This window comes from Rossellomorea sp. DUT-2, assembly GCF_052665285.1.
Window position 1 is genome coordinate 288,357 of the sequence record NZ_JBQPEO010000004.1, and the last position, 56,354, is coordinate 344,710.

The 56,354-nt window shown below is 42.2% G+C and carries 60 protein-coding genes (2 of these 60 cut by a window edge); 36 read left to right on the forward strand and 24 right to left on the reverse strand.

The features are described from left to right. The 8 genes from ACOSV2_RS16630 to ACOSV2_RS16665 form a co-directional block, all read left to right on the forward strand. A protein-coding gene (locus ACOSV2_RS16630) for an aspartate aminotransferase family protein (RefSeq protein ID WP_428976289.1) crosses the window boundary here: on the forward strand, positions 1-251 show its final stretch. Its footprint begins 1,099 nt before the window's first position; 251 of the gene's 1,350 nt are visible here — the last part of the coding sequence; its start codon lies off the left edge, out of view; it ends in the stop codon at positions 249-251. Positions 252-255: 4 nt separating this feature from the next. Continuing rightward, complete coding sequence (locus ACOSV2_RS16635) at positions 256-1,785, forward strand: pyridoxal phosphate-dependent decarboxylase family protein (RefSeq protein WP_428976112.1); 1,530 nt, start codon at positions 256-258, stop codon at positions 1,783-1,785. Then, positions 1,782-3,575 carry an IucA/IucC family protein gene (locus tag ACOSV2_RS16640; RefSeq protein WP_428976113.1) on the forward strand — a complete coding sequence of 598 codons (1,794 nt, stop codon included), beginning with the start codon at positions 1,782-1,784 and terminating at the stop codon, positions 3,573-3,575. Before ACOSV2_RS16635 ends, ACOSV2_RS16640 begins: the two co-directional genes overlap by 4 nt. A gap of 22 nt (positions 3,576-3,597) precedes the next feature. Next, positions 3,598-4,152, forward strand: a complete 555-nt coding sequence (locus ACOSV2_RS16645; RefSeq protein WP_428976290.1) for a GNAT family N-acetyltransferase — start codon at positions 3,598-3,600, stop codon at positions 4,150-4,152. Further along, complete coding sequence (locus ACOSV2_RS16650) at positions 4,127-5,473, forward strand: lysine N(6)-hydroxylase/L-ornithine N(5)-oxygenase family protein (protein ID WP_428976291.1); 1,347 nt, start codon at positions 4,127-4,129, stop codon at positions 5,471-5,473. Before ACOSV2_RS16645 ends, ACOSV2_RS16650 begins: the two co-directional genes overlap by 26 nt. A 38-nt stretch (positions 5,474-5,511) precedes the next feature. Then, a complete protein-coding gene (locus ACOSV2_RS16655; RefSeq protein WP_428976114.1) occupies positions 5,512-7,332 on the forward strand; it encodes an IucA/IucC family protein in 1,821 nt (606 codons plus the stop codon). Positions 7,333-7,378: 46 nt separating this feature from the next. After that, entirely contained in the window at positions 7,379-8,596 is a 1,218-nt protein-coding gene (locus tag ACOSV2_RS16660) for an aspartate kinase (protein WP_428976292.1), read from the forward strand. 135 nt (positions 8,597-8,731) lie between these two features. Next, positions 8,732-9,145, forward strand: coding sequence for a DoxX family protein (locus ACOSV2_RS16665; protein ID WP_428976115.1), 414 nt, complete (start codon positions 8,732-8,734; stop codon positions 9,143-9,145). 195 nt (positions 9,146-9,340) lie between these two features. On the opposite strand, the gene ACOSV2_RS16670 is transcribed toward ACOSV2_RS16665, so the two are convergent. After that, positions 9,341-10,984: a M4 family metallopeptidase gene (locus ACOSV2_RS16670; protein ID WP_428976116.1), complete on the reverse strand. Its 1,644-nt coding sequence runs from the start codon at positions 10,982-10,984 to the stop codon at positions 9,341-9,343. Positions 10,985-11,342: 358 nt separating this feature from the next. On the opposite strand from ACOSV2_RS16670, the gene ACOSV2_RS16675 reads away from it, so the two are divergent. Next, positions 11,343-12,233, forward strand: coding sequence for a TIGR01777 family oxidoreductase (locus ACOSV2_RS16675; protein ID WP_428976117.1), 891 nt, complete (start codon positions 11,343-11,345; stop codon positions 12,231-12,233). Between the two features lie 40 nt (positions 12,234-12,273). Here the strand turns inward: ACOSV2_RS16675 and ACOSV2_RS16680 are convergent, their stop codons facing one another. Further along, a complete protein-coding gene (locus ACOSV2_RS16680; protein WP_428976118.1) occupies positions 12,274-12,645 on the reverse strand; it encodes a winged helix-turn-helix transcriptional regulator in 372 nt (123 codons plus the stop codon). 297 nt (positions 12,646-12,942) lie between these two features. On the opposite strand from ACOSV2_RS16680, the gene ACOSV2_RS16685 reads away from it, so the two are divergent. After that, the gene (locus tag ACOSV2_RS16685; RefSeq protein ID WP_428976119.1) at positions 12,943-13,923 is read left to right on the forward strand and encodes a zinc-binding dehydrogenase; all 981 of its coding nucleotides are present in this window, start codon (positions 12,943-12,945) and stop codon (positions 13,921-13,923) included. Between the two features lie 44 nt (positions 13,924-13,967). Here the strand turns inward: ACOSV2_RS16685 and ACOSV2_RS16690 are convergent, their stop codons facing one another. Beyond that, positions 13,968-14,726 carry a sugar phosphate isomerase/epimerase family protein gene (locus ACOSV2_RS16690; RefSeq protein ID WP_428976120.1) on the reverse strand — a complete coding sequence of 253 codons (759 nt, stop codon included), beginning with the start codon at positions 14,724-14,726 and terminating at the stop codon, positions 13,968-13,970. Between the two features lie 27 nt (positions 14,727-14,753). Continuing rightward, a complete protein-coding gene (locus tag ACOSV2_RS16695) occupies positions 14,754-15,188 on the reverse strand; it encodes a MarR family winged helix-turn-helix transcriptional regulator (RefSeq protein WP_324745329.1) in 435 nt (144 codons plus the stop codon). Positions 15,189-15,359: 171 nt separating this feature from the next. Here ACOSV2_RS16695 and ACOSV2_RS16700 point away from each other — a divergent pair, with 171 nt between their 5' ends. Further along, entirely contained in the window at positions 15,360-16,559 is a 1,200-nt protein-coding gene (locus tag ACOSV2_RS16700; protein WP_428976121.1) for an MFS transporter, read from the forward strand. Between the two features lie 47 nt (positions 16,560-16,606). Here the strand turns inward: ACOSV2_RS16700 and ACOSV2_RS16705 are convergent, their stop codons facing one another. Next, positions 16,607-16,882, reverse strand: coding sequence for a hypothetical protein (locus ACOSV2_RS16705; RefSeq protein ID WP_428976122.1), 276 nt, complete (start codon positions 16,880-16,882; stop codon positions 16,607-16,609). A 141-nt stretch (positions 16,883-17,023) separates the two neighbouring features. Between ACOSV2_RS16705 and ACOSV2_RS16710 the strand changes: the two genes are divergently transcribed. After that, positions 17,024-17,179 (forward strand): DUF1540 domain-containing protein, encoded by a 156-nt coding sequence (locus ACOSV2_RS16710; RefSeq protein WP_082051198.1) that lies wholly within the window; start codon positions 17,024-17,026, stop codon positions 17,177-17,179. 97 nt (positions 17,180-17,276) lie between these two features. Here the strand turns inward: ACOSV2_RS16710 and ACOSV2_RS16715 are convergent, their stop codons facing one another. Together ACOSV2_RS16715 and ACOSV2_RS16720 are read right to left on the reverse strand one after the other, a co-directional pair. Next, positions 17,277-18,479: an MFS transporter gene (locus tag ACOSV2_RS16715; RefSeq protein ID WP_428976123.1), complete on the reverse strand. Its 1,203-nt coding sequence runs from the start codon at positions 18,477-18,479 to the stop codon at positions 17,277-17,279. A 367-nt stretch (positions 18,480-18,846) separates the two neighbouring features. Beyond that, positions 18,847-19,161, reverse strand: a complete 315-nt coding sequence (locus tag ACOSV2_RS16720) for a winged helix-turn-helix transcriptional regulator (RefSeq protein WP_428976124.1) — start codon at positions 19,159-19,161, stop codon at positions 18,847-18,849. Positions 19,162-19,313: 152 nt separating this feature from the next. Between ACOSV2_RS16720 and ACOSV2_RS16725 the strand changes: the two genes are divergently transcribed. Both ACOSV2_RS16725 and ACOSV2_RS16730 read left to right on the forward strand, forming a co-directional pair. After that, the gene (locus ACOSV2_RS16725; RefSeq protein ID WP_428976125.1) at positions 19,314-19,715 is read left to right on the forward strand and encodes a DoxX family protein; all 402 of its coding nucleotides are present in this window, start codon (positions 19,314-19,316) and stop codon (positions 19,713-19,715) included. Positions 19,716-19,730: 15 nt separating this feature from the next. Further along, positions 19,731-20,579: a VOC family protein gene (locus tag ACOSV2_RS16730; RefSeq protein ID WP_428976126.1), complete on the forward strand. Its 849-nt coding sequence runs from the start codon at positions 19,731-19,733 to the stop codon at positions 20,577-20,579. A gap of 136 nt (positions 20,580-20,715) precedes the next feature. Here the strand turns inward: ACOSV2_RS16730 and ACOSV2_RS16735 are convergent, their stop codons facing one another. The 3 genes from ACOSV2_RS16735 to ACOSV2_RS16745 form a co-directional block, all read right to left on the reverse strand. Next, positions 20,716-20,982 (reverse strand): spore coat protein, encoded by a 267-nt coding sequence (locus ACOSV2_RS16735; protein ID WP_428976127.1) that lies wholly within the window; start codon positions 20,980-20,982, stop codon positions 20,716-20,718. A 163-nt stretch (positions 20,983-21,145) separates the two neighbouring features. Then, entirely contained in the window at positions 21,146-21,688 is a 543-nt protein-coding gene (locus tag ACOSV2_RS16740) for a DUF6944 family repetitive protein (protein ID WP_397552832.1), read from the reverse strand. A 69-nt stretch (positions 21,689-21,757) separates the two neighbouring features. Continuing rightward, positions 21,758-22,846, reverse strand: a complete 1,089-nt coding sequence (locus ACOSV2_RS16745) for an MBL fold metallo-hydrolase (RefSeq protein ID WP_428976128.1) — start codon at positions 22,844-22,846, stop codon at positions 21,758-21,760. 163 nt (positions 22,847-23,009) lie between these two features. Here ACOSV2_RS16745 and ACOSV2_RS16750 point away from each other — a divergent pair, with 163 nt between their 5' ends. The 5 genes from ACOSV2_RS16750 to ACOSV2_RS16770 are packed head-to-tail and all read left to right on the forward strand — an operon-like array spanning position 23,010 to position 27,062. Next, entirely contained in the window at positions 23,010-23,528 is a 519-nt protein-coding gene (locus ACOSV2_RS16750) for a DM13 domain-containing protein (RefSeq protein WP_428976129.1), read from the forward strand. A 13-nt stretch (positions 23,529-23,541) separates the two neighbouring features. After that, positions 23,542-24,249, forward strand: coding sequence for a response regulator transcription factor (locus ACOSV2_RS16755; RefSeq protein ID WP_428976130.1), 708 nt, complete (start codon positions 23,542-23,544; stop codon positions 24,247-24,249). After that, positions 24,239-25,288 carry a sensor histidine kinase gene (locus ACOSV2_RS16760; RefSeq protein WP_428976131.1) on the forward strand — a complete coding sequence of 350 codons (1,050 nt, stop codon included), beginning with the start codon at positions 24,239-24,241 and terminating at the stop codon, positions 25,286-25,288. The genes ACOSV2_RS16755 and ACOSV2_RS16760 overlap by 11 nt, the downstream gene beginning before the upstream one ends. Continuing rightward, complete coding sequence (gene msrB / locus ACOSV2_RS16765) at positions 25,288-26,430, forward strand: peptide-methionine (R)-S-oxide reductase MsrB (protein ID WP_428976132.1); 1,143 nt, start codon at positions 25,288-25,290, stop codon at positions 26,428-26,430. The genes ACOSV2_RS16760 and msrB overlap by 1 nt, the downstream gene beginning before the upstream one ends. After that, on the forward strand, positions 26,427-27,062 hold the full coding sequence (locus ACOSV2_RS16770; protein WP_428976133.1) for a Crp/Fnr family transcriptional regulator: 636 nt from the start codon (positions 26,427-26,429) through the stop codon (positions 27,060-27,062). Before msrB ends, ACOSV2_RS16770 begins: the two co-directional genes overlap by 4 nt. 17 nt (positions 27,063-27,079) lie before the next feature. Here ACOSV2_RS16770 and ACOSV2_RS16775 read toward each other — a convergent pair whose 3' ends face one another. The 3 genes from ACOSV2_RS16775 to ACOSV2_RS16785 form a co-directional block, all read right to left on the reverse strand. Then, positions 27,080-28,270 carry an NAD(P)/FAD-dependent oxidoreductase gene (locus tag ACOSV2_RS16775; RefSeq protein ID WP_428976134.1) on the reverse strand — a complete coding sequence of 397 codons (1,191 nt, stop codon included), beginning with the start codon at positions 28,268-28,270 and terminating at the stop codon, positions 27,080-27,082. A gap of 277 nt (positions 28,271-28,547) precedes the next feature. Next, entirely contained in the window at positions 28,548-28,961 is a 414-nt protein-coding gene (locus tag ACOSV2_RS16780) for a VOC family protein (RefSeq protein ID WP_428976135.1), read from the reverse strand. Positions 28,962-29,092: 131 nt separating this feature from the next. Continuing rightward, positions 29,093-29,515, reverse strand: a complete 423-nt coding sequence (locus ACOSV2_RS16785) for an organic hydroperoxide resistance protein (RefSeq protein ID WP_428976136.1) — start codon at positions 29,513-29,515, stop codon at positions 29,093-29,095. A gap of 175 nt (positions 29,516-29,690) precedes the next feature. On the opposite strand from ACOSV2_RS16785, the gene ACOSV2_RS16790 reads away from it, so the two are divergent. Beyond that, a complete protein-coding gene (locus tag ACOSV2_RS16790) occupies positions 29,691-30,134 on the forward strand; it encodes a MarR family winged helix-turn-helix transcriptional regulator (RefSeq protein WP_428976137.1) in 444 nt (147 codons plus the stop codon). A 42-nt stretch (positions 30,135-30,176) separates the two neighbouring features. On the opposite strand, the gene ACOSV2_RS16795 is transcribed toward ACOSV2_RS16790, so the two are convergent. Then, complete coding sequence (locus ACOSV2_RS16795) at positions 30,177-30,368, reverse strand: hypothetical protein (RefSeq protein ID WP_428976138.1); 192 nt, start codon at positions 30,366-30,368, stop codon at positions 30,177-30,179. A 78-nt stretch (positions 30,369-30,446) separates the two neighbouring features. On the opposite strand from ACOSV2_RS16795, the gene ACOSV2_RS16800 reads away from it, so the two are divergent. Continuing rightward, the gene (locus tag ACOSV2_RS16800; RefSeq protein WP_428976139.1) at positions 30,447-31,394 is read left to right on the forward strand and encodes a nuclease-related domain-containing protein; all 948 of its coding nucleotides are present in this window, start codon (positions 30,447-30,449) and stop codon (positions 31,392-31,394) included. A 13-nt stretch (positions 31,395-31,407) separates the two neighbouring features. On the opposite strand, the gene ACOSV2_RS16805 is transcribed toward ACOSV2_RS16800, so the two are convergent. The 3 genes from ACOSV2_RS16805 to ACOSV2_RS16815 all read right to left on the reverse strand — a co-directional run bounded on the left by ACOSV2_RS16805 (position 31,408) and on the right by ACOSV2_RS16815 (position 33,305). Then, positions 31,408-31,695 carry a hypothetical protein gene (locus ACOSV2_RS16805; RefSeq protein ID WP_428976140.1) on the reverse strand — a complete coding sequence of 96 codons (288 nt, stop codon included), beginning with the start codon at positions 31,693-31,695 and terminating at the stop codon, positions 31,408-31,410. 88 nt (positions 31,696-31,783) lie between these two features. Then, positions 31,784-32,320 (reverse strand): flavodoxin family protein, encoded by a 537-nt coding sequence (locus tag ACOSV2_RS16810; RefSeq protein WP_428976141.1) that lies wholly within the window; start codon positions 32,318-32,320, stop codon positions 31,784-31,786. Between the two features lie 529 nt (positions 32,321-32,849). Further along, the gene (locus tag ACOSV2_RS16815; protein WP_428976142.1) at positions 32,850-33,305 is read right to left on the reverse strand and encodes a hypothetical protein; all 456 of its coding nucleotides are present in this window, start codon (positions 33,303-33,305) and stop codon (positions 32,850-32,852) included. A gap of 90 nt (positions 33,306-33,395) precedes the next feature. Here ACOSV2_RS16815 and ACOSV2_RS16820 point away from each other — a divergent pair, with 90 nt between their 5' ends. The 4 genes from ACOSV2_RS16820 to ACOSV2_RS16835 all read left to right on the forward strand — a co-directional run bounded on the left by ACOSV2_RS16820 (position 33,396) and on the right by ACOSV2_RS16835 (position 39,204). After that, a complete protein-coding gene (locus ACOSV2_RS16820) occupies positions 33,396-34,847 on the forward strand; it encodes a DEAD/DEAH box helicase (protein WP_428976143.1) in 1,452 nt (483 codons plus the stop codon). 185 nt (positions 34,848-35,032) lie between these two features. Next, complete coding sequence (locus ACOSV2_RS16825) at positions 35,033-36,613, forward strand: long-chain-fatty-acid--CoA ligase (protein WP_428976144.1); 1,581 nt, start codon at positions 35,033-35,035, stop codon at positions 36,611-36,613. A 180-nt stretch (positions 36,614-36,793) separates the two neighbouring features. Then, positions 36,794-37,651, forward strand: coding sequence for a dimethylarginine dimethylaminohydrolase family protein (locus ACOSV2_RS16830; RefSeq protein WP_428976145.1), 858 nt, complete (start codon positions 36,794-36,796; stop codon positions 37,649-37,651). 173 nt (positions 37,652-37,824) lie between these two features. Continuing rightward, a complete protein-coding gene (locus ACOSV2_RS16835; RefSeq protein ID WP_428976146.1) occupies positions 37,825-39,204 on the forward strand; it encodes an alkaline phosphatase in 1,380 nt (459 codons plus the stop codon). Between the two features lie 66 nt (positions 39,205-39,270). Here ACOSV2_RS16835 and ACOSV2_RS16840 read toward each other — a convergent pair whose 3' ends face one another. Then, the gene (locus ACOSV2_RS16840) at positions 39,271-39,450 is read right to left on the reverse strand and encodes an H-type small acid-soluble spore protein (RefSeq protein WP_428976147.1); all 180 of its coding nucleotides are present in this window, start codon (positions 39,448-39,450) and stop codon (positions 39,271-39,273) included. A gap of 115 nt (positions 39,451-39,565) precedes the next feature. Between ACOSV2_RS16840 and ACOSV2_RS16845 the strand changes: the two genes are divergently transcribed. Next, a complete protein-coding gene (locus tag ACOSV2_RS16845; protein WP_428976148.1) occupies positions 39,566-39,721 on the forward strand; it encodes a hypothetical protein in 156 nt (51 codons plus the stop codon). 64 nt (positions 39,722-39,785) lie between these two features. On the opposite strand, the gene ACOSV2_RS16850 is transcribed toward ACOSV2_RS16845, so the two are convergent. Further along, on the reverse strand, positions 39,786-39,926 hold the full coding sequence (locus ACOSV2_RS16850; RefSeq protein ID WP_187443387.1) for a hypothetical protein: 141 nt from the start codon (positions 39,924-39,926) through the stop codon (positions 39,786-39,788). A 190-nt stretch (positions 39,927-40,116) separates the two neighbouring features. Between ACOSV2_RS16850 and ACOSV2_RS16855 the strand changes: the two genes are divergently transcribed. From ACOSV2_RS16855 to ACOSV2_RS16875, 5 genes are all read left to right on the forward strand, one after another. After that, on the forward strand, positions 40,117-41,115 hold the full coding sequence (locus tag ACOSV2_RS16855; RefSeq protein ID WP_428976149.1) for a permease: 999 nt from the start codon (positions 40,117-40,119) through the stop codon (positions 41,113-41,115). Between the two features lie 14 nt (positions 41,116-41,129). Beyond that, positions 41,130-42,032: a TIGR03943 family putative permease subunit gene (locus tag ACOSV2_RS16860; RefSeq protein WP_428976150.1), complete on the forward strand. Its 903-nt coding sequence runs from the start codon at positions 41,130-41,132 to the stop codon at positions 42,030-42,032. Between the two features lie 96 nt (positions 42,033-42,128). Next, complete coding sequence (locus tag ACOSV2_RS16865) at positions 42,129-43,286, forward strand: hypothetical protein (RefSeq protein WP_428976151.1); 1,158 nt, start codon at positions 42,129-42,131, stop codon at positions 43,284-43,286. 41 nt (positions 43,287-43,327) lie between these two features. Then, entirely contained in the window at positions 43,328-44,509 is a 1,182-nt protein-coding gene (locus ACOSV2_RS16870) for a GTP-binding protein (RefSeq protein WP_428976152.1), read from the forward strand. A 212-nt stretch (positions 44,510-44,721) separates the two neighbouring features. After that, the gene (locus ACOSV2_RS16875; RefSeq protein ID WP_428976153.1) at positions 44,722-46,146 is read left to right on the forward strand and encodes an esterase/lipase family protein; all 1,425 of its coding nucleotides are present in this window, start codon (positions 44,722-44,724) and stop codon (positions 46,144-46,146) included. Between the two features lie 79 nt (positions 46,147-46,225). On the opposite strand, the gene ACOSV2_RS16880 is transcribed toward ACOSV2_RS16875, so the two are convergent. Beyond that, the gene (locus ACOSV2_RS16880) at positions 46,226-46,540 is read right to left on the reverse strand and encodes a thioredoxin family protein (protein WP_113969049.1); all 315 of its coding nucleotides are present in this window, start codon (positions 46,538-46,540) and stop codon (positions 46,226-46,228) included. Positions 46,541-46,664: 124 nt separating this feature from the next. Here ACOSV2_RS16880 and ACOSV2_RS16885 point away from each other — a divergent pair, with 124 nt between their 5' ends. Next, positions 46,665-47,705, forward strand: a complete 1,041-nt coding sequence (locus ACOSV2_RS16885; protein WP_428976154.1) for an oxidoreductase — start codon at positions 46,665-46,667, stop codon at positions 47,703-47,705. 42 nt (positions 47,706-47,747) lie between these two features. Here the strand turns inward: ACOSV2_RS16885 and ACOSV2_RS16890 are convergent, their stop codons facing one another. From ACOSV2_RS16890 to ACOSV2_RS16905, 4 genes are all read right to left on the reverse strand, one after another. Next, positions 47,748-48,845: a Ger(x)C family spore germination protein gene (locus tag ACOSV2_RS16890; protein WP_428976155.1), complete on the reverse strand. Its 1,098-nt coding sequence runs from the start codon at positions 48,843-48,845 to the stop codon at positions 47,748-47,750. Then, on the reverse strand, positions 48,842-49,930 hold the full coding sequence (locus tag ACOSV2_RS16895; RefSeq protein WP_324745279.1) for a GerAB/ArcD/ProY family transporter: 1,089 nt from the start codon (positions 49,928-49,930) through the stop codon (positions 48,842-48,844). Before ACOSV2_RS16895 ends, ACOSV2_RS16890 begins: the two co-directional genes overlap by 4 nt. Before the next feature lie 17 nt (positions 49,931-49,947). Continuing rightward, positions 49,948-51,453, reverse strand: coding sequence for a spore germination protein (locus ACOSV2_RS16900; protein WP_428976156.1), 1,506 nt, complete (start codon positions 51,451-51,453; stop codon positions 49,948-49,950). 169 nt (positions 51,454-51,622) lie between these two features. Further along, complete coding sequence (locus ACOSV2_RS16905) at positions 51,623-52,585, reverse strand: ABC transporter substrate-binding protein (protein WP_428976157.1); 963 nt, start codon at positions 52,583-52,585, stop codon at positions 51,623-51,625. A 232-nt stretch (positions 52,586-52,817) separates the two neighbouring features. Here ACOSV2_RS16905 and ACOSV2_RS16910 point away from each other — a divergent pair, with 232 nt between their 5' ends. The 4 genes in view from ACOSV2_RS16910 to fhuF are tightly spaced (at most 15 nt apart) and all read left to right on the forward strand, a layout consistent with a single transcriptional unit that may run on beyond the window. After that, positions 52,818-53,804: a FecCD family ABC transporter permease gene (locus ACOSV2_RS16910; protein ID WP_428976158.1), complete on the forward strand. Its 987-nt coding sequence runs from the start codon at positions 52,818-52,820 to the stop codon at positions 53,802-53,804. 3 nt (positions 53,805-53,807) lie between these two features. Then, on the forward strand, positions 53,808-54,863 hold the full coding sequence (locus ACOSV2_RS16915; RefSeq protein WP_428976159.1) for a FecCD family ABC transporter permease: 1,056 nt from the start codon (positions 53,808-53,810) through the stop codon (positions 54,861-54,863). Positions 54,864-54,878: 15 nt separating this feature from the next. After that, positions 54,879-55,697 (forward strand): ABC transporter ATP-binding protein, encoded by an 819-nt coding sequence (locus ACOSV2_RS16920; RefSeq protein ID WP_044338193.1) that lies wholly within the window; start codon positions 54,879-54,881, stop codon positions 55,695-55,697. Beyond that, on the forward strand, positions 55,694-56,354 hold the 5' portion of the coding sequence (fhuF, locus tag ACOSV2_RS16925; protein WP_428976160.1) for a siderophore-iron reductase FhuF. 98 nt of this gene lie beyond the right edge of the window; 661 of the gene's 759 nt are visible here — the first part of the coding sequence; it begins with the start codon at positions 55,694-55,696; its stop codon lies off the right edge, out of view. The genes ACOSV2_RS16920 and fhuF overlap by 4 nt, the downstream gene beginning before the upstream one ends.

The following is a 56,354-nucleotide window of genomic DNA, read 5'->3' on the forward strand; positions in this document are numbered from 1 at the left end:
GAGGACTGATGGTAGGAGTGGAGATCATTGATTCCACTAAACCCCATTCAGCAGGCGGAAGTCAACCGGCTAATCCTGACGTCGCAAGCGGAATTCAGCGTGAATGCTTCAATAGGGGATTAATTCTAGAGGTAGGGGGAAGACATGGGGCGGTTGTCCGTTTCCTTCCACCATTGATCATCACAAGAGAGCAAGTCGATGAAGTGGTATCGATATTCAGAGAAGCTTTAATCGCTTCTCTTGCGGAGTGAAATCATGAAAATGAAAACAACGGAAAGACAAACCAGCCAGAAAATGGACTCCTTCTTTCTACACCAGGGGGAAGAAGGACTCCGTGCATTTAATGAATTGATAGAGGGAGTTAGCAGGAAACTGCAACAACTATATGAAGGTAATGGGAAACCTTTTATCGGGAAAATGCCCGGTGCAATAAAAGAAGAAATCAAACCGATCATGACGCTTACTCCTGAAGGGAAATCCTTTGAAGATGTCCTTGATGAAATCGATGGACCGATTTTAAAAAACAGTCTTCATATTTCCCATCAAAAGAGTATGGCCCATTTACATTGCCCTCCCCTTCTTCCTGGAGTGGCGGCGGAATTGATCATCGGAACGCTCAATCAATCTATGGACTCCTGGGATCAGAGTACGGCTGCCACCTATGTGGAAGCGGAAATGGTAAAGTGGTTGACAGAAAAAATAAATCTTCCAGAAACATCCGGCGGAGTCTTTACAAGTGGTGGAACACAATCCAATTATATGGGACTCCTGTTAGCACGTGATGCATTCTGTCATTCGAAATGGAACCATAACGTACAACGGGATGGGTTACCCGAAGGATTTAACCGATTAAGGATTCTTTGTTCAGAAGAGGCCCATTTCACTGTGAAGAAAGCGGCTTCCCAACTGGGGTTGGGAGAAAAAGCGGTTGTGACGGTTAATACCGATGAAAATCATCGGATGAGCGTCGGGGAAGTGAATGAAACACTGCATATGCTTGATCAGGAGAACTTATTGCCCTTTGCCATCGTTGCTACGTGCGGAACCACCGATTTTGGAAGCATCGACCCAATGGGGGAATTGGCAGAAATCGCCCGTGGGCAGGGATTATGGTTCCATATCGATGCCGCATACGGTGGTGGGCTGATGCTGAGTCATTCTCATGCGGACAAACTGAAAGGGTTGGAGGACGCCGACTCCATTACGGTGGATTTTCACAAATTATTTTACCAGCCGATCAGCTGCGGAGCGTTCCTCGTTAAGGATGAGGTGAATTTCCGTTATTTATCTTATCATGCTGATTACTTGAATCCCGTCAAAGACGATGAAGAGGGCATCTTGAACCTGGTGAATAAGTCGGTTCAAACGACGAGAAGGTTCGATGCGTTAAAACTGTATCTGTCACTAAAGACAGTGGGGACCGACCTTTTTGGGGGCATGATTGATGAAACGGTAAAGCTCGCCAGATACACAGCTTCTTATATGAAAGGATTCCAGGACATTGAGATTCAAAATCCTGAGCCGGAAATCAACACAATCATCTTTCGCTATCAGCCAAAAAGGATGGAGGGAAAGGACCTGGATCTCGATCATTTGAACCGAACGATACAACAAACCCTGCTTTATAAGGGGAAAGGGGTTATCGCGAAAACAGTGATCAAGGGTCATACCTTCTTGAAATTGACGTTATTAAATCCAAGAACAAAGCAGGAGGATATTCATTCTCTTCTACACGAGATTGAAGAAATCGGCACTGAATTAGTAAATGGAGGGGTTACACATTGAGAAACTCTAAGGAAATGGCTGAACATGCCACGATGCAAAGCTTTCTAAATTGCTATTTAAGGGAAACAGGGAACTACTCTGAAGAGAGCCCCTACGACAATGATCCGTCACTTGGACAGTTTGAGAAAGTCATCGTCTCTCATTTGGTACTGCAGCAGATTGAATTGATCATTCCAGTAAAATATTGGTCTCTTACGGATCGTCATCTATTCGGCTTTCCCCTCTATTACCGAGTAGGAGAAAGCGAAATGAAACCACTCGACTACGTTACCCTTACAACGCTAGTGGTGAAAGAGTTTCTACTGGATAAGCGTCACCACGGGTCAGAAGATGAACTTCTATTAAGAGTGATATTAAGCTGTAGGAGTATAAAAAGCTATGTTGAAAGTCGGGTGAACGACAATGAGGCGCTCTCGGATGAAGAATTTGACTATATCGATGCTGAGCAGTCCCTCCTATTCGGGCATATGCTTCATCCAACCCCGAAAAGCAAACAGGGCCTGACGGAACAAGAAGACCATCTGTATTCTCCTGAATATAAAGGGGAATTTCAGCTTCATTACTTTACTGCGGAAAAATCATTGGTAGAACAGGATTCAAGTGCCGAAAAATCTGCAGCTTCCATCATTTATGAAGGGGTACAGGATGATTCTGACGTAGATCAGAAATGGTTACAGAAGCTGCTGAAAGAGGAAGATCGTATTTTAGTTCCTGTTCACCCTCTTCAAGTAAAGACATTATTGGAAAAAGAGAACGTACAACACCTGATGGCAGAAGGAAGACTGGAATATATCGGTCCGATAGGGAAGCGCTTCACGGCTACGTCATCGTTTAGAACGGTCTATAACAAAGAATCCCGGTACATGTATAAATTCTCCGTCCCTGTCAAAATCACAAACTCTCTTCGCATCAACCAAAAGAAGGAGCTGGCAAGGGGAGTAGAGGTTTCGAGATTACTAGAAACGGAAGTGGGAAAAAGCCTTAACAGAGAGTTCCCACAATTTAAGATCATCCAGGATCCTGCTTATGTAAACTTGGACCTGAAAGAGGAAGTGTCCGGGTTTGAGCTGGTCATCAGGGAAAATCCTTTCTATGAAAGCAGTCGCGGGACCAGCTTGATTGCAGCTTTATGCCAGGATCATGCGTATGGAGGAAGAAACAGAATTCATTCCATCGTTAGAGGAATATCCGAAAGGGAGAATCGAAGTCTGGAAGAAGTGAGCCTGGATTGGTTCGACCGATACTTATCCCTGACGCTGGATCCGATGATCTGGCTGTTCCACACGTACGGGATTGCCCTGGAGGCTCATCAGCAGAACTCAGTGATCCAACTTAGTAAAGGTTATCCTGAAACCTTCTATTACAGAGATAATCAGGGATACTACTATAGCGAATCGAAAGTTGGAAAACTCAAAGAGCTGCTTCCTGACTTAAATCAAGAAAGCGACACGATTTGTGCCGATGAAGTGGCAGAGGAGCGTTTGCGCTATTACTTCTTCTTTAACCATATATTCGGGTTGATCAATGGTTTCGGGGCAAGTGGTCTTATCGATGAAGAAAGACTTGTGAATCTTGTAAAGGAACGTCTGGAGTTCCATGAACAGCAGTGGGGGGAAGATTCCAATCTCCTGAGCAGTTTATTATATCAACCGGTCCTTCCGTGTAAAGCGAATCTATTGACCCGGTTCTATGACATGGATGAACTGGTCGGACCAATGGAAGCTCAATCGGTCTACACGATGGTGAAAAACCCCCTTGCCAAAGAGGTGGAAATCCATCATGTCCTATGACTACGAGGTGTATGATCAAGCAATTCAAAAGAAGGTTCAATTTAAGAGAATCGAATTTGACCGGGACGCGGAGCTTATCCATAAATGGATGATGGAGGAACATGTCCATCCATTCTGGAATTTAAATATTCCATTTAGACAGTTTCAAGAACATTTGAAAAAAGCTTTGTCCGATTCACATCAAACCCTTTACGCAGGTTATCTTGACGGTGTGGCGATGAGTTACTGGGAGGCCTATCGGGTAAAAGGCGACGTGGTGGAGAAAACGTATCCTACTGCTCCTTTCGATCAAGGTGTGCATCTGTTAATCGGTGAGAGAGAGTATCTTGGTAAAGGACTTTCACTGCCATTATTACGAGCCATGGTTTCGTATCAGTTCCAAGAAAAGAAGACTAATAAAGTCATAGCGGAGCCGGATATTCGAAATGAAAAAATGATTCATGTTTTTAAGAAATGCGGTTTTAAACCGGTTAAACCAATTACTCTTCCCGACAAAACCGGACTTCTCATGTTTTGTGAGAGAAGCGAATTTGAAAAGAGGTGGCTGAATGATGGACTTCACGAACAGATCAAATGAATTATACGACGTCATCGGGATCGGATTGGGTCCGTTTAATCTGGGGTTAGCTGCCTTACTGGATTCGGTACCCGAAGTGAAAAGCGTATTTTTGGAAAAGAAGAAAAGCTTCAATTGGCATCCGGGCATGCTGATTGACGGAACGACCTTACAAGTGCCGTTCTTTGCGGATTTAGTCAGTATGGCAGATGTACGAAGTGATTACAGTTTTCTCCGATACTTGGAGGCTCATAACCGCTTATATCACTTTTACTTTCTGGAAAAATTTCATATCCCACGCAAAGAATATAACCATTATTGCCAATGGGTGAGTGAGCAGTTGGATACGTGCCGATTCGGGATGGATGTCCAAAGTGTCATCCCGGTCCAATTGGGGGGTGGGGAAAGTGTATATGAAGTCACCGTATGGAATAATTCCCTTCAACAAACGGAAACGATGTTCACGAAACATCTCGTACTCGGAATTGGTTCTGTTCCTTCTGTACCTGAAGCCTTTCAGGGAATGCTGGGCAAAACCGTCTTTCACAGTGCCGATTATTTATCCAATAAAGAGATATGTGCACAAGCTGAAACGGTTGCTGTGATCGGATCCGGCCAAAGTGCAGCCGAAGTGTTCCTCGATGTAGCCAAAGAGCAGGAGAGTCAAGGGTTTTCACTGCAATGGTATACACGTTCAAAGGGATTCTTCCCGATGGAATATTCAAAACTGGGCCTTGAGTATTTTTCACCCGATTATACCCGGTTCTTTTATCAGCTTCCACAGGAAAAGAAGGATCAGCTACTAAAGGATCAGGATCTTCTTTATAAAGGCATCAGTTCAGAGACGATCGCCGATATATATGATTATTTATATGAAAGATCCGTAGGAAGCGAGGAGCCGGACATCTCCTTGCAGGCCATGACAGAGATCGTCGGCATCGAAAAGGCTGAAACGTCCTTTGAGTTGCTTGGCTATCATCGGATCAAGGATGAACATTTCGTTGATAAGGCAGATATCATCATTCTTGGCACGGGCTACAAGCCCGCATTCCCGGGATTCCTTTCGAAAATGAAAGAATGGATTGCCTGGGATGAGTGTGATAGATACAAGGTCAAGGAAGATTATCGATTAGAAACCTATGTAGAAGGTCCGGGTGAAATCTTTGTGCAAAATGGTGAAATGCATACTCACGGGGTCGGCGCACCTGATCTTGGACTAGGTGCCCACCGTAATGCGATCATCATCAATACCATAACAGGGAGAGAAGTATTTCCGGTTCAGAACAAAAATGTGTTTCAAACCTTTGGGACGAAAGCGGCATCCATTCCGGTTCCTCTCTGATGCAAAGAAAACATAGACTAAGTGAAAGTAGGGGTAATATGTTATTCAATGAAGAAATTCAACGTGTTTTTAAGAGTGATAGCTGGACGAAAGTAAACAAGAGATTGATAGGCAAAATGCTGTCTGAGTATATGTATGAAGAGATGATCCGACCTGAAATCCTCTCGGAAAAAGGGGAGGATATCGAATATTCCCTTCAGGTCTCTGGTTCCAAGCACTATCAATACATCGCACAAAAACGATTGTTTGATAGTTTCGATGTGAAATGGACGACGGTATATATCGTTGAAAATGGAGGCCGGAAGGAAGCTGAAAGTGCAATAGAGTTATTGGTCGATCTCCAGGAAGTCATCGGAATGTCATCTGAGACGGCGGGCCATTTAATCAAGGAAATGAACAGTACATTAATAGCAGATGCCCATCTTCTTGAAAAAGAAACGAAAACATCGGACGAACTGATTCATGAAGACTACGCTAACCTCGAAGGCTATATGACAGGCCACCCATGGATTACATATAACAAAGGTAGAATCGGGTTCGGATATGATGATTACCTTGCCTTTGCTCCTGAACAACAGAAAGAGGTCAAGCTTTCCTGGATAGCCGTTCATAAAGACCTGGCATCGTTCCAATCTGTGGAAGGATTGGATTATGAAACGTTGATAGCGGGCGAACTAAGTGAGGAAGATAGAATCCATTTTGATGAGATCGTCAAACAAAATGGAAGCGAACCATCTGATTACTATTACTTGCCGGTACACGAGTGGCAATGGAAAAACACACTGATTCAGAATTTCCCAGAGGAACTGGCCCTGGGTCGTATCATTCCGTTAGGAGAGGGAGAAGACCGTTACCTTCCTCAGCAGTCGATCCGCACATTTGTGAATACAACGAACAAGGATAAGCATCATGTGAAGCTTCCGATGAGCATTTTGAACACGCTGGTTTATCGGGGACTGCCATCTGAACGAACCGTGATTGCTCCTAAGGTGACAGAGTTCATTAAAGGAATGGCTGAAAAGGATCCATTCTTAAAAGATGAATGTCGGGTCATCCTCCCAGGGGAAAATGCCAGTATGAATGTGAACCATTATTACTATACACAATTAAAGCAGGCACCTTATCAATACTTGGAGATGCTTGGAACTATATGGAGAGAAAGCATCTATACGTATTTAGAAGACGGGGAACAAGCGATTACGCTGGCTGCCTTATTGTATGAAGATCATGACAATAAACCGTATGTTGAGAGTTTGATTGAACAGTCAGGTCTCAGCCCAGAAGAATGGATGAAGCAATTTTTCAAAGTCGTAATGGAGCCTCTTCTTCATTACCTTTACCAATATGGAACGGTATTCTCTCCTCATGGGCAAAATACGATTGTCGTGTTGAAGGGTGCGAAGCCTCACCGTTTAGCGATTAAAGACTTCGTTGATGACGTCAATATTTCAGACCAGGATTTCCCTGAGCTGCAAGGGCTGTCATCTGAATTTAAAGCGGTCCTTCGAACAGAGCCGCCTGAAGGGCTTACACAGTTCATCTTCACGGGTCTCTTTATCTGTCACCTGAGATACTTGAGTAACTTGTTGAAAAACAATGGAATGATGGAAGAAGAAACATTCTGGGGTCTCCTTGCTGACTCAATAATCAACTATCAGGATCGATTCCCGCAATTAGAAGAACGTTTCAAGCTGTTTGACTTCTTTAAACCGGAGCTTACGAAGTTATGCCTGAACCGTAACCGGATGGTGGACTACGGATACTCTGATGACGATGACCGTCCCCATGCTTCAGAATTCGGTAAAGTAACAAACGCATTGGCTGCATATAAAATAAACCGGACTGTTGGGTCGATCTGATCATCTTTAATTCCAAAATAGAAAGGAGGGTCATCTCCTGAGTACAATTGTTCAGAAATTCGGCGGGACCTCTGTTGGTTCCACCGAGAGAATAAAACGAATGGCTGAGAGGGTCATGCAGGAGAAGAACAAAGGTCATGACGTTGTGGTGGTGGTTTCGGCAATGGGGAAAACGACCGATGCACTTGTAAGGTTAGTTAGTGAAATTACAAGTGAACCAAGTAAGAGAGAGATGGATATGTTATTGTCAACGGGTGAACAAGTGACGATTTCCCTACTGACAATGGCTCTTCAACAGCATGGGGTGGAGGCCATTTCTTTCACAGGGTGGCAGGCCGGAATTCGAACGGATTCCATCCTTGGGAATGCTCATATTCAAGCTATTGAAACAGGTCGTATCAAGAACGAATTGAATATAGGAAGAGTAGTGGTGGTCGCAGGGTTCCAAGGAATAACGGGGGATGGGGATATTTCGACTTTGGGAAGAGGGGGATCCGATATCACGGCAGCTGCACTTGCGTCCGCGTTAAAGGCAGATCGGTGTGACATCTATACTGATGTCGATGGAGTATACACTTCAGATCCCAGGTTTGTTCCAAAAGCATCGAAAATCCCTTCCCTTTCCTATGAGGAAATGCAGAATCTAGCCTCCATGGGGGCAGGTGTCCTGCACCCAAGAGCGGTTAAACACGCGAAAAAACACGGAATTCCTATCTATATAAAATCCAGCTTTGAAAAGGGCAGGGGGACCATGATCCATGGGAGGGCAAACCAGAATGGATCTACCCCTGTGATTGGTGTCACATTTGAAGCGGATATCAATAGATTAGAAATCTTTGATTGTAATGATATTGAGGGTTTCCAAGAAGCATTAATGTGTGAATTGGCATCACATCATATTCAGGCTGATGTTTATAAACAAAGTTGTAGAGACTCATTATCCTTATTGATCAAGGAACAAGACCTTCAAGAGGTATTATCGATCCTGGATAAAGAGAAAGAGAAGTGGATGTACTCCCGAATTGAACGAAAAGGAGGTCTGTCAAAGGTGTCGGTAATCGGGCAAAATATTAAATCACAGCCGGCCATAAAAATAGATATGTGCAAAATTTTATTGGAAAATGCCGTGAGAGTGAAACTGGTAGGTGAATCTGCTATTAGCGTTACAGCAGTCGTTGAGAAGAGGCAGGTCCAGCTGGCGGCAGAAAGTTTGCATACCGGGTTTGGATTGGATTATGAAGCCGTGATGAAGGCTTCTGTGTAAAACAGTGAGGGTCATGAACAAGATCATAGGAACCATAATGGAGGCACTCTTATTCTATTTTTCATCTGTTTCTGAAAAAGTAAAGTGATCTATTTATCCTTTTTTAGCGTTAGCATAGGAAAGAGGAGTGATTGTATGAAGAAGCGAGTGGAGTGGTCTCTGCTTATTGGCCGAATCATCTTAGGGATCATCATGGTGGCACATGGCATGCAAAAAATCATGGGCATGGAAAAGACAATCGGAATGTTTGATCAAATCGGATTACCTCCAATAATGGCTTATGCCACTGCGATTATTGAAGCGGTTGCCGGACTGACACTGATAATCGGATTTTATGTTATCCCTTCGGCTATTGCAATTGCAATCACCATGTTTGGAGCCATCGTATTGGTCAAATTCAAAATGGGTCTAATCGGAGGATATGAATATCCATTAACATTACTGGCACTATCAGTTATGTTGGCAATAACCGGAAGTAATAAATGGTCATTAATGAGTGTCATCAACAAACAACGTCAAAAACAGACACCTGCAGATCAATCCGTATAGTCACAGGTTTACTGACATAGAAAAGGAGAAAAGAATCGATTCTTTTCTCCTTTTTTCATGAATAAGACAAGATTCCACATCATTTCCTGGGAAAAGATGTGGATTTTTGTTGAAATGAGAGTGAAGGTTTAAGGGTTTTTATAACAAAAAGCCATCCTATCAGGACGGCTTTTTGGATCATAATGATTTATTTAATTAATATACGCCGACAGCATCCCAAGCTGCTTTAACGGAATTGTACGTAGCGCTACCATTTCCGTAAAGATCTGCAGCTGACTGTAGAAGGGCTGCGCGTGCATAACTGAAATTACTTGTTGGTGTTAAGTAAACAGTAAGTGCACGGTAGTAAATTTTTTCAGCTTTGGCTTTTCCGATGCTTGTAATCGTATTGTATGCGGCTTTGTTAGGGATACCAGAGTTCGTATGAACGCCTCCGTTATCGGAAGAAGTATTCACATAGTTATTCATATGATCCGGTTGTCCATACTTAGTAGGGTTTGATAGACTGCGTAGAGCATCCCCTGAGACCCCTGGAGTATATACATCTTCACCCATTAAGTAGTCGCCTGGATCTAAGAAATAACCAAATACATCAGAGAATGACTCGTTAAGGGCACCGGATTGATATTGATACTGTAAGCCTGCAGTTCGTTCGGTCACGGCATGAGTCAGCTCATGGGCAACGACATCCAATGCACCTGAAAGGGAAGTGAAGGTCGTGCCGTCCCCATCACCATATACCATTTGCGAACCGTTCCAGAACGCATTGTTGTAATTGGAACCGTAATGAACAGTCGAGCGTATGGTTGCACCATTATTATCATAACTATTACGATTATGAGTATTCTTATAGTAGTCATAAACTTGTCCAGCATACGCATGGGCATCCACTTCAGCCGCTTGGGAGTAGGCAGTCCACGCATTATTGCTATCGACGGTATAGCTTCCTGGAAGGCTTGAACCGTTTTGAGCCGTGCGCGTTTCGATGACACCATTCATCGGTTTCGTCACATCGTATAAGTAATAAGTGCCGTTTGAATAATAAGTATTAAGAGATTTATAGTCATCAAGGACCCCGTATCCATAACCTGTTGAAGCAGCATCCGTTACAGCATTAAATGCTTCAACGATAGACCCGTCTTTTGCATCAACGAAGATCTGCCAGTTCGCACCATAAGGCTCGATGAATTGAAGCTGTACTTTATAAGCAAGAGTGAACTTTCCATCCTTTTCATGGATCACAAGATCATTTTTCACATTCGTACTTTCAACATCACTGTCTTTTTTCGCATCAGGAGCATGATCGCTATGAGATTCAGCAACTGTATCCTTTTCAGATACACCAATATGTTTCCATGCTAAATCCGTCGCTGATTTTTGATTGATACTTGATTTCGTCTTCGTCACTTTATTAGAAGCTTCTTTATAAAGTTGACCAGTAGTGGCGGTCACTTCATTTTTTTTGTTGGTATGAACAATAAAGATTGCACCATCAACCGGGACACCGTCAACTGATTGAGTGAATTTATAGTGTGACATTCCCAATTCATCTGTCGTCTTTTCCAGCAATGTCAATTCAGAATGAGGATCGATGGCAAATAGCCCTTTATTGTCTTTTAGGAACTTTTTAACATCTTTATCGTTCTTCACAATCCCTTTTGAGAGTTTACCAGATAAGAAGCTAGGCCCTTTTTTGTCTATGTTCATGACCTTTTGATGAATGTCCATTTTTGAAGTAATAGAATCTGAAGACTGAGCAAATGTGGTGGCACCAGTGAAAGATGCGCTGAATACAAGAGAAGTACCTAGTGCTAAACTAACGAGTTTCTTTTTCGACATAATTACAATTTCCCCTTTTGATCATAGATTTGAGAAATAGCTATTCCTTTTGGCCCCGGCGGCTAATTAGTAGTCTAGTAAAAAATGGTAAGGTTGGCAATGTAAAAAATGGTAATCTTCAGTATATTTTAACTATTTAAAATTCTTGAGTTGTCATATTTTCTGATTTTCCGGGGGGATTCTACATTTATCTATTCATTTCGAGGGAAAATATTTTTCTGGGAATATTCCACTATTTTTTGTGCATAGATGATTAATTTAGAGTTTTAGTTTATGTGAATGGAATAATTCGGTATAATTTATGTGAAAAAATTCACATAATCACGGCACAATAAAAACTTGGGAGTGGGCTGCTAATATGGAAAAGAAAATCGTTATAGCTGGTGGAACTGGTTTTATTGGTCAGTATCTTCAAACGAAATTTCAAGAGTCAGATTATAAGGTGACCATTATTTCTAGACATGCCCCTTACGTATCGTGGGATCATAAAGAAGAGATTGTCGAGGCATTGGAAGGTGCCGACCTCCTCATTAATCTTGCAGGGAAATCTGTAGACTGCCGTTACAATAAGAAAAATAAAACAGAAATCTTTCAATCCAGAACAGGGACAACCAGGATACTCGGGGATGCCCTGTTAAAGTGTGAAAATCCTCCTTCCCTGTGGATAAATTCCAGTACTGCAACGATCTATCGCCATGCAGAAGACAGGCCGATGACGGAGGGAACAGGGGAAATAGGTGCAGGCTTTTCTGTAGAAGTGGCGAAGGAATGGGAGAAGGCTTTCTTTTCATTCGATTTACCCCATACCCGGCAAGCGGCATTACGTATTGCCATCGTATTAGGTCCGGATGGAGGAGTGATGAACCCCTACAAAAATCTGGTAAAGTTTGGGCTTGGAGGAGTTCAGGGGCCGGGGAATCAGATGTTTAGTTGGATTCATATAGAAGACCTGTTCAGGATCATTTTATTTCTCAAAGAAAAGAAAGGGTTAAGTGGTGTATTCAATTGCTCTTCTCCAGATCCTGTCACCAATCGTGAGTTTATGGAACACTTGCGTATCGTCATGAATAAGAAAGCAGGCTTGTCGACCTCAAAGTGGATGCTAGAAATCGGTGCTTTCTTTATGAAAACAGAACCCGAATTGGTACTGAAAAGCAGGTGGGTTATTCCTGAAAGATTGGAAGAAGAGGGGTACCGGTTTAAATATGAAACGGTGGAAAAAGCCCTTCGGCATATACTTTCCCATTAGTCACAAAAAAGGACTTAGCCAAATTGGCAAGTCCTTTTCGTCAGCTTTCCATGAAATTATATGAAGTCCAGCACCGATTCATCGCAATGCCTTTTTGCTCTGCATACTCATCGCCCCATTTACACATTTCAAAAAGAGTGGTCTGCAGTTTTTTTCCCATATCTGTCGTGGAGTATTCAACCCGTGGTGGAACCTCTTGGTAAACCCTGCGGGAGACTAATCCATGTTCCTCCAGCTCCCGAAGCTGCTGAGTGAGCATTTTTTGAGTGATGTCTGGGAGGGATCGCTTCAGTTCGTTAAATCTTTTTACACCTTCGTTCAAATTCCATAGTATTAAAACCTTCCACTTTCCTCCGATGACGTCGATGACCAGATCGATGGAGCATTGATATTCAGGGTTTAGTTGTTTCATATGAGTACCTCCTTGGATTAAATGTGTTGGTTTTGACAGCTGAAAATCCTCCGTAATTTACCTGTTAAATTTTTTGTGAAATTCAGCAGTCAAATAGCCAAAGAAGTTCAGCTGTTAAAATCAACATTATATTCAGCTGCTGAAAAACAGCCTGAAATCAGCAGCTGAACCGGGCTCCCAGTATCACCTTAGGTTTCCAAACAGAAACTAGGATACTAAATGGTGCCTACTTGCCAATGTTCATTACAGTATATATTATATACCATTAGAAGGAAATAATTAAGGAGATGAATGTATATGAAAGCACTGCTTTTAAAAGATAAAGGATTATGGAAAGACATGAAGGTCGAGGAAATAGAAACACCATCACCACAAAAAGGGGAGCTTCTTGTAGAGGTCCATGCAGTCGGGCTGAACCCGGTTGATTATAAAACAGCCACCAACGGAATGGCGGTCTGGTCCTACCCGCATATCCTGGGACTTGATGTGGCAGGAGTCATAGTGGAGAAAGGTGAGGGAGTGACCGGGTGGAAAACAGGAGATCGTGTCGTTTACCATGGTGACTTCACCAAAAAAGGCGGATATGCTGAATTTGCGATCATCAATGCGCATACCGTTTCACGTATTCCTGAAGGTGTGTCCTTTGAAGATGCAGCAGCTCTGCCGACAGCAGGCTACACAGCTTATCAGGCAATTCACCGCAAGCTTCCCCTCGAACAAATCAATACGATTCTGATTCATGGTGGAGCAGGCGGAGTAGGCGGATTTGGTGTCCAGCTGGCGAAGCTTGCGGGTAAAACAGTCATATCCACCGCTTCCGTGCACAATCATGAATATGTAAAATCACTTGGGGCGGATCATGTCATCGACTATTGTGAAGAAGATGTAAATGCTAGAGTGATGGAAATAACAAATGGACGGGGAGTGGACGCTGTTGTTGATGCGGTCAGCAGAGAAAGTTCTACAGACTCTTTAGACGCACTTGCGTATATGGGCCACATGGTTTACATTGCAGGGGCTCCGGATTTCACGAAAGTAAAACCTTTTACAAAAGTGGTATCCTATCATGAGATTGCCTTGGCAGCGGCCCATCAATCCAATGACGTGTATGCTCAAAAGGACTTTGCCGCAATGGGTGACCAGATGCTTTCCTTGTTGGAGCAAAGGAAAATAGACGCGATGTTAAAAGAAGTGGTGAAGTTGGAAGAAGTTCCTGAAGCACTGAGCCGTTTATCAGAACGTCATGTGAAGGGGAAAATCGTAGCCAAAGTAAAATGATGATGAAAAAAGGAGTGCCGGTTGTTTCTGGCACTCCTTTTACATTATCGTTTGTCCTCCTGCAGTAAGTAGTCCAAACTCATCCGAATGCTTTCAATAGGGGAGTTCCTGGATTCATCCTGTTCGACGATCCACCAGTCCACATCACTATGTATACCATAGTCGAGCACAGACGCGAGATCCACACCACCAGTCCCCAGTTCAGCAAAAAATCGTTCCCCATCCATCGTCATATCTTTCAAATGTACCAGGGGGGTCCGTCCCTGATATCGTTTCAGCCATTCAACCGGCTTTTCCCCTGCAAAGGTGAGCCAGTATATATCAAACTCTGCCTTTACCCAATGAGGGTTCGTTTCGGAAAGAATCGTTTCGAGTGCCGATTTTCCATTGGAAAGGGTGGTTAATTCGAAATCGTGATGGTGATAGCAAAGGGTGATTCCTTCGTTGAAGCATTTCTCCCCGATTGTATTTAAATCATCGATCAGTTGAACATAATGTCCTTCCGTTCGCTCTTCAGGAAAAAGATACGGACAAACGATATAGCTGCTGCCAAGCTCGAGCTGATCCTGTATCACTCTGCTTGCATTGCTTCTCAGTTCAGCTAAAGGAATATGACTTGAAACGGCCTGAAGCCCCAGGTTATCGAGTGTACCTTTAAGGTCTTTCGGGGATAACCCTCCGTACCCGGCAAGCTCGACCCCCTCATATCCCAACCCGGCGACTTGTTGAAGTGTCCCTGTGAAATCCTTTTCCGTCTCGTCTCGTAAAGTATACATTTGCAGGGCTATCGGTATTTTTTTCATGGTTACACTCCTATTATGTGTTGGTTGTTATTTTCTTGAAATGTTCTCATTCATTTGAGAGAGCACGCTCTTATATACTTCTAAGTTCTCCTCCGAAATACCTTTAAGAATCGTTTCTTCATATAGGCCCTCTATAAAAGGGGACAGCTCATCCTTGGCAGTCATGCCTTTCTCAGTGATGAAAATTAGGAAAGATCTTCTGTCCTCTGTGTTTTTCTGTTTGTAGATCAGTTCTTTCCGTTCCAATATGTCTAATATCCTGGTCAGGGTCGGCTGATCCTTTTCTGATTTCAAGGCCAGTTGTTTTTGACTGATTCCATCCTGTTCAGCTAATCGCTTCAACACCGTCCACTGCTCGGGTGTCACATCAAATTCCTTCAGATGAAGTGTAAGGAATCGAATAATATTCTTCACAGTATGGCTCGTATACAAACCAATGGATTCATCACGGGACATCGTCATTATTTTTCACCTACTACATTCTTTTTCTTTTCTTTATCATACATGAAATTCAGGATGATTTGAGAGGTTCGATAAAAGTAATTCATAATAGTTGTTACAACAACTATATTTACAAATATACATGTTGTAGATATAATTAGTATAGCAACTAATTGAATGAAGGAGAATTTTATGAGTCATTCCAATCAAACAACTATATGGACACGACCATTTTTCATGGCATTAGTGAATAATTTTTTTATCTTCATAGTTTTCTATTCGTTGTTAACCGTCCTGCCACTTTATGTGATCGATGAACTTCACGGAACGGAAGGGGAGGCAGGTCTCGCTACAACGATTTTTTTACTTTCGGCCATCATTGTTCGGCCCTTCTCGGGAAAAATCATTGAGCTATTGGGGAAGAAAAAGACGCTGATCATAAGTGTCATGTTTTTCGGGATTTCCTCATTCATTTACTGCTGGGTGAATGATTTTTATCTTTTAATGGGCCTTCGCTTTTTTCAAGGCATATGGTTTAGTATTGCCACAACGGTTTTAGTTGCGATTGCTGCAGACATGATCCCTCCCCACCGGAAAGGGGAAGGTCTTGGTTATTTTGCCATGTCAATGAACTTAGCCGTGGTAGTAGGACCGTTTATTTCGCTAGCACTTATTCAATGGATCCCTTATTCAGCATTGTTTATGGGTCTTGCCTTCGTAATTGTCATCGGATTCCTTTGTTCATTTGGCATTCAAGTTTCGGAAGAGGACAGGAAGGAAGTGTCTGGCCGATTAACTTTTAAGGACTTGATAGAAATTAAAGCGATTCCGATTTCCCTGGTAGGATTCTTAACATCATTTGCTTACTCCGGGATCATGTCGTTTATATCCGTCTATGCGAAGTCGGTCGGTCTATTCGAATCCGTCAGCTTATTCTTTGTCGTCTTTGCAGCTGCTATGCTGTTATCGCGACCATATACAGGTCGTTTATATGACAGGTCAGGACCAAACGCGGTCATCTACCCGTCCCTTATTATTTTTTCCATCGGTTTGATTTTTTTGAGTGTCACTCATTCAGTCCTTTTATTATTGGTTGCAGGAACGCTTATCGGGCTTGGTTACGGTGCTTTGCTTCCGAGTTTTCAAACCATGTCCATTCAAGCTGCCCCTAAGAGGAGAACAGGGCATGCGACCGCTACATTCTTTATTTTTTATGACCTTGGCATTGCCGTTGGATCATTTGTTTTGGGAGTCGTTTCATCCCAGTTTGGATTTTCGGCTTTGTATCTCATTTGCAGTGGAGTGATATTTGTAACGATCGCGGTTTATCATGTAGTGACCAAACGTGGAAATCATGGTGAAAATCAGAACGTTAGCGTATTGGAATTGTAACTGTAACAGAAGAAGAGGACTTACCATAATTCGGTAAGTCCTCTTCTTCATTTAATTAAAGCGGATGCTGATTGTTTATCAAAATTTATACGGGCAACTTTCTTCTCGTTTTTAAACAATATATAATGGGCGGTTGCAATTTTTTCTTCAACATAATCAATGGAGAAGGTCCCTGATGGATCTGTAAGACTTCCAATTGCACGGGATAGATGATCGATCACATGCTTTAAATGATCTGTCCTCTTCAATTTGTTATCCGTATTCATTTGATCCATGATTTCAAATGCAAGATTTTGAACATGATACAGACGTCTTTGCTCCATACTGAAGATTCTCCCTTCATCAAACATATCTCTTTGATTATATGGTGAAAGCTCCAGATATATGATGATTCATCTCCATAAGCCAGGTATGAAACAGGGTGGAAAAGTACACTCTAAAGATAATAAGGGAGGTGTTTGAAGATGGCACAAGACGTATTATGTGAAGTAAGCAACTGCAAATATAACCGTGAAGGTAAGAAGTGCTCTGCAGACCAGATTTTCGTTGTCAGTCATAAAGGAAACAAAGCCCACAACAGTGAAGAAACAGATTGTAAAACATTCGATCCGGGTATGTAATGGATAGAAGGCAACCATAGGCGTGGTTGTCTTCTTTTTATTAGTATTGATAATAATTCTCATTCTTATACAAAAAAAGCTCACAAAAGTGAGCTGATCAACTTGCTTGTTCCGAAAATGTGGTCGTTTTGAGTTGCCGGTATCTTGTGTAGAACAGTCCGGTCATCATAAGGGAGAGGAATCCGAATAAAACCGTCATGATTTGAAGTCCAACGAGATCGAGCAGCAATCCTGTGAGAAGGAGCACAACCTGGAAAATCAGCCGGTCGAGCATATTTCGGAACGAGAAGAAACGGCCGTGAAATTCTTTCGGTATTCGTGTTTGAAAAATCGTGGCAGCAGTCGGGAAGAAGCATCCCACGGCAAATCCAAACACTGTAAATGCAAGCACGGACAAGAACGGACTGGTTGCAAAATAAAGAATCATTTGCGCAATCCCAATGATGAAGCTAAAAAAGAATAATATTTTATAGGGTGACATTATATCACCCATTTTCTTGACGGCAAAAGCACCTGTCATAAAGGCAATTCCTTCGGCGGTATAGATCCAACCTTTAATTGCTGAACTATCCTGAAGCTCACTAATGTTGATGACCATTAAGTTGAAACCGCCAATAAACAGGAGAGGGATTAACGTCATCACAAGGGTCATAAATACAATCGGAAGCCCCTTAATGACGGGAAATACTTCTTTGAAGCTTGCCCCTTTTGGTTTTTCACCTAGTTGAGTGGTGGTCGACGTTTCTTCAATTGATAAGAACCAGGTCATCACAAATAGTGCCAGATACGCCGCTAATGAGAGAACGTATACCATCGTTAAGGATATGACCACCAATAGGATACCTGCTAACGCAGTTCCGAGGATCCTTGAGAGTGTGGCAACATTCATATGAACCCCATTCATTTGCAGTAAATCCTTCTCTTTCACCACCATCGGAATGGCAGCTTGCAGAGCTGGGAAATAGAAGGCGGCAGATATTTGGATGCTCACTAAGAAGACGACCATCCATAGCACCGAGCCTGTATCAATCGCAATCAACATGAAAATAACACTTAATGCCCTGGTGAAGCCTGAGATGAGCATCACCGACTTTTTATTTACCTGATCCGTTATTCTGCCGGCTAAAGGTCCAACAGCAAGACCGGCGAGCAGCCCTGAAGCGAGAATCACCGATTTCAGAAAGTCGGAAGGCACCTTTTCCTGCATAAACTCCAGATTACCGATAATTCCCAACCACAATCCGAGTCCGGCTATAAATTCACCTATCAATAATATCCATACATTTTTATTTTTCCACATATAGGTCCGTCCCTCGCAGTCGATTTATTTCGCTTCTCTAAATATACTATGGTGGGAGGGGAATGGGAATGATTTTTTTGGGTGGGGATGATGTAGTTATCTTGTGAGAGAGCCTGGAAAAGGCAGTTCGCCGTTATAATGAAAATTTCGCCTTAAAGATTACGAGCTGTTAATCGGTTCAAAAATAAATAATACAGAACTAAGAAAGTATTTAGTAGTAGACTCACCCTATGTTGCAAAAAGACTCCTCCAATCCCTAAACCTCCCCACAGCAAGCACCGAAAAAGGCACACAATACATCCTAATATTCATTGAAAATCAACCCCGAAACAGAAACAAAAACACCCGCCAACAATCTGACGGGCTTTCATTCCTTCTCAATCCACTCCTGGGACCACTTTTCTATATCTTTCATTAAAGGTTCTAAAGAATACCCTTTTTTAGTTAGTGAATATTCAATACGCACGGGTGTTTCTGGGTAGACGTCTCTCTGGACGATTCCTTCTTCTTCAAGATCCTTTAAACGCTCTGATAGAAGTCTGCCGCTGATGCCGATTGCGTCTTTGATGGTGCAGTTTCGTTGTGGACCGGTAAGCAATTGATAAATGATGAGTGCTGTCCATCTTTGACTTAAGATGCCGATTGCCTTCTCAAACCTTGGACAAATTTCTGATTGATTCATTTTGTCAGGCGCCTCCTTCTTAGTAACTAGTATACCACAAATTCACCTTTTTAGTAATTTAATTACTTGACAGAACATAGTTATTAAAATAATATAGGTTACATAAAGTAACTAACTTTAATAAAATAACAAAAAGGAAGGAAGAATATACAATGCTACAGAACCACTTATTAGGGGCATTTATTTTAAGAATATTTCTAGGAATCACCTTTTTCATTCACGGTTTGACTAAGTTTCAGGGAGGGATTGAAAATACGGTCGGTTTCTTTCAAAGTTTAGGACTGCCGGGGTTTGCGGCTTATGTAGTCGCCATCATTGAACTGGTCGGTGGATTGGCAATGATTCTGGGGATCGGGACTCGTGTCGTGGCTGGATTATTTGCGTTAATCATGTTGGGAGCAATCGTAAAAGTAAAATTAGCTGCCGGTTTCTTAGGGAATGGGCAGATGGCGGGATATGAATTTGATTTAGCACTGCTTGCGATTTCATTATATTTTGTCTTGGCTAAGGAATCATTGTTCTCAATAGATCAGAAGTTTTCACAGTCAGAATGAATTGGAGGAATTAAGATGAATTTTCATAAAGAACCACATACATTCGTTGGGGAAGTAAATATAAAAGTTGAAAACTTAGAACGATCACTTTCCTTTTACCAAGAGGTAATCGGATTTAAGGTACTGGAACAGACTGAGAAAAGAGCGACTTTGACCGCAGATGGGATCCACCCATTATTATCTCTGGAACAGCCTGAAAATGTTTTACCGAAGCAGCCTGGAACGACAGGATTGTACCATTTTGCCTTGTTGTTACCGAATAGAGCAAATCTTGGGGAAATATTAGAACATTTTATAAAGCTGAATATTCAACTGGGCTCTTCTGATCACCTGGTCAGTGAAGCACTGTATTTATCAGATCCGGATGGTAATGGAATCGAGATTTACAGGGACCGTCCTTCATCCGAGTGGACGTGGAGTGGCAATCAGGTAAAGATGGCCGTTGATCCCATCGATGCAAGGGGGGTATTGGCTGAGGCAATGGGACAACCGTGGGAAGGACTGCCTGCCGGTACGGTCATGGGACACATCCATCTGCATGTTTCTGATTTGAAATCAACAGAGGAATTCTACAGGGAGGGACTTGGCTTCGATGTAGTCAGTCGATTCGGAAGTCAGGCACTTTTCATTTCAACAGGTGGATATCATCATCATATTGGACTGAACACCTGGAACGGTGTAGGAGCGCCGAGACCAGCTGAAAACAGTGTGGGCTTAAACTGGTTCACCCTACACTTCCCAACCGAAGAAAAACGCACCATCATCATCCGAAAGCTTGAATCCATTAGAGCACCCATCCAGGAACAAAACGGAAAAGCTTTGACCGAAGACCCATCAGGCAACCGGATCTATTTAAGCCTGTAAGAGAAGAGGGACGGACCTCACTTTGAGGTCCGTCCCTCTTGCTGGGCTATAAATCGATGGGTGAATCTAAGGGAACATTAAAAAGGCGCCTACAAGCATTGAATGCGGTGCCTGGCTCCTTTTTTGTATGATTTTATTAATAATAATAAGGGTAAGGAGGATAACCATAATAAGGTGGAGGATATCCGTATCCATATCCATAAGCGTAAGGACTCAATAATGCAGCTCCAAGCAGCCCACCGGCAAGCCCTCCTAAAAACGGGTTGAATCCAAACCCAAACGGTCGTCTTCCAAATCCACCAAAGCCAAATCCAGGCCTGCCAAACCCCACACGTCCGATCGGGCGACGTACATCATGATAATTGATAAATGTTTTATTACTTACAGTGTGAAAATCATTCATAGCATAAACCTCCTCTCTATCTAGGTTATGAATATTCGCCCCGATACGTAATGGACTGGGCATTCACCCATCTAGAGAGAGTTTGTGAAAATAGACCTATGAATGTAAAGCAGCTGCTAACCTGGTTGCTTTACATTCTCATAATTGAGTATGTAAAACAACTTCAGGAGGAAGATTCCTTCGTTTGCACCAATGCAGATATGACGGCCCCGATTGCCTGGATCCAGCTTCCCGTCACATTGATATTCCCGCTGTCTCTTTCATTCAATTCGAGGATTCCAGCGATGGCCTGTAGTGAGTTACCAATAACCTGAAGGAGATTTCCGTATATGGAATATAGCTCTTCTAACGTATGTTCTTCATCAAATGAATCAGCAAGGGCAGCCCCTCCACCCAGTGCTTGAAGGAGATTTCCTTTAATATTCAACTCTTGCTTCGTAATGTCATTAAACTTAATGAGTATGCCAGCTATAACGGTTACGTTTCCGATCGCTTGAATTTCATTTCCTGCTTTCGTCAGGGTGAAATCATCTATTGCATCTGCTTCTAACGCATTTCCTGTTGCTTGAAGTTCATTTCCTACGAGATTGAACGAGTTTAAAGTATCTTCTGGAATGCTCTTAATTGGGGTACTGCCAATAGCGGCAATGACCGTTCCGATTGCCGCGATCCATGCTCCCAATGTGGCTTTTTGTTCATTGCTCATAGTATAATCGCCTACTTTAATGTTCTTAGATATTGTATACAACTAGGCAATCGTATGTTCATCATGCATTTAAGGTGTTTCCCACCATTTGATTGAATGGTAAGAATCACTTCCGACGGGAAAGGTTTCCCCAATCCTTGGAGTAACAACAGGAACCCCTTGTTCTGCGCCACCTTTTGTCACACGTTTGATGGGGTCGGTCCATTCATGAAAGGATAACGTAAAAGCACCCCAATGTATGGGCAAAAGCTGCTTCCCTTTCACATCAATATGCGCTTGTACAGTTTCTTCTGGAAGCATATGAATCGGTGCCCATCTGGTATCATATTGACCACATTCCATCAGGGACAAATCGAATGGTCCATAAACACTGCCAATCTCTTTAAAATGAGGGCCGTATCCACTATCACCGCTAAAGAAGAGTCTGGAAGAGTTCCCGATGATACACCATGAACACCATAAGGTAGCATTCCGATCATGTAAGCTTCTGCCGGAAAAATGTCGAGCCGGGGTACAAGCCAGAGTAAGCCCACTCCACTCAATCTCGTCCCACCAATCAAGCTCTACAATGTAATCAGAATGGATTCCCCATCTCTCAAGGTGACTCCCTACTCCAATGGGAACAAAAAACTGCTTCACTTTGCCTCGAAGCTTTCGAATGGTGCCATAATCGAGGTGATCGTAATGATCGTGTGAAAAAATGACAGCATCAATAGAAGGGAGTTGTTCTAATTGAAACGGAAGGTCTTTGCTAAACCGTTTCCCGCCCATCCAAGGAAACGGGGATGGAGCACGACCAAACATAGGATCAAGCAATAGCCTTTTTCCATCAATCTCAACCATGGAAGCTGAGTGCCCGAACCAGGTTACATTTGTAAGGGGATGAGGATGGTCAAGGGATGGATAGGTGACTATCGGAATATCGTACTTAGGCTTCCGGTTGGCGTTTCTTTTCACCAGATCTCGTATCATCGTAAGAGAGGTGGAAAAGTTGGTATCCATGGAAGTTGGGATGGGATTTTTAAAAGAGCCTTTTGAATGCTGCGGAGAGGACTGAACGCGTTCAAGGGAAGGCTTCTCACCAAATGCAGGATAAAACCGGACAACCAGGAAGGCGATCACGATTAAAGCGGTAAGTGAAAATATAGATATAAGCATGGATTCTGCTCCTTTTCATTAGATATCTATTACTATCTCAGATAAGCTTGCGACTGTCCAAAATGAAAGGAGTAACACATTTAAGAATTATTTAAGATTTTCGTTAAGAATGCATAAGGTTTGTTTATTATACTATCGTTAATCATAACGAGGGGATGAGCAAATGAAAAAATGGTTGATTGGAATAGCTGTAGTAGGAGTATTAGGAGTGGGATGGTGGCTGGTTTCTCCGTTATTTTTAGATAAGGTGGTGAACGAAGCGCCTGTTTCATCGTCTTCTGGCTCAAATATGAAAGAACAAGAAGAGAATACTATGAAAGAAACCGATTCATCTTCGCCAGACGAAATGACAAACGATACAATGAAAGTAAATGAATTAGTCGGGATTTTTCAAGGCGCAGATGAAAATCACGATGCAAAAGGAAAAGTGAGTATATCAGGAAAAAATATTCGATTGGAAAATTTTGAAGTGACCAATGGGCCTGATCTTTACGTTTACTTAGTAGAAGAAGGTCAGGATACAAAAGAAGGGATTTCACTGGGTGAATTAAAGGGAAACAAAGGCAATCAAAATTATGAGATTCCAAGAGGCCGAACTGCATCATCAGGAATGCAAATTGTGATTTGGTGTAAACAATTTAATGTGGATTTCGGTCGTGCTGAATTAGGTAAGGCATTGTAAAGGAGAGTAAACCATGGCAAACAAAGTGCTGTTAGTAGATGATGAAGAAAATATTGTGGATGTATGCTCACGGTATCTCATGAGGGAGGGGTATGAAGTGAGTACTGCCTCAAACGGATATGAGGCAATCCAACGATACCATACGTTCCAACCGGACATCGTGATCCTGGATATTATGATGCCTCAAATGGATGGGTGGCAGGCAGCTGAAAAGATAAGGGAAGACAGTGACACACCCATCATCATGCTGACAGCACTGGGGCAGGAGAAGGATCGGATTTATGGGCTGACGATCGGTGCGGATGACTATGTGACAAAACCATTCAGCCCCCGTGAACTGTTGCTACGGGTTAAAAATGTGTTAAGGAGGACCTGCTCTCCTCCAAAACGGGATGAACAAAGGGAGGTTCTTGAGTGGGAAGGCTTGCTCATTGATAGGGATAAGCGAAAAGTAGTCGTGTCAGGGAAGGAAATCGAGATGACCGTAAAAGAATTCGATTTATTATCCCTGTTGGCAGAACACCCTTCACAGGTGTTCTCCAAATCACAGCTGCTCGAAACATTGTGGGGATATGAATATTTAGGTGATGCCAACACGATCAATGTTCATATTCGAAGGTTAAGAGAAAAAATAGAAACCAATCCTTCTGAGCCTCAATGGATAAAAACCGTGTGGGGAATAGGTTATAAGTTTGAGGGGCAGCAGCCTTATGAAAATTAGGACCCTCCTCATTTTAGCCAACACAATTTCGCTCTCCATAATCCTGGTATTTCTCACAATCTCGTATGTTCAGATGTTTATCTCAACCAATATCATCATTCTGCTTTCCCTTATTACGCTTGGAGCGGGGATCCTATCCTTTGCCGTGAATTTGATGATCACATCCCCTTTATTGAAGTCTGTGAAGCAGATGAGCAATGAAGCAGAGAGGATGGCTAAGGGTGACTTTGATGTGAAGGTGACAGAGGCAGGACCTCTGGAAATTAGAGAGCTCGCTGCTAACTTTAATCATATGTCCACTAAAATCGAAGCGATGTTCGACGAATTAAGGGAATCGGAGAAGTTCAAGAGTGAACTGATCGCCAATGTTTCTCATGATCTCAGAACACCTTTATCATCGATCCATTCTTTCGTTGCCGCTTTGAACGATGACATTATTGAAGATCCTGAAGCACGGAAGAGGTATTACGAGACTATTTTGTCAGAAACTGAAAAACTGGGTCTATTAATTGAAGAAGTATTGGAGTTTTCACAGTTGGAAAACAGGAAGCTGCCATGGAATCCACATCCGACACCAATCGATAAACTCCTGATTGAAACCATTCAGCAATTCGAAAGGATTTTGCAAGAAAAACATGTTGAACTGATAGTACAGTACGATGAAGATTTGCCTCTCGTTCCTTTAATGCCCGTTCAACTCAAAAGAGTGATGACGAACTTTATACAAAATGCTCTATCCTTTTCCCCAGATCATACGTCATTGCAAATAAAAGCAGCGAAGGATGGGGAGATGATGAGCTTTTCGGTCACAGACGAAGGAAAGGGGATTCCCCTTGAAGAACAGGCATCAATCTTTCAACGTTTTTATCGGGTAGAGAAGTCCCGTAATAAAGCAGGTGGAGGGTCTGGCTTAGGGCTTTCCATCAGTAAAGAAATAGTTGAACTTCATGGTGGGGAGATCGGAGTCGAAAGTGATGGTGAGTCGGGCAGCACCTTTTGGTTCCGATTACCTTTGGAGAAGAGAAAGGAGGAGAGATAATGAAAAAAGTGATGACTGGAATTGGATTGATACTCCTATTGAGTCTGGCGGCTTATTTCGGACCTAAACTGTATGCAAGCATGACCCAAAAGTCTTTGGGAAGTGAGCCAGTAAAGACAGATATGGTGGATGAAGAACATGCGGTTGCGACTTTTGCAGGAGGATGCTTCTGGTGCATGGAACCTCCTTTTGAAAAATTGGATGGTGTGTATTCCGTCATTTCCGGATACACAGGGGGTGAGGAAAAGAATCCAACTTATGATGAGGTTTCCACAAAACAGACGGGTCATGTAGAAGCCGTTCAAGTTGAATATAATCCTAAGGTGATCACGTATGGGCAACTATTAAAGATTTTCTGGAGACAAATCGATCCTACTGATAATGGTGGTCAATTTGTCGACCGTGGTCCTCAATACGTGAGTGGTATCTTCTTTCATAATGATGAACAGGAGAAAGTAGCTCAACAATCAAAGCAGGAATTAGCAGACTCAGGACGTTTTGATGAAGACATCGTCACAGAAATCCAGCCTGCTAAAACCTTTTACAAAGCAGAAGAGTACCACCAGGATTATTATAAGAAAAATGAATTGAGTTATAAGTTTTATCGAAACAACTCGGGAAGAGACGAATTCCTTGATGAAGCTTGGGGAGACGACCGAAACATCAAGCTGGACACAAACCCTCTATATCCTTCTTACACAGATGAAGAATTAAGGGGAAAACTTACGGATATCCAATACAAAGTAACTCAAGAGGATGCGACAGAGAAAGCATTCGACAATGAGTATTGGGATAACAAAGATGAAGGTATTTATGTAGATGTGGTTTCAGGAGAGCCTCTCTTCAGTTCTAAAGATAAATATAAAAGCGGAACCGGATGGCCCAGTTTCACGAAACCCTTAGTAGAAGAAAACATTGTGGAAGTGGAAGATCGGACACTATTTATGGTGCGAACCGAGATAAGGAGTAAACACGCAGACTCCCACCTGGGACATGTGTTCGATGATGGTCCTGAGCCAACAGGTTTAAGATATTGCATGAATTCAGCGGCCCTTCGATTTGTCCCGAAAGATAAGTTAGAAGATCAAGGCTACGAAGAATTTGTTTCTCATTTTGGAAAAGTGGAGGGGGAGTCGTCATGAATGGCGCAACCTCATTACAATCGGCTTCAGCCATCAGTGATCTTCCAGGAAGGTTCGGAAATTACTCAAAAAAAGAAGTAATCTTTCAACCTTTTTCACTTAGTCAAAATCTGTACAGGATTCAATCCGGGAAAATAAAGCTATATAAGAATAGTGAGGATGGACGCAAAACCATCCTCACCATGCTGGGTGAGGGAGATTTCTTCAGTAACATAGCACGTTTCAGCTTAGATGACGAGGGAGTTTATGCAGAAGCCATTGATGAAACGATCTTAAGGATCATCTCACTTAAACAACTGGATAGCCTAAGTGTATCGCAACCTGCTTTTCTTTCAGAGCTCTTCTACACCTTCAATCAACATATGAAACAACGAAATATGTTCCTCGAACGCATCATGTACGCATCGGTTAAAGAACGAATCCTTTATCTCATGTCATTCCTTATGAAGAACTTTGGAGAAAAACAAGGGAGATTCATGAAATTAACGGTCCCCCTTACTCACCAGGACATCGCAAGCTTCATTGGCTCTACAAGAGAAACGGTGACCAGCCTCACAAAAGAACTGATCACAGAAGGACACATCCAAAAAAAAGATAAGCACTATCTTATGATGGGAGGAACGGACCTTTAAAGGTCCGTTCCTCATTATCACCTGTCTAATTTAACGATGTCTGCGTCTTTGTTTGGACGGTTTAAGATGAGGTCACGGAGGATGTTAGATCCGAGCATGCTGTATACCGTGCCGTTTCCACCGTAGCCTAATAAGTAATAGGTACGTTCTTTTTCAGGGTGCTTTCCGATATAAGGGAGGTTGTCCAATGATTCTCCAAAGCTTGCTCCCCATGCATAGTCCATTTTGATGTCCAGGTCGGGAAAAAGTTTTTGAACCTCTTTCTCAATTTGCTTTCCCCTTTTTTCAATTTTTTTCTCATTCTGAGGTGCCTCGGGGGGATCCTCATCCAAGCCCCCTGCAATGATTCGATTATCCACTGTAGTGCGCAAATATAAGTAGGGGCGTTTCGTTTCCCAGATGAGAGCACGTTCATGCCATTGGGATAAATCTTCAATGGGCTCAGTGGCAATGGCATAAGATCGATTGATATCAGTGCCAATTTTCTTATCGATAGGAGGAGTTTCATATCCGGTTGCATGAACCAGGTGTGATGCTTGAATAATTCCTTCAGAAGTATGAATGTTGACACCGGCAGCATCCTCTTCTACCCGCCCGGCTTCAAGATTTTCAAATATGGTTGTCTTTTGACCTTCCTTTAAATAGTCAATGATACCGTTCACAAATCGGTATGGATTTACTTCGGCATCTCCATTGGTGATTAAAGCTCCCGGTTTCGAAAAAGGCAATCGCTCTTTGATTTCTTTCTTGGACCAATATTCAACTGGAAAGCCATGTTCCTTCAATACTTTGTATTCTTTTTTCAGCTTTGATACATGCCGAGTAGTACTGGCATAGTATATGCTCTTCCTCCGGATGAATTCGGGAGACACTGGTAAATTCATAGCAACTTTTTCAAGGCTTTCGATCGCTTCAAGACAGAGCTTATAAAAACGGACAGCTTTATCTTCTCCAATTTGATCAATCAGATCATGGAGCATGATATCGTTGGAAAATTGAAGTAAACCAGTATTGGCAGCTGAACTCCCTGAAGCTATACTTCGTTTTTCAATGATTGCAACGTTCAAACCAGCTTCGGTAAGTGAATAGGCACATAATGCCCCGGACATTCCTCCCCCGATAATGGCTACATCATAATGTTTATCAAAGTTTCTCTTTTTATCTTTTAATGTAGTTGGCCAATATAAACGGCCATTATGCAAATCCATTGTGGTTCCCCCAATAAGTATTGATATTTAAATTATGTTCATATTCCATTCCCTTAAACAGTCTTGGATAAAACATATATTTAATCGTTACTGTTTTGTAACGAAGTGTCTTAGTGGGTACCATCATCATTATTAAGGTAAAGTAATTAAGTTAAGCGGAGTTATTTAAATGAAGGAAATTGAGATGTGACGTTGTTTCAGTCAGAGTAATTCAATCGAAATGTATCAGGAAAAACGGCTACTGCATATGCAGGGTGAAGATGCAGTAGCCACTGGTTTATTTTTTCGTGTAATTCAAGTCCCAACAGATGCCATAAGGATCTTTTACTTTTCCATATTTAGCGCCCCAGAACGTGTCTTGAAGTTCCATTACTACGGTTCCTTTTTTAGTTAACCGACGGTAATAAGTGTCGATTTCCTCTTCACTTTCCAGCTCAAGGACAAGGGATATATTGTTTCCTACCATTGGCTGATGACCGGGAAAGCTATCTGACATCATAAAGGAAAGCTCTCCTTTTTTAAAGTGAGCATGCATGATTTGATCAGCGATTTCCGGTGGACTTGGGTAATCGGCCTCACCAAAAGTCTGAACGGCCAATACTTCTCCTTCAAATACTTCTTTGTAATAGTCTAATGCTTCTTTCGCTTCGCCACTAAAACTAAAATAAGGTGCAGCCTGATGTTTCATCATTTCCACTCCCCGGTTCGCTAGAATTTTAATACATCTTTATTATAGTCCAAACAGTTGGAACGAAACAAGAACAAATGTTCGTTTTTATAGAAAAAAATGGGATAGGCAGTTAACTGCCTATCCACGATTATTTAAAATAATTCAGTATTTAATTCAACATCGATATTGCCACTCGTTGCTTTTGAATACGGGCAAACTCCATGTGCCTTTTCGACCAATTGCTTCGCTTCATTTAATTCAACACCACTTACTGCTACTGATAACACAACGCCAAGTTTGAATCCACCATCTGTATCTTTTCCAATGGAAACTTCAGCTGCTACTTTCGATTCAATCTTTTTCTTTTCTTGACGGGCCACTAAGTTAAGAGCGCTATCGAAACAAGCTGCATAACCAGCTGCGAATAATTGTTCGGGATTCGTTGCTCCTTCTGCCCCGGAACCCCCAAGTGATTTAGGCATGGCTAATGCGACATCCAATACTCCGTCACTGCTTGTTACTTTTCCGGCGCGTCCACCTGTTGCTGTTGCTTTTGCTGTGTATAATGCTTCCATTTCTTTCACTCCTTATTTGTATTTGATTGTGCACGATTAAATATTACAAAACTAATAATAAAGGCTTTGATTTTAATTGTCAACAATTAAGTTGTTAGCAATTAAATTTGATAATTGATATCATTTTTTGTATGATAATCTCAGGTTAGTTTGTACAAGAAAGGAATTCGCATGTATGAAAGATCCATTATTATTATTAGAAAATCAAATATGTTTTAAGATCTATACAGCAGAGCGGGAGATTACCAAATTATATCGGGGACTGCTTGAAGAAATCGGGGTGACTTATCCACAATACCTTACATTGTTAGTGCTTTGGGAAGATGGAACGGTATCTGTAAAAGAATTGGGTCGGAAATTGTTCTTGGACTCGGGAACGTTAACTCCGATGCTGAAAAGAATGGAATCGAACGGATTTGTCGAGCGTCACCGATCGGTTGAAGATGAACGAAGCGTCGTGATTTCCCTTACAAACAAAGGAGAAGCGATGAAAGAAAAAGCTGCTTGTGTTCCGACTCGGTTGCTCGAGCAATTAGAGATGGATGGAGAAGAGTTGGAGAGGTTGGATCAGACATTGACGACGATACTGGGAAGACTTCACGGGAAGAGAAGTGAGTAGGGATGACTTTGGTCATCTTTTTTTTTTGAGAAAATTGTAGAATCATGGTTGTGAATTTGTTATAATTTGGTAAGTGGCTGGATTTTTCGTGATTTCGGCCGGATTACTTTTAAAAACGGCTGGATTAATCCACGTTTCGGCCGGATTTTCTTCAAAAACGGCTGGATTAATCTCCTGAAGGACTTGGCCCACCTCATAAACTGCTGAAATTCCTTCAAAAACGGCGCCGTTCATTTAAAACTGCTGAATCTTTTTCAACAGCACCTCATTCACCCACTGAAACTCTTCCAATTCACCTAAAGGAGTGATCTTTTGATCGGAAAAGAACATCAACCCCCTGTTATTATCTCAAAGCTTGAAGCCCTTTTAAGGAGATTGTCAAAATACTTTGTGAGAAGACTTGAAATAGAGTCTCAACTAGGTAAATTCAAAGCTGGCTATAGTGGTGAGTTATCATTAGACTATTATTTAAACAATCTTCCTGATAAAGAGTATGTTATCCTTCACGATCTTCGCCTACAAAACAAGTCATCCATTTTTCAAATTGATACGTTAAGCCTGCACAGACATTTTATTCTTATTTTAGAAGTGAAAAACATTGCTGGAGATATTTATATCGATACAAACTTCAATCAAATGATTCGAACTTTGAACGGTAAAACGGAAGTCTTTCCAGATCCAATCTTGCAAGCTTACAGGCAGAAGGTGGAGCTTGAGAGATGGTTAGTTGAAAATAAATGTCCTACAATACCGATCGAGCACCTTGTAGTCCTGTCGAACCCTCACACTCATATTAAAAATTCTCCGGAAGATCAGCATGTGTTTCAAAGACTAGTAAGAAGTGCGAAGCTCCCCTTCCAAATTGAAAGCTATACACATTTTTATCCAATCCCTTCTTTAACTCCTAAAGAATTATCCAAGATTACAAAGCTTCTTCTTAAGCACCATACACCTCAAACGTATGATGTTCTTCAACAATTTAACGTTGCGCATTCAGATATTATATGTGGTGTCTATTGTGTTGAGTGTAAAGCTGCAACGATGGAGAGAATTGGTGGTACTTGGAGGTGCAGAAGCTGTAGAACAATACAAAAGGATGCTCATATGTCTTCGTTACGAGATTATGCTTACCTTATGGGTTCTACTATTACAAACAGGGAAGCTAGGGAGTTCTTAATGTTGGAGTCTGAGTCAGCGACGCGTAAAATGTTAAAGAGAATGAACCTTCCAACCACAGGGTCGACAAGGAACAAAAGATAAGACTTAACACCTCTCATGGAGCATCCTCCTTCTCCCCCCGAAAAGCCAACACCGAAGTCTTCAAAGAAGCATAATTCCCAATCGCAGCGTATCCATAAAAGAACCCCATGAAGATTCCCGTTGCCAGATGCCCTCTGTGACTGATGAAAATGGATATTATCAAGCCTAGAATAACGGCAATGTTTGGGACTAAAAAGGCAGGGGGATTTAAGAAAATTTTAATGAGTTGGGTCAGGATGATCAGGACGGGTATCGCGATGACCGCATCCCAGAAATTTGTGTGAATCGTTGGGAAATCCATACAGCTCCTCTAATCAAGCATTTTATTATAATGTTTCCTAATTTAGTTCTCATTAACAAGAAAAAATGACCCCTTAAAAGGGATCATCTCATTTAAACAACGCATTCCAACGCTCAGCTTTTTCAAGTGCTGCTATGTCATTTGCGATTTCACCAGGCTTCACCCCGGCACCAATCATATAGTCCGCAAATTCCATATTGACGAATTCAAAAATGTAATTGAACTGCTGTACCAGGGGCAAACCTTTAATCTTTGCTGAGCTTCCACCGGTAATCACTACATATGCTTTTTTCTTCGTAAGCTCTTCTTTTAAGTTAAAGCGCTCATCACGCAAGTACTGACTCCAGCGGTCAAAGAAATTTTTCATAGGACCACTCATTCCATACCAATATAGGGGTGTAGCAAATAGTAGTACGTCATGCTCTTCCATCAATTGGACGAGCTGTTCGTAATCATCATCCACAAGAGAAAATCCGCCTTCTGAATGTCTTAGGTCTTCGATCGCTTCAATATGCAGGTCGGCAAGAGATACCACAGTGTGCTCCGTTCCATCTACGATTTTTTTTGCAAGGTATTCTGAGTTGCCGTTTTTTCGTGTGCTCCCTAAAATGGCTAATACTTTCATTTGTCAACACTCCTTTATAAATTACTGTTTGAGTAGTTTTTACCTAGTATTCCACATGACGGTGACAGGGGTCCTTCTTAAGATAATGTTCTCCAATAGTCACTTATAGCTAGAGTTTACAGCATTAAACTGTTAGGACGCCACCTTTTGTTAAGAGTGGGTACATGCGATTCTTGGTTAGGTATACACGTATATACCCTATTCGAGCAACAGAGGATATGCCCAAACGATGATCGACAGTGGGTGGGGATAAGAGTTAGAGTTGTATTTTGAAATATCAGTAAAACGGCCGGATTATTCCCGGAATCGGCCGGATTATTCGCAAAACTGGCTGGATTATGAGAGAAAACGGCTGGATTTATCACCCTTTCGGCTGGATTATCGCAAAAAGCGGCCGGATTCGTCACCATTTCACCTAGATTCTTACAAGGGGACGCAACCCTATGACAGATACAGCGCCAAAATCCATCAAAAAAGGACGAATCGATAAAGGATTCGTCCTTCAGGAAAAGCATGCTGCTACCTCTTATCACCGTCTCCGAAACCCTTCCTCACGCAAATACAACGTTGCTTCATCGTACCCGCCAAAGCTGTCTTCCAGGTTATCGCCGGCATAAATATTCCAGCGGTCATCTTCTTCGATCAGCATGAGGGAATGCCCTTCAGCATCTTTCCACATCTGTTCGACGGGCGGCACGATTTCTTCTTCCGTAGCGAGATGATCAATGGATGCCCGAATGATGGCACGCAGTTCATCACCTGAAAAATCACGGATATTCACGAGTCCTTTTTTATTGGCTTCATAATCGGGGAGACTGCCCGTATAAACAAAACCGTTTCCGTTCGGATGGAGGTGGTACACCACAGTCGTCTTTTCATAGACACTTTCTTCAAAGTGGAAATTCACCCGATTCAGTGAAACGTCCTTCCGTGAAAGTTCAGGAAACTCTTCAATTATGGTTAATTTATCTTCAAATGGTAACATCAAATTCCTCATTTCATTTTGCGATTTTCCCATTATAACATAGTGCCCTATTTTCTAAGAGAAGTTAAAGGTATAATGGGGTACAAAGAGGTGACCCCAATGAATGATTTTACTTCCTTAGGAATCCAACCTAAGTACGTCAATGCGTTAAAAGAACAATCGATTACAGAACCAACACCGATCCAGATCGAAACCATCCCTGTGTTATTAAATGGTGAAGACGTGATCGGACAGGCACAGACAGGAACGGGAAAAACGATGGCTTTTCTCCTGCCTATGCTTGCCAAAATAGATCCAGCGAGAGATGAGATCCAATCTCTTATTGTGACTCCGACGAGGGAGCTCGCGATTCAGGTAACGGCTGAATTAAATCAGATTCTTTCTTCTACGGAAGATGACATAAATGTGTTAGCTGTGTACGGCGGCCAGGATGTTGAGAAGCAGATCAAGAGACTGAAGAATAAAGCGATTCATATCGTGATTGGAACACCTGGTCGTTTACTTGATCACGTTCGTAGGGAGACCGTGGACTTTTCAAATGTATCGTTCCTGGTGCTGGATGAAGCAGATCAAATGCTCCATATCGGATTTTTTGATGAAGTCGAGTCGATTATTCGCGAGACGCCGTTCACCCGTCAAACTGCCCTGTTTTCTGCGACGATGTCCAAGGATATCCGAAAGATCGGAAAGCGCTATATGAACAACCCACATAATGTACAGATTAGGGAGAAAGAAAAAATAGTACAGGAAATTCAGCAGGAAATCGTGGAAACGACGGATCGCCAGAAATTAGAGGCCCTTAGTCAAACAATTCATGATGTCCAGCCGTTTTTAGGCATCATTTTCTGCCGAACGAAAAGAAGGGTCAGCAAGCTGCTGGGAGATCTGAAAGCGAGAGGATTCCTGGTGGATGAACTGCACGGTGACTTATCTCAAGCGAAACGAGAAGGAGTGATGAAGAAGTTCAGGGACGCGAAACTTCAGCTTCTTATCGCAACAGATGTAGCAGCGCGTGGACTTGACGTGGAAGGTGTCACTCATGTTTTTAACTATGATATCCCTCAAGATGTCGAAAGCTACATTCACAGAATCGGAAGAACGGGCCGTGCCGGTAAAGACGGGCTTGCGATCACCTTTGTGGCATTAAAGGATAAGCAGGACCTGGAAATGATTGAAAAAGGTGTTGGCCGTTCATTGCCTCGTCGTGTCGTGGAGGTGGCTCCTTCTAAGGAAACCTCACATGTTCATAAGGGAACGAGTGAAAGTGCGAAGGATAGACGGGAAAAGAATATCCAAACCAACAAAGAGCGAAAAGCAAGATCTCCACGTGGAGGCCGGTCTCGTAATAGTGATGGTGGTGACTCATCACGCAGCCATCGTTCCAGAAGGGAAGAATCATCATCCCGGCGTGGCGGAGACTCAGCCGGTCCCTCAAGAGGCAGACCATCCAGAACAAGTGATTCTGGCAAACCAAGAAGAAACGACTCCAGCATTAAAAGAAACAGCCAAGGGAAATCCTCTTCAAATAGAAGAGGCCGCTAACCAAAAAAGCATGGTGACCAATGTGTCATCATGTTTTTTTATAGAAAAGAATGGTGAACGATCCTTCAAAACTTTATAAATCAGGATACCACTATAATATTTCAGAATATTCCCAATCTATATACTGAATCTGCTAAAATAATGAATATAATAGTCATTAATAACAGAAGGGGTGGGTTGTACATATGCATGTACCTTTAGTGTTAACGGATTTTCTGGATCGTGCAGTCGAGCAATATGGAGAAAAGGTTGCGATTATTGATGATGTAAAACGTTTGACGTATAAGCAGCTGAATGCACGTGTGAATCAACTGTCCAGGGGCCTTAAGGAATTCGGGATTGAGAAAGGGGACAAGGTCGCTTATCTGGCTCCTAACACGACGGAGATGCTGGAAGGATTTTATGGTGTATATGGAGTCGGAGGAATTATGACCCCTCTGAATACTCGTTTAAAACCATCAGATTATCAATTTATCCTGACTCATAGCGAGAGCAAAGTATTATTTGTGGATGAGGAACTTTATCCGCTGGTGCAGCCGATCGTGTCTAATGTGCCGAATTTAAAGCATATTGTGATTCATGGTAAGTCTACAGATGGACATCCTGGCTATGACGGGTGGCGCGGCTCATTCAGCGACGAAGCCTTCGATCGTGTAGAACTGGAAGAAAGCGATATTGCTTCATTACTATACACAAGTGGAACGACAGGGGATCCGAAGGGAGTGCTCCTCACTCACCGATCAAACTATCTGCATGCTCTATCTTCCATGCATCATTTAAGGGTCTCCGATCAGGACACCTTGCTTCACGTGCTGCCTATGTTCCATGTGAATGGATGGGGATCTCCTTTTTACTATACGGCCAACGGTGCGACCCAGGTGATGCTCAGAAAAGTAGACCCTGAGATGATTTTAGATAAAGTCGAGAAGCATGGCGTATCGGTTATGCATATGGCGCCGACTGTTCTGAATATGCTTCTGGAGAATTATCCGGACAGAAAGCGGACCATCGGGCAAAATGTAAGGGTTGTCATTGCGGGTTCTGCCCCTCCGCCGGCATTTGTTCGAAAGGTGGAAGAGGATCTGAAGTGGGAGTTTATCCAGGTGTACGGAATGACTGAAATCTCACCACTTATCACTACATCCATCCTGAGATCTTCAGAACAGGACAGAACGAAGGAAGAAAAATACCGGTTAAAGGCGAAGGCCGGCTACAGTATGATTGGCAGCAAGGTAAAAGTAGTTGATGAGTTCGGAAATGAAGTGTCCCATAACGGGAAAGCAATTGGAGAAATTGTGACCAGAACGAATACAGTGATGGAAGGATATTATAAAAACCCTGAAGCCACAAATCAAGCGATTCGAGATGGATGGCTTCATACAGGGGACATGGCGACGGTTGACCAGGATGGCTTCATAGAAATTGTTGACCGGATGAAAGACGTCATCATCAGCGGTGGAGAAAACATCTCTTCTATTGAAGTGGAGGGGGCTCTTTATGAACATGATAGTGTCTTGGAGGCAGCCGTCGTTGCCATCCCCCATGAACGTTGGGGAGAAGTGCCCCATGCAGTGGTTGTGATCAGGGAGGGGCACAGCTTAACGGAAAAGGAGCTTATCACATTTAGCAGAGAAAAGCTTGCCCACTTCAAAGCACCGAAGAGTATTACCTTTGCAAAAGAATTACCCAAGACCGCTTCAGGAAAAATCCAAAAGGTTGTGATCCGAAAAGAATTCTGGAAAGATCATGATCGAATGGTTCATTAATGGAAGGAGGCGTGCAGATGCATGCCTTTTTCTGCGGAAAAAAAGCCCCTATTTCTTAAATCCAGGATGCCCGTCGTCCCTGTTTAGGATTCTTCCGCATAAATTATAAAAAGGAAGTTTTATCAGCATAATAACAGGGAAAAGCAGTTTTTAAGAGTAGACAAATGGAGGGCGTAAAGAATGAGTTTGAATTCCCCGTTGGTTCCAAACCAAAAAATCCATTGCTCAAATGAGTATGGAAAGTTAAAGAAAGTGGTCGTTGTTTCACCTGAAAATATGCAAATAAATGAAATCATAAATGAAACACAAAAGCATTTCCTAAAGGAAAATATCAATATAGATAAAGCGGTTCTGCAGCATAAAAACTTTGTTGATGCATTAGAGAAAAATGGTGCAGAGGTCATCCACCTGCAACCTTCACCAGAGCTTAATGAACAAGTCTTTACGAGGGATATCGGGTTCACGATTCATGATCAATTCTTCGTTGCATCGATGAATACCGATGTCAGGCGGAGCGAAGTGAAAACGCTGAAGAAATGGCTTCAAACGAATGAAGTGCCTTATCATGAACTTCTCCATTCCATTGAAGGAGGGGATGTGCTCGTTGATGAGCAGAATATTTGGATCGGAGTGAGTGGACGGACGAACCAATTGGCCATCCAATCGTTACGAAATCAGCTCCCCCAATTTACCGTTCATGAATTGCCTTTAAAAGAAGAGATCCTTCATTTAGATTGTGTATTTACGATCATCTCAAAGGAATGGGCCCTTGTGTACCCACCGGCCTTTTCTAAAGAGGATCTTGAGATAATCAAAAAGCATTATAATATCATTACCGTGTCGGACGATGAGCAATTTCAGATGGGCCCTAATGTATTAGCAATCGGTGATGGGAAAATCATCAGTCTCACTCAAAATCAAGATTTGAATGAACGAATCAGATCGAAAGGTTTTGACGTGGTTGAACTGGATTTATCCGAAATCATCAAGTCAGGCGGCTCATTCCGTTGCTGTACGCTTCCTCTGATTAGAGAATAGATCAGGTCGTATTGACTAAGAACTGGATAGTTTCATTAATGAAAAACAGGTGACTTTATACCTGTTTTTCTTCATTTACAGAACCTTTACACTCCTGTAGTCCTTTTGAAAATGGTTCTTCATATTTCCCCTTTATTCTACATATGTATTCGAAATTATAGGAGGTAGGGTAAATGAAGAAGTCAATGAAGAAGATTCTTCCGTTAGCGGTTGTATCAACACTAGCTCTTGGAAGTGTAATAGGAATGAATCAGGACAATACAGAAGCACAAGCGAAGGATTCCAAGAACGGTAAAGCCAAGAACGTCATCTTTATGATCGGTGATGGAATGGGCGTTCCTTATACAACGGCTCTTCGCTACATGAATGACAATCCAGAAACAGTCGAAATGGAAAAAACGGCATTCGATCCTTACCTTGTCGGATTACAATCCACTTATCCAGAGGATGAGAAAGAAAACGTAACAGACTCAGCAGCTGCTGCGACAGCGATGAGTGGTGGAGTCAAAACATATAACAATGCAATAGCAGTCGATAATGATAAAACCGATGTAAAAACTGTATTAGAACAGGCGAAAGAAAACGGTATGTCTACAGGAATCGTAGCTACATCTGAAATCACCCATGCGACTCCAGCATCTTATGGAGCCCATGAAGAGCAGCGTAAAAGCGAAAATGCGATCGCGGATGACTATTTTGATGAAATGATTAACGGTGAACATAAGATTGACGTCATGCTCGGCGGAGGGACGGACTTCTTCGAACGTGATGACCGAAATCTTGCCAAGCAGTTCCAAGAGGATGGATACAGCTATGTGAAATCCGCTGAAGAACTTAAAAATGACGACAACAAACAAGTTCTTGGTCTTTTCTCTGAAGTCGGAATGGACAAAATGATCGACCGCGATGAAGAACAGCCAAGCTTAGCGGATATGACGACATCTGCACTCGACCGTTTAAAAGGTGACAAGGACGGATTCTTCCTGATGGTGGAAGGAAGTCAAATCGACTGGGCTGGTCACGACAATGATGTTGTCGGGGCGATGAGTGAAATGAGAGATTTTGAGATGGCACTTGAAGAAGTAAGAGATTTCGCGAAAGAAAATGGTGAAACATTGGTAGTTGTGACAGCAGACCATTCAACAGGGGGAATCTCGATTGGTGCAGACGGTGAATACAATTGGGATCCGGCACCGATTCAAGCTGCAAAACGCACTCCTGACTTTATGGCAGAACAAATCGTAAATGGTGCATCAGTGGAAGAAACATTAGCTGAAAATATCGACCTTGAGCTGACGGAAGAGGAAATCGCTTCTGTGAAAAAAGCAGCAGAAAAAGGCGATCAAACCGAAATCGATAATGCCATCGAGAGAATCTTCGACAAACGTTCAGGCACTGGCTGGACAACTGATGGACATACAGGAGATGACGTTCCTGTGTATGCATTTGGTCCACAAAAAGAGAAATTCTCCGGCATGATCGATAACACAGATCAAGCGAAAATGATCTTTGAATTATTGAAGAATAAAGGGAAGATCAAAGACGAAAAATAAGCTAACTATAGATGAGACCATGCATGCCCCTCTTTCCTGAGGCGGACCGCATGGTCTTTTCTTCGTTTACGCTTCTTCTAAATCTGAAACACTGACTTCAGAACGTTCTTCCAATGGTCCGCGAAGATGAACAACAGCGGTTTTACCATCTTCATTAACAGAGTCAATCCAAACCGAAGCCTCTTTATATTTCACTTCAATGTCAGCTGAAGAAGATAATATCTGTTTTACACGATTATAATCCATTACTCATTTCCTCCTTATAGTCTATTTCCATTGGTTAGTGTGCCCTTTTTTTAGTTAAAGATGAGTGTATATTTCATTTTGAATTCCCATACGCTAATAGCGAAAGGGTGATGGCATGAAGAAGCAGGATGAGAAAACGTCCACTACCGAAGCAAACATGGAATTGAATGAAAGATTTTATGGAAGTAATGAAAAAGAAGTTGATCCGGCACCGCCCACTTATATTCAAAATAATACAGCCGCGGTGAAGATTACTGGTGATGACGAGTAAGTGTAGCAGCTGAATCCTTTCCTAATAAAGAAAACCCGCCCGATCTTCCATCGGGCGGTTTTCTTTATTTCGTTTTGTTGCGCTGATCTTTATTGTGCTTATTCCCCTTACTATTGTCTCCACTCGTAATTTCTTTAGCAAACTCCGTCGTTCCACGCTTAGGTGAATTTTGATTTTCGCTGCCTTTGTTGTTTTTCTTTGTCATATCATTTCCTCCATTCTACTCTATTCATAAGTAGTTTTTGAAGATTAACAAAAGGTTATGCACAAATAGAAATGTTAAAGAATGATTAAAAAATAATTTAGCATAGTTTTTTGGGACAAGAATAAGGTATAATGTAAAGCGAAATGATTACGATTAGTAAATGCAGTCTTAAGAAAGGAAACGTAAACGAATGAATTCTTTGAGGAGCTTTAGTCAAGAGATGACAGGGATACTATTATTTTTGTTATTCATTGTTCTATTTTTAGCGGGAGATTGGGTGAAAGGGTATGTCCCGGACGAGTTTCTTACTTCTTCGATGGCGAATGTCATTACCATATTTTTAAGTATCCTATTAGAAGCGATTCCTTTTATCTTAATCGGTGTCTTCGCATCAGCACTTATTCAAGTATTTGTGTCTGAGAGGTTATTACAAAAGATCATTCCCAAGAGATTCCCTTACCTGGCTTTGTTTCCTGCAGCTGTAGTAGGGGCATTGCTTCCGGTATGTGAATGTGCCATTGTACCGGTGGCCAGGAGGCTGATTAAAAAAGGGATGCCTGCTCATCTTGCGATTGTCGTAATGGTAACGGCGCCTATATTAAACCCGATAGTCTTCGCATCTACTTATTATGCGTTCCAGAATAATATGACGGTTGTCTGGGGCAGGATGGGTATTGCTCTAATAGCTGCCTTAATCATTGGGGCACTATTGTACAGGTTTTATGGAAAGAGAAACCCGCTAATACAGAAAGAGCATGATCACGAGCATCATCACGATCACTCTTCCAATAAACTCATGCAGACGATTGTACATGCCAGTGATGAATTTTTTGACATGGGTAAATTTCTTATCATCGGAGCATTTGTTGCAGCAGGATTTCAGACCTATCTTGATAGAGAACTGTTAGTGGGGATTGGGTCGAATGAGGTTCTGGCACCGGCGGTTATGATGGGGTTTGCGTATATTATTTCTCTATGTTCAGAGGCAGATGCATTCGTGGCTTCGTCTTTCGGCAGTATCTTCTCTGCTTCGTCCCTTTTGGCATTTTTAGTGTATGGACCGATGATTGATTTCAAGAATACATTATTGATGCTTGCTTACTTTAATAAAAAATTCGTGTTGATCTTTATTGGAATCGTGACAATCGTAGTATATATTTGCACGCTGGTATTCCAAGTATTTGTGTAAAGGAGGCAAGAGGAGTGAAGCAATCCATTCAATTTCATACATTTATCAGAGGGATCATCTTAATTGGTTATGCACTCTTGGTATTGAAACTATTTTTAACGTTTAACTTGCAAAACTTTGTCGCACCCAAAATGCATGGTTATATGTATTTTGCTCTGGGGGTTTTCATTCTCCTGGGGGCGATTCAGATCATCCGGGGGACATCTTCAGCTTCTGCAAAAGAACACCATTGTGATTGCGAAGGTCATGAACTGCCAAAAGGATTCATCAGGTCCAGCATGGTATATGCTCTATTTATTTTTCCTATTGTGGTGGGGTTCCTGCTGCCGGATAACTTATTAGATAGTTCCGTTGCGGCTAAGAGAGGGGTGAAGGTGGGGAATAGTCTATTCTCAACACCGCCATCCAGTGAACAAAACGGAGTAAATCAAGATGAGAGTGCAGAAAGAAGTTTGACTGCAACCGATCCCACCCTCGACCCGTATGACGAATTTCCTGTGGAAAAAGATTTCGACAAGTTGAAAGAGATAGTAAATAAAAAAGAAAAAATATTCGTAAGAGATGAACAATATATTCAAACATTAAGTATTGTGGATGAAAATCTTGACAACTTCGTCGGTAAAGAAATTCAGCTTACAGGTTTTGTTTATAAAGATGAAGGATTTGCAGAGGAAGAATTGGTCATTTCCCGTTTCACCGTTACATGCTGCGTAGCCGATGCCTCTGTTTATGGTTTATTGGCACGTGATTCAGAACTGAGTAAACTGGAACCAGATACATGGATTAACGTGAGTGGCGTGATTGATAAGGTAGATTTTAATGGTCAGGAAATGCCTGTAATAAAGAATCCGGTGTTTGAAGTAATCGACCCGCCTGCTAATCCTTATGTAGAAGAATTTTTTATAAAAATTGAATAAACTAAAGAATCCTTACTTTTATGTAAGTAAGGATTCTTTCATAACGAATAAATCGTAATTATTTCGTTTTAATAGACATAATCGGGTGGTGAGAATATGTATGAATGGATCATAATCGGTGGAGGTATCCATGGATGCACCGTGGCTACGTATCTTGTGAAAAAGAAAAAGGTGCCAATTCATAAGATATGTGTAATTGATCCTTACCCAGAGCCATTATTTAAATGGAAAAGGCTGACTGGTTTAATTGATATGCCGTATTTGCGTTCACCTTTTGTCCACCATTTGGATACACATCCATTTAGTCTGAAATCCTTTAAGAAGGGTGGAGGAGAGAATTTCTACGGACCATATAAGCGGCCGGCTCTTCCTCTATTCAATCAACATAGTAACGCTGTCTTGGAAGGAATAAAAATCTCTAAAGCCTGGTTTCAGGGAAAAGTGGAACACGTTGAGAAAGGAGATAACGGTTGGATAGTGAGAACCAGTAATTTGGACCATTTTCATGGGAATAACATTGTGATTGCAACGGGAATGAATAATAAATTGGCTTATCCCTCTTGGGGAAGTGATCTTGTTGCGGCACGCCCAAAACAAGTTGGACATTTATTTGCTGAGTCCTTTCCGAGAATAGAACTGCCAATCGTCGTGATCGGTGGAGGGATCTCCGCTGCCCACATGGTGGTTAAGCTAAGCAAACAATTCCCCGGACAGGTATATCAAATAGCCCGGCACCCTTATAGAGTATACGATTTTGATAGTGATCCAGGCTGGCTTGGACCTAAATACATGAATGGATTTGAAAATATTCACAGGTACGAACACAGAAGAGAGGTCATTGATCATGCCCGTCATAAAGGGTCTATGCCAAGTGAATTAGCTAATAAGTTGAGAAATTTGAAACGAAGCAACACGTTCACCTTTATCCAAGATGAAATCCAATCATGGGATGTATTAGATGATGAGATTATACTACATTTAACGAAGGCAAAGTCGAATGTAAAAGCAAAGACGATACTATTTGCCACCGGATTTTCAAAAGAGGTCATGAAAGTGGACTGGCTGCAAAAACTTATTCAAAAAGAAAAGTTAGCGTGTGCGAAATGTGGTTTCCCGGTAGTGAAAGAGGACTTGTCATGGTGTAATCATTTATTTGTTACAGGACCACTGGCTGAGTTAGAAATCGGGCCGCCCTCGCGTAATATTTCAGGTGCAAGGAAAGCAGCAGAAAGAATAGTGAACCATACAGTTTAAATCGTAATGATTTCGAATTTAAAAGGAGATGAATGTGCATCATGAAAGTACCAGTAACAGTATTAAGCGGTTATTTAGGATCAGGCAAGACGACATTATTAAATCATATATTACATAATCGTGAAGATAAGCGAATAGCGGTTATTGTGAATGATATGAGTGAAGTGAATATCGATGCGTCCCTCGTTAAGAGTGGCGGATTCACTAGAACAGAAGAAAAACTAGTAGAGCTTCAAAATGGTTGTATTTGCTGCACCTTAAGGGAAGATTTAATGATAGAAGTCCAGCGATTGGTCGATCAGGGAAATATTGATTATATTGTGATTGAATCTACCGGGATTTCCGAACCAATCCCTGTAGCTCAAACATTCACTTATCTTGATGAAGAGATGGATATAGATCTTACGAGTAAAACAAGGCTGGATACAATGGTGACGGTTGTGGACGCCAACCGATTCTGGCACGATTTTGCAAGTGGTGAAACGCTGCTGGACCGCTCTGAGGCAACAGACGAAGGGGATACAAGGGAAGTAGTGGATTTGCTGATTGATCAAATAGAGTTTGCGAATGTGATTGTGTTAAATAAAATAGACTTAGTGGAAGAAGTGGATGTAATAGAATTAAAAGCTGTTCTACATAAGTTGAACCCGGAAGCGAGAATCATTGAAGCTTCACATTCAAACATTCCTTTAGATCAAGTATTGAACACCCGACTATTCGATTTTGAGAAAGCCAGCCAGGCAGCGGGGTGGATAAAAGAATTACAAGAAGAACACACACCCGAGACTGAAGAATATGGAATTTCTTCTTTTGTCTATCGGCGTAACAAGCCATTTCACCCGGAACGTTTCATGACTTGGATGGAGGAGTGGCCGGTTGATATCGTTAGGGCAAAGGGCTTCTTTTGGCTGCCGACCCGTAACGACATGACGGGCTTATTATCCCAGGCAGGTCCATCGATTATCATTCAGGGTGCAGGGGAATGGGTAGCTGCTTATCCTGAAAATGAGAGAAAGGAAATCCTTGCTGAAGAAGTGGAATTAGCAGAGAAATGGGACCCTGTTCATGGGGATCGGATGAACGAAATCGTATTTATCGGTCTTGAAATGAACAGGGAAGAAATAGAGCAGTCATTAGATAGCTGTTTATTAACAGAAAAAGAAATGACAGAGGATTGGACGGAATTTAAAGACCCGATCCCTGCTTTTACGGTGGAGGATTGATAGACGAAAAAAGCCAGGCGCTTGAACGTGCCTGGCTTTTTTCATTCGTCTTCTTTTTGTCTCATCGTATTGATGACGAATTATGAAACTGGACTTCTGAATAGATACGAACATAGAATTTGTAACTTTATTCCTATATTTAACATTACTGCTGATATTTTGATTTTTCTAAACGATAATGAAGAGAGGATATCTAAAGGGAGGTAAAGAAATTGCATGAGAAAATGGATGGGATACAGAGTTCGTCAGGAATACCGGGCAGGTGGTTTGTAGATGAAATGGCAGACGGGTCGGAGGGCTATCCGGTTTTATTCATTCATGGGATTCATGCCTCGTCGGACACGTGGATACGAGAAAACGATCTGCAGGAATTCACGCGGAAATATGGGCATCAAGCAGTTTTTATCGATTTGCACCCAGACGAAGATATGTGGAAAAATGGGCAGCTCTTAGAAGGGAATCTTCATGAGATTTACGACCATTTTAAGAGGAAAGTAGTGGTTGTGGGACATAGTAAAGGAGGAATCGATATTCAAACAGCATTGGTTCATTATGGTGCCGGACCCTATGTAGAGAGGGTCATCACTCTTTCGTCCCCTCATCATGGATCAGAGCTTGCAGACCTTGCCTATAGTAAATGGGCCGGCTGGTTAACCAATGCTTTAAAAAGTAAAAATAATGCCGTGTTTTCCCTGCAAACGGGATATATGAAATCTTTCCGTTCCGAGACGGATGAACTTGAACTTGCCAAAGCCACCCCAATCTATACATTCGGTGGTACAGGATGGGGAGGGGTGAATTCTGAACTGTTTTGGGGCGGGTTATACTTAAGCCGATTCGGACAAAGTGATGGAGCAGTTCTGGTAACAAGTTCACGCCTTCCTTATGGGAAAGAGGTGCGGGTCCAAGACTGGTCTCATACGACGATAAAAGAAGGCGGGGAGATTTTCCCTTATTTGAAGGATCTCTTAACGGAAGAGGTGCAAGAGGTTTCCTATGCTGCCGTGAGCGAGCTTGCAAAAGAGGGAGAAACATCGGTCCTCCACAGAGGGGGGGCATTTATGGGCGTTGGAGTGGAGAAGTTTTCTGTCGAGGAAGAGGTAGAGAAAATCTCGGTGGACTGGATCAGTGATCAACAGGGTACGATCTATGAGCTCACTAGTCCGGATGGACAAGTGTATAAACAGTTCATGATGACGGAAGATGCGACGGGCTTTTTCCCTGGCGCTTATCATCATTCCATGATCATTTCCAAGCCCCTTCTGGGACAGTGGGAAATGAGGGCGCATAATAGTCAAAGTGAAAAATATATGCTGACCATTCTGTTTCAGAAAGGGGTTAGTAAGGAGTGGAATCAGTTGGCGGAGGATGGAGAATCTTTAATGGGTTCATGGAATGTACACGACAAACCTGTGAAGAAAACATATACCATTTACCATATCCCAACGAAGAGCGGAAACAAAAACCAAACCACCCTCATTACAACTGAAAATCTATCTTCACTGCCACTTGCTGAATTTGAAGAAGGAGTCCATAACATTACCATCGATATAGAAGGGGAAACCCAGGAAGGGAACGAATTTCAGAGAACGATTATTCAAACGGTTTATGTGGATGGAAAGGGGAATGTCTATTAATTGATAGAGGTGACATTCACCAAGAGGGATATGAAAAGCAAGGTCCGTCCCTCTGTATAAAAAGGGACGGACCTTTGGGTTATAGTGCGCTTAGGAATTCTGTTACTTGTTCTGGTGTTTTGGCGTTGGCGCTGTGCAGGTGCGCGATTTTTTCGCCGTTTTTGTAGACAAGCAGGCTTGGGATGCCCATGACGTCATATTTTTCGGCGATTTCAGGAAATTCGTCTTTATTGATGTCGTACCATTTATATTGACCGAACTTTTCCATGATCTCATCAATGAACATATCCATACGACGGCAGTCGGGACACCAGTCTGCGTGGAATTTCACGATCACCGGCTCTGCTGAAGTGATTAGGTCTTCAAAGGTTTCTTTGTTTTTGATTGCTTGCATGTTGTTAACCTCCCTTTTTACATTATTTTATACAAACAAACGATCATTTGTAAAACGAATCATTTTTCGTCTGAACTTGTACATGATAATATGGGAATACATTTTGAAAGAAAAAGGTGACATTATGCAACCGATTAAAGTTGGATTAGTAGGATACGGTTTTTCAGGACAAAGCTTTCATCGACCGTTACTTTCTCATTTGGAGGAATTTCATATCGAAGCGGTGCTTTCATCTGATGAGGAGAAAGTATTGAAAGACATTGAGGGTGCAACAGTGGTTTCGTCCCTTGACGATTTACTTCAACAAGACATTGAATTAGTTGTGATCACAACACCAAACCATCTTCATTACCGGATGATTAAGCAGTCATTATTAGCTGATAAACATGTAGTGGTAGAAAAGCCGTTTGTGACGAATAGTGTGGAAGGGGAAGAGCTGCTGGCTTTAGCGAAAGAGAGAGGCTTGCATCTTTCCGTATTCCATAACCGACGATGGGATGCCGATTTTTTAACCATCCAAAAATTACTTAAAGAAGAAGCTTTAGGACAAATCTATACATATGAAGCTCACTTCGACCGTTTCCGCCCGGCTATTAAAGATCGTTGGAAAGAAAATAAAATCGAGGGAGCCGGGGTGTTATATGATTTGGGCTCTCACCTCCTAGATCAAGTACTCACCCTGTTTGGTACACCACAATGGGTTCAGGCAGATGTGTTCCCGCAAAGGGATCCGGAAAAAGCGGAAGACTATTTCCACATTACACTCGGGTATGACGTATTGAGAGTGCAATTGTACTCCCGTTCTATAGTCCTTGACCCAGGACCTCGCTATCAGGTACATGGAATAAAAGGAAGCTATATGAAGCACGGAATGGATCGTCAGGAGGATGATCTAAAAGCAGGGAAAAACCCTCTTGATGAAGAGTGGGGATTGGAAGATGAAGAGTACTGGGGTACACTGACAACCCTATCCGGGGATGAAGTGACTTCAGAAGTCATTCCTTCTGAAAAGGGCGATTATACTCAGTTCTATCTGGGGATATATGGAACCTTAAAGGGGGATAAACCTCTACCTGTAAAACCAGAGGATGCTTTACACGTGATAAAAATCATCGAAGCATGTAAAGAAAGTGCAGAGAGCAAATGTGTTATTAAACTGAAATAGAGTAGAAGGGCTCCCCACAATAGGGAGCCTTCTTTATAGATGCTATTCTACTGTACCAGCTTCCAAGATCTGAACATTTGCGTCGACATTGAATCTTACCCGGGGATAAATGCTTTCTTTCCATTCTTTAAGATCAAATCCACGTACCCCGTGCTTTTGATTTTGACCGATACCCACAGGGTCGATGCCTAATTCCTGAAAATCCTTCAGCATGGCTAAGCATTTTCCCTCGATATCCTTTTCCATTTTTTTCTCAACATCTCCCACTTTATCAGGTGTCAATTTTTTTCCTGTATACTCTCTGACAATTCCCCTAACCTTGATTCTCATTGTCACTTCAACAGGATCAGCTTTATGTTTGATGATAATCTTGTGCTTTGAAATCAGGCTTGTTACTGAAGCCTCAACGGTTTTTTCGGCAGTACCAGGCTTTTTCCCCATTTTGATGACATGGCTTCCTTCAGCAAATTTATCCACTAATAATTTAAAGAAAAACATATCCATAGCAGAAATCTTTTTGACCATTTTGTCTTTATCGAAAAGGGCAATACCTGTAATGGCTACACTGTCATTAGAGAGTTGCTTTAGTATTGGGAGATAGGGTGTTTTTCCGTCTTGAAAATAATCGAATAGAAACAAATGCAGGTTTGTTTCTGGCAATTCTCTTCGGGTGATGTTGTGAGTGATTAAGTTGGAAATATACGTTCCATTTCCTCTTAAGCCATAGTTCCCTTTGATGAGTTCGCCTGCTTCGCCTTCTACGACCGTTATATATACCCTTGCCCCAACACTGGCGTCTCTTTGCAGGGAGTCTCCAACATCGATGATTCCTTTTTCAGCCAGTTCTTCTCCTATCAATACGACATCCAAGCTTCCTCTTACAAGAGGCTGTTGGGCTCTTCTTTCTAATTTCTCCAGCACTTCCCGCGTGGATGATGCTTCTGCAGACAGCGTTCCGTTTTGGATGGATTTATCGGATAAATAAATGGGGAACAGAGCTGTTCCTCTCATTTTATTCTCTCCTACATAATCATAAGCTTTTCCGGTTTCAACATATAAATCGTCGAGAATCTCCTTTTCTACGCATCCTGATAGGAAAAGAGAACAAATGAGTAAAATGATCAAGGAAAGTTGTTTCATCGTTTTTGTCTCACCTTCTTCATGATAGTCACCAGTACTAAAAGAGCAGGTATGTAAAAAAAGTTGAAATAGAAACCGATTTGTCCTGAAACTGTATTCAAGAAATTAACCTGTTTTCGGTCAGTGATAAAAGTTAAGGTGCATAAACAGAGAATACAAATGATGATCAAGGCATGACGATGTCGTAAAGGAGTCATACGCTTAATGGTCCTGCTGGCACACCAGAGAGATATGCACACGTTGGGCAGAATCACTAAGCACCAATTGGCGATTCCAATATATTCAAAACGTTCAACAAAGGGCATTTCAACGATTTTCCACATGGAAAGGGTGGCCCAAACGGTCTTTTCTAATTGCTTTTGACTGAAAAAAGCAAAAGAAATGATGGCGATTAAGGTGTATATGGTTGTGGTTGTAAATAGCCCCCAATGAGCATATTTCTGAGATTTTTTAGCATCTTTAATATAAGGATAAAGCATCAGTATGGCTTCGTATCCGAGATAAGTAAGTGACATATTTTTTGTGGAAATTAAAATATCTTTGATGGTGTGATCAAATACCGGTAAAATGTTTCGGAAATCTGCGTATTTAAATGTAAATGCAAAGGTTAAGATCAGATAACTGGGTAGTACAGTTCCAAAAAATGCGGTACCTGCAATGGTACGGACTCCTCCATTCACAATATAATAGACAAGGATCAAGAAGAAAAATGCAAACATAAACGTACTTAATCGCGGATACATCCAAACTTGCAATACCTCGATATACGTCCTCATAATCGTTATCACCAGTAAACTGAAGTAGAGGGCAAATAATAAGTTGAATATATTTCCAATCCACTTCCCGAAAGCCAAAGTATGAGCAGATACAAGGTCCCCTCCAGATTTTTCTAAAATAAGGTACATAAGGAACATGAGAACATGAGTAAGGATACCTGCGAGGATGACAGAAATCCAACCATCATACCCCGCATTCATCGAAATGATTCGTTGGAACCCCAGAACACCTGCCCCGACTTGTATTGAATGTATGAGAAAGAAAACAAGGAAAGGGGATATTTTTCTTCTATCTGGAATGGTTTGCATTTGATCACCTCCGACCTTTATTCGTCTATATCCAGCTTTTTCTTTCCTTCAGATGGACGGAATCTGTATGGTTTCTTCGTTCTTAAATATTCTGGTCGCCCTGCTTGTTTACTGAAAGGGAACCTGATTAGAGCGTCTTTCAGGTCCTTCATTCTCGGTGGATAGAGTGGCTCCAGAAACGGTCTTCCCAAGGAAGTTAATTGTAATAAATGTCCCATAAGTAAACAGAAACAGAAAACAATGCCTAATAATCCCCATAGTTGTGCGAACAACAAGAAGGGGAATCGGAGCAAGCGGATCGTATTACCCATGCGGTATACGGGAGTCGTAAAGGAAGCAAGCGCAGCAAGGGCAACTAAAATGAGCAGTACGTTACTAGTAATCCCTGCTTCAACGGATGCGGTCCCGATGACGATCCCTCCAACGATACCGATGGTTTGGCCAACTTTGGTTGGGAGGCGGGCTCCTGCCTCACGCAATAATTCAATCGTTAATTCGAGAAATAACGCCTCTAATATAGGAGGCAAAGGGATTTCTTGTCTGGATGTTACAAGAGTGGCCATAAGATCCTTTGGTATGAGTTCATAATGATACGTCAACGCAGCAACATATACGGGTGTAATCAATATCGAGAATGCTACTGCAAAAACACGTACTAGACGGAGGAATGAGGCGATCGAGAAATTCAAGAAATAATCCTCATAGGCATTAAAGAACTCAACGAGAGTCGTGGGTCCAATCAATGCGTGAGGCGATCCATCCACCATCACGGCCACCTTCCCTTCTACCAGTACAGAAGCGACTCGATCCGGCCGTTCTGAATCCAAAAGTTGGGGGAAAGGGGAATTACTATTATCGGCAATGAGCTGTTCAATAAATGAACTATCCATGATTTGATCAAAATCCACGGCTCGTAAACGTTGCCGCATCGTATTCACATTGGCTTCATCCACCAATCCATCAAGATAAACCAGGGCGACCCTCGTGTGAGTCAGTTTTCCCATATTAAATTCTTCCACCAGCAGTTCTTTAATGGGAAGACGTTTACGGAGAAGGTTCAGGTTGTCACTGAGTGATTCCACAAAGGCCTCTTTAGGACCAACCACACTGAACTCCACTTCCGGTTGGGAAACCTTTCTTCCCATTTCATTTTTCGTAGCGATGAAGGCAAATTTCCGGTTTGAGGCATCAATCGTTAACAAGGTATATCCGTTAAAAAGCTTTTGTTCAATTTGTGCTTCATCGTTGGATACTTCTATATCCAGGACAGGAACCAACGTCTTTAAATCATCAAATGAATGAAAGTCTTTTGAAAGTAAGGAGGGAAGAACATCCTCCTGCAGGATTTTCCCATCAATCAGGGTGGTAATGAAATGCAGACTGAATTTTGCCCCTGTATGAGGGTTCTGATAAAAGGCTTGTTTATAGTCGGCTGATTTCTCAGCTTCCTGCTTAAAGTTTTCGTAGGTCTGTTTTTTCTTCGTGTTATCGGTGTTTTTCTTATTTCTAAAGAATGGAAACATACTAATCCCTCATGTTCGATGTATGGTCTATCCTGTAGTGTTTCCGAAATTAGGAGAATTATGAAAAGTTATGGGGGAAGTGGGAAAAAACGTAAAGGTCTGCTGGATTGATAGAAGGCTAAAAATAAAAAGACTGGAAAAGGAATGTCCCTTTTCCAGTCTCATGTCGTTATTCCTGCTCCAGGAAAAACTTTTCGATATCATCAAGCATCGCATTTGCTGCCATGACGCCACCAGCAGTGTTCCAAATAGCATCGCTTACTTCATACACTTGATCTTGTTTTGCTACTTCAAGGTTTTGGAATAGAGGATCGTTCAGCCACTCTTCAGCAAGCTTGTTCGCTTCTCCATCGCCCGTTTCATATGTGAAGTAGAATAACACATCTCCATCCATCGCAGGGATTCGCTCTTTCGTCACACCTTTTTCAGCAAAGTCGTCAACATCCTGACCTTCAGGACGGGCAAATCCTAATTGATCCAGGATCACGCCTGAGAATGAATCTTTATGGTAGATGCGTACGTCACCTGCTAAAAAGCGGACCATAGAAACTTCCTGGTTGAGTTTGTCTCCAAGTTTCCCTTTAAGATCTTCAATTCGCTGGTCATACTGGGCTAATACTTCCTGACCTTTTTCTTCTTTGTTTACCGCTTTAGCGTATAATTCAAAGTTCTCTTTCCAGTTACCTCGTAACGTTTCTGCCATCACCGTTGGAGCGATGTCTTTCAGCTGATTGTATTGTTCTTCTTGACGCATTTTGTTCCCGATAATAAGGTCCGGTTGAAGTTTAGCAATGGCTTCCATGTTTAATTCGCTTTCAGTTCCGACTACTTCAACACCTTTCATATCGTCGGCAATATGATCGTACCATGGATCGCCTGTCCAGGATTGTACAGCACCAACAGGGGTCACACCCATAGAGAGAAGAGCCTCTGTTCCTTCATTTGTAAGGATGACAACCTTCTTAGGAGTTCCTTCGATTTCAGTCGTACCCATTGCGTGTTCCACTGTATAGGTTTCTTCTTTCTTATCGCTACTTCCAGAACCCTCTTTTTCTTCTTCTTTATTACCGCATGCAGCTAAAAATAGAAGAGAAGCGATGAGTAATAAAGATAGTAAATTTCTTAATTTCATATGTATAAATCCTCCTGAAAAATAGTTTATGGGTGATAATGATTATCAATTACACTTTTCATAATAGGTGAGAAGGCTTTCATTGTCAATACCTAAATGATAATGATTTTCAAAGTCATTGACGGTTGTTTCATTCTTCTTTAAAATAGTAGGAGAAGGACTGAACGTGAAATGACAATTGATTTTCCTTTCCTTATGGAATGTTCATAAGGATTAGAAAGGTTAACACATAATGAAAATTCAAAAACAACTTATTCTGTATATAGGAACCATTTTCTTTCTCCTATTGTGTATAGGAATCAGCATTGTATACGGGTATACCGATACGTCGTGGAGGGTAGCGATTGAAGCGTTCACCAATCCCGATGGTTCTACTGAACATATTGTACTTCAGACGATCCGGTTACCACGGGCGCTTATTGCTGCGACCGTAGGGGCATCCCTCGCCATTTCAGGTGTCCTGATGCAAACCTTGACCAAGAACCCGTTAGCATCTCCCGGTATTTTCGGGATCAATGCCGGTGGTGCTTTTATGGTGGTAGTGGCGGTTACGTTATTTGGTGTAACCAATCTTCAATCTTTTACGTGGCTGGCATTTCTGGGAGCGGGCCTTGCTGCCGTCGGAGTGTATGTCATCAGTTCCGTCGGGAATAACGGGTTGACTCCCATGAAACTGACTTTGGCAGGGGCTGCCATCACGGCGATGTTCTCCTCATTCACACAGGGATTGCTTGTACTGAATGAAGCGGCGTTAGAGCAGGTATTGTTCTGGCTTGCAGGATCTGTTCAAGGAAGAAGCCTGGACATTTTAACCGGGGTCTTTCCTTATATTGTGGCAGGCTGGATCCTTGCGCTCATGTTAGCAGGAAAAATGAATATACTTGCCATGGGAGAAGATGTTGCCAAAGGGTTGGGACTCAAAACAGCTCTGATTAAATTTATCGCCTTACTTGTGGTTGTGCTGCTGGCTGGAGGTTCCGTAGCCATTGCAGGACCAATAGGCTTTATCGGGATTGTCATCCCCCATCTTGCGAGAAAAATCATCGGGGTGGATCATCGCTGGTTGATCCCTTACTCAGGATTGCTCGGAGCGATTTTATTATTGGCCGCTGACATTGGAGCCCGCTACATCATCATGCCCCAGGAGGTGCCGGTTGGTGTTATGACAGCCATTATTGGTGCACCATTCTTCGTGTACGTTGCAAGGAAGGGGTTTTAACCGATGAATAGATTTATGGGGAAACGCTGGCTTCAGGACCGGGTTTCTATGCTTGTTGATGTATCAGCAATGAAGAAAATCATGATATTAGGCGTCATCACTGTCCTCGTCCTTATTATGAGTACGGGAATAGGTGACTTGAAAATAGCACCATGGAAGGTCGTAAGCGTCTTCTTTGGAGGCGGAACAAGCTTAGAGCAGCTTGTTGTTACGTCTTTTCGACTTCCGCGGATCATCATTGCCTTATTAGCCGGGATGGCATTGGCCGTTGCGGGGGGAATTTTACAGGGAATGATTCGAAATCCTTTGGCTTCTCCCGACATCATCGGGATTACTGGGGGTGCAGGAGCAGCTGTGGTCGCTTTTCTGACCGTTTTCAGCAACGATGATAATACCTTGATGGTCAGCATTAAATGGCTTCCTGTTGCTGCATTTACAGGGGCAGCAGTCATTGCCTTTTTAGTTTATTTCTTAGCATGGCGCAAAGGGGTATCTCCTGTTAGGCTTGTCTTGATTGGAATCGGAATTTCAGCTCTGACACAAGCTTTGACAACACTTCTTATGATACTCGGCCCTATTTATAGAGCAAGTCAGGCCAACATTTGGATAACGGGTACCGTGAACGGATCGGATTGGCAGGACGTATGGATCCTGCTTCCGTGGAGCTTGGTCTTTATCCTGTTAAGCTTCTTTATAACCCGACAATTAAATATTCAGGAACTTGGGGAAGAAATCGCGACAAGTGTTGGAGGGAACGTTCAGAGACAACGCTTTTTACTTCTCCTAATGTCAACGGCTCTAGTGGGTGGAGCGGTTGCCTTTGCAGGGGGGATCGGCTTTGTAGGTTTGATGGCCCCTCATATGGCAAGACGTATGGTAGGATCATCTTTTGGAGCATTACTTCCGACTGCCGCTTTTATAGGTGGAATTCTGGTGATGGTGGCAGATCTGATCGGCCGAACATTATTCTTGCCTCTGGAAGTCCCGGCTGGTGTATTTACTGCAGCGATCGGAGCACCTTATTTTATCTATCTATTATTTAAAACAAGAAATTCTTAAAGGAGTTGGCCACTAATGAGTGACATTTTACAAACGAAGGATTTAACTCTATCTTACGGGGAACGAACGATTATTGATGAACTGAATATTGACATTCCAAAAGGGGAGATTTCTGTCTTCATCGGCGGAAATGGCTGCGGTAAATCCACTCTTCTTCGTTCCATTGCCAGATTACTTAAGCCGAAACAAGGTTCGGTTCTGTTGGATGGGGAAGCAATCTCTCGTTTATCAACGAAAGAAGTCGCTCGTAAAATGGCCATTCTTCCTCAATCGCCAACGGCTCCTGAGGGATTGACCGTCCTGCAGCTGGTAAAGCAAGGTCGGTATCCTCACCAAACCTGGCTCAAGCAGTGGTCCCATAAGGATGAAGAAATTGTCCAGGACGCACTGAAGGCAACGAAGATGGAGGAACTGCAGCACCGGAAAGTGGATGAACTCTCCGGGGGGCAGAGACAGCGTGCCTGGATTGCGTTGACATTAGCGCAAGACACAGACATCATTCTGTTGGATGAACCGACTACCTATCTTGATATGACCCATCAAATTGAGATTCTTGATTTATTATTCGAACTCAACGAGAAAGAACAGCGAACCATCGTCATGGTCCTTCACGATCTGAATTTAGCCTGTCGCTATGCTCATAATATTGTCGCCATCCGTGATAAGCAAATTTATGCCCAAGGGAAGCCTGAAGATGTAATTAGCTGTGAACTCGTGAAGAATGTATTTGATATGGATTGTCAGGTGTCCCGAGATCCATTGTTCGGCACTCCGCTTTGTATCCCGTTTGGTAAAGGCCGTTGCATTCTGAATGCTGTGGGTGAGACGGGATGAATGCCCTCACCCAGGAACAGTGGGACACTCTTAAGAAATATCGTTTTCATAGAGAGTGGGATCCTGCTTTTAAAGGGGAAGAAGCAAGTTCTTTCTTAAGGGAGAATGATATGAAAGATTATCTATCCGGCAGGCTTTCGTCAATCGGAACGGATGATCTTAAGGTAGCAGCTTCCTTATTAATGAAACGCTATGCTTTCATAGCAGCAATGGGTTTAATGGCGATGACGTATTGGAATAAGAAATTAAACCTCAATCCTGAAAACCTTATCCTGGTGGATGGGGAAAAGAATGGATTATGGATGCCTCAGTTTTATGTGAAAGATGCATCCGTTACTGAATTTACTTCCGACTGGGAAAAAGAGGAATTTATTCAGACGATCTTTCGGGATCATCTTGATGGAGTGATTCAGTCGTTAAAGAAAGCGACAAAGTTATCTAATCTTATACTGTGGGAAAATATCGCCGTATATGTTTTCTGGATTTTCGAGAATGATGATTTTCTTTTGACCGAAGGAATGAGAAAGCAGCGTGACGAACAATTCCGCCAGCTGCTTTCCGATGAAAACAGCCAATGGTTCGGACGGTATCACAATAATCCATTGGCTCGTTACTATAGTGGAAAAGTAAATGTAGAAGGTGTAACGGAAACCGTTC

Excerpts from the sequence above, each read along its gene's own strand:
- ACOSV2_RS16635 (WP_428976112.1), top strand. The coding sequence starts at position 256 with ATGAAAATGAAAACAACGGAAAGACAAACCAGCCAGAAAATGGACTCC.
- ACOSV2_RS16650 (WP_428976291.1), top strand. The coding sequence starts at position 4,127 with ATGGACTTCACGAACAGATCAAATGAATTATACGACGTCATCGGGATC.
- ACOSV2_RS16655 (WP_428976114.1), top strand. The coding sequence starts at position 5,512 with ATGTTATTCAATGAAGAAATTCAACGTGTTTTTAAGAGTGATAGCTGG.
- ACOSV2_RS16665 (WP_428976115.1), top strand. The coding sequence starts at position 8,732 with ATGAAGAAGCGAGTGGAGTGGTCTCTGCTTATTGGCCGAATCATCTTA.
- ACOSV2_RS16670 (WP_428976116.1), bottom strand. The coding sequence starts at position 10,984 with ATGTCGAAAAAGAAACTCGTTAGTTTAGCACTAGGTACTTCTCTTGTA.
- ACOSV2_RS16675 (WP_428976117.1), top strand. The coding sequence starts at position 11,343 with ATGGAAAAGAAAATCGTTATAGCTGGTGGAACTGGTTTTATTGGTCAG.
- ACOSV2_RS16680 (WP_428976118.1), bottom strand. The coding sequence starts at position 12,645 with ATGAAACAACTAAACCCTGAATATCAATGCTCCATCGATCTGGTCATC.
- ACOSV2_RS16685 (WP_428976119.1), top strand. The coding sequence starts at position 12,943 with ATGAAAGCACTGCTTTTAAAAGATAAAGGATTATGGAAAGACATGAAG.
- ACOSV2_RS16690 (WP_428976120.1), bottom strand. The coding sequence starts at position 14,726 with ATGAAAAAAATACCGATAGCCCTGCAAATGTATACTTTACGAGACGAG.
- ACOSV2_RS16695 (WP_324745329.1), bottom strand. The coding sequence starts at position 15,188 with ATGACGATGTCCCGTGATGAATCCATTGGTTTGTATACGAGCCATACT.
- ACOSV2_RS16700 (WP_428976121.1), top strand. The coding sequence starts at position 15,360 with ATGAGTCATTCCAATCAAACAACTATATGGACACGACCATTTTTCATG.
- ACOSV2_RS16705 (WP_428976122.1), bottom strand. The coding sequence starts at position 16,882 with ATGGAGCAAAGACGTCTGTATCATGTTCAAAATCTTGCATTTGAAATC.
- ACOSV2_RS16710 (WP_082051198.1), top strand. The coding sequence starts at position 17,024 with ATGGCACAAGACGTATTATGTGAAGTAAGCAACTGCAAATATAACCGT.
- ACOSV2_RS16715 (WP_428976123.1), bottom strand. The coding sequence starts at position 18,479 with ATGTGGAAAAATAAAAATGTATGGATATTATTGATAGGTGAATTTATA.
- ACOSV2_RS16720 (WP_428976124.1), bottom strand. The coding sequence starts at position 19,161 with ATGAATCAATCAGAAATTTGTCCAAGGTTTGAGAAGGCAATCGGCATC.
- ACOSV2_RS16725 (WP_428976125.1), top strand. The coding sequence starts at position 19,314 with ATGCTACAGAACCACTTATTAGGGGCATTTATTTTAAGAATATTTCTA.
- ACOSV2_RS16730 (WP_428976126.1), top strand. The coding sequence starts at position 19,731 with ATGAATTTTCATAAAGAACCACATACATTCGTTGGGGAAGTAAATATA.
- ACOSV2_RS16735 (WP_428976127.1), bottom strand. The coding sequence starts at position 20,982 with ATGAATGATTTTCACACTGTAAGTAATAAAACATTTATCAATTATCAT.
- ACOSV2_RS16740 (WP_397552832.1), bottom strand. The coding sequence starts at position 21,688 with ATGAGCAATGAACAAAAAGCCACATTGGGAGCATGGATCGCGGCAATC.
- ACOSV2_RS16745 (WP_428976128.1), bottom strand. The coding sequence starts at position 22,846 with ATGCTTATATCTATATTTTCACTTACCGCTTTAATCGTGATCGCCTTC.
- ACOSV2_RS16750 (WP_428976129.1), top strand. The coding sequence starts at position 23,010 with ATGAAAAAATGGTTGATTGGAATAGCTGTAGTAGGAGTATTAGGAGTG.
- ACOSV2_RS16755 (WP_428976130.1), top strand. The coding sequence starts at position 23,542 with ATGGCAAACAAAGTGCTGTTAGTAGATGATGAAGAAAATATTGTGGAT.
- ACOSV2_RS16760 (WP_428976131.1), top strand. The coding sequence starts at position 24,239 with ATGAAAATTAGGACCCTCCTCATTTTAGCCAACACAATTTCGCTCTCC.
- msrB (WP_428976132.1), top strand. The coding sequence starts at position 25,288 with ATGAAAAAAGTGATGACTGGAATTGGATTGATACTCCTATTGAGTCTG.
- ACOSV2_RS16770 (WP_428976133.1), top strand. The coding sequence starts at position 26,427 with ATGAATGGCGCAACCTCATTACAATCGGCTTCAGCCATCAGTGATCTT.
- ACOSV2_RS16775 (WP_428976134.1), bottom strand. The coding sequence starts at position 28,270 with ATGGATTTGCATAATGGCCGTTTATATTGGCCAACTACATTAAAAGAT.
- ACOSV2_RS16780 (WP_428976135.1), bottom strand. The coding sequence starts at position 28,961 with ATGATGAAACATCAGGCTGCACCTTATTTTAGTTTTAGTGGCGAAGCG.
- ACOSV2_RS16785 (WP_428976136.1), bottom strand. The coding sequence starts at position 29,515 with ATGGAAGCATTATACACAGCAAAAGCAACAGCAACAGGTGGACGCGCC.
- ACOSV2_RS16790 (WP_428976137.1), top strand. The coding sequence starts at position 29,691 with ATGAAAGATCCATTATTATTATTAGAAAATCAAATATGTTTTAAGATC.
- ACOSV2_RS16795 (WP_428976138.1), bottom strand. The coding sequence starts at position 30,368 with ATGAACGGCGCCGTTTTTGAAGGAATTTCAGCAGTTTATGAGGTGGGC.
- ACOSV2_RS16805 (WP_428976140.1), bottom strand. The coding sequence starts at position 31,695 with ATGGATTTCCCAACGATTCACACAAATTTCTGGGATGCGGTCATCGCG.
- ACOSV2_RS16810 (WP_428976141.1), bottom strand. The coding sequence starts at position 32,320 with ATGAAAGTATTAGCCATTTTAGGGAGCACACGAAAAAACGGCAACTCA.
- ACOSV2_RS16815 (WP_428976142.1), bottom strand. The coding sequence starts at position 33,305 with ATGTTACCATTTGAAGATAAATTAACCATAATTGAAGAGTTTCCTGAA.
- ACOSV2_RS16825 (WP_428976144.1), top strand. The coding sequence starts at position 35,033 with ATGCATGTACCTTTAGTGTTAACGGATTTTCTGGATCGTGCAGTCGAG.
- ACOSV2_RS16830 (WP_428976145.1), top strand. The coding sequence starts at position 36,794 with ATGAGTTTGAATTCCCCGTTGGTTCCAAACCAAAAAATCCATTGCTCA.
- ACOSV2_RS16835 (WP_428976146.1), top strand. The coding sequence starts at position 37,825 with ATGAAGAAGTCAATGAAGAAGATTCTTCCGTTAGCGGTTGTATCAACA.
- ACOSV2_RS16840 (WP_428976147.1), bottom strand. The coding sequence starts at position 39,450 with ATGGATTATAATCGTGTAAAACAGATATTATCTTCTTCAGCTGACATT.
- ACOSV2_RS16845 (WP_428976148.1), top strand. The coding sequence starts at position 39,566 with ATGAAGAAGCAGGATGAGAAAACGTCCACTACCGAAGCAAACATGGAA.
- ACOSV2_RS16850 (WP_187443387.1), bottom strand. The coding sequence starts at position 39,926 with ATGACAAAGAAAAACAACAAAGGCAGCGAAAATCAAAATTCACCTAAG.
- ACOSV2_RS16855 (WP_428976149.1), top strand. The coding sequence starts at position 40,117 with ATGAATTCTTTGAGGAGCTTTAGTCAAGAGATGACAGGGATACTATTA.
- ACOSV2_RS16865 (WP_428976151.1), top strand. The coding sequence starts at position 42,129 with ATGTATGAATGGATCATAATCGGTGGAGGTATCCATGGATGCACCGTG.
- ACOSV2_RS16870 (WP_428976152.1), top strand. The coding sequence starts at position 43,328 with ATGAAAGTACCAGTAACAGTATTAAGCGGTTATTTAGGATCAGGCAAG.
- ACOSV2_RS16880 (WP_113969049.1), bottom strand. The coding sequence starts at position 46,540 with ATGCAAGCAATCAAAAACAAAGAAACCTTTGAAGACCTAATCACTTCA.
- ACOSV2_RS16885 (WP_428976154.1), top strand. The coding sequence starts at position 46,665 with ATGCAACCGATTAAAGTTGGATTAGTAGGATACGGTTTTTCAGGACAA.
- ACOSV2_RS16890 (WP_428976155.1), bottom strand. The coding sequence starts at position 48,845 with ATGAAACAACTTTCCTTGATCATTTTACTCATTTGTTCTCTTTTCCTA.
- ACOSV2_RS16895 (WP_324745279.1), bottom strand. The coding sequence starts at position 49,930 with ATGCAAACCATTCCAGATAGAAGAAAAATATCCCCTTTCCTTGTTTTC.
- ACOSV2_RS16900 (WP_428976156.1), bottom strand. The coding sequence starts at position 51,453 with ATGTTTCCATTCTTTAGAAATAAGAAAAACACCGATAACACGAAGAAA.
- ACOSV2_RS16905 (WP_428976157.1), bottom strand. The coding sequence starts at position 52,585 with ATGAAATTAAGAAATTTACTATCTTTATTACTCATCGCTTCTCTTCTA.
- ACOSV2_RS16910 (WP_428976158.1), top strand. The coding sequence starts at position 52,818 with ATGAAAATTCAAAAACAACTTATTCTGTATATAGGAACCATTTTCTTT.
- ACOSV2_RS16915 (WP_428976159.1), top strand. The coding sequence starts at position 53,808 with ATGAATAGATTTATGGGGAAACGCTGGCTTCAGGACCGGGTTTCTATG.
- ACOSV2_RS16920 (WP_044338193.1), top strand. The coding sequence starts at position 54,879 with ATGAGTGACATTTTACAAACGAAGGATTTAACTCTATCTTACGGGGAA.